We start from the raw sequence: 57671 nt of genomic DNA on the forward strand, positions 1-57671 counted from the left end.
CCTCTTCATCAATGACAAGGCCAATGCGCGCGTGGCCGTGATTGACCTGCGCGACTTCGAGACCAAGCAAATCATCAAGAACCCCAACGCTATCAACGATCACGGCGGCAGCTTCGTCACGCCGAACACCGAGTACGTCGTCGAAGGCCCGCAGTATGCGGCGCCGATTGGCTTCGGCTATGCTTCGATTGACGAGTACAAGGATGAGTATCGCGGCCTGATTTCGTTCTGGAAGTTCGATAAGGAAAAGGGACGCATTGACATGGCCGCCTCCTTCCAGATCGAGCTGCCGCCCTACTGGCAGGACCTGTGCGACGCCGGCAAGCTGGAGAGCGATGGCTGGGTCTTCTGCAACTCGTTCAACACCGAGATGGCGACCGGCGCCGGGCCGGACGGTGCGAATCCGCAGTTCGAGGCCGGGGTGTCCAAGAATGACATGGACTACCTGCACATCATCAATTGGAAGAAGGCCGAAGAGGTCTACAAGGCCGGCAAGTTCGAAACCATCAATGGCATTGCCGTGATCCGCATGCAGACCGCCATTGACGAAGGGCTGCTCTACTTCGCACCAGAACCGAAGAGCCCGCACGGCGTGGATGTGACACCGAGGGGCGATTACATCACCATCGGCGGCAAGCTCGACCCGCACGTCAGCATCTACAGCATTGCAAAGATCAAGGCTGCCATCGCCGCGGGCACGACCGAAAAGGATGCCTACGGCGTGCCGGTGCTGAAGTTCGACGATGTCCTGCAGGCGCAGGTGGAATTGGGCCTCGGCCCGCTGCACACCGTCTATGACGACCAGGGCTATGCCTACACCAGCCTGTTCCTGGACAGCGCCGTCGCGCGCTGGAGCCTGGGCGAGCCGTACCGCACGGACGGCTGGAAGCTGGAAGGCAAGCTGCCGGTGCATTACAACATCGGCCACATCGCCTCGGCCGAAGGCGACACCGCCTCACCGGATGGCAAATACGTGGTGGCGCTCAACAAGTGGTCGGTAGATCGCTTCGTCAACGTCGGCCCCCTGCTGCCGCAAAACTTCCAGCTCGTGGACATCAGCCAGCCCGGCGACAAGATGCAACTGCTGTACGACATGGCGGTTGGCGAGGCTGAGCCGCACTACGCGCAGATCATCAAGGCCGACAAACTGCACGCCTGGGAAGTCTACCCTGAGGTGGGCTTCAACACGATCACCATGGCCAAGGATGAAAACGCCGTTGAGTCCGGTCAGGAGCGTGTCGTGCGCAATGGCAACCAGGTCGAAATCTGGATGACCGTGGTGCGCAGTCACTACACGCCAGACCGCATCGAGTTGCAGAAGGGCGACCATGTGATCTGGCACCTGACCAACGTCGAACGCGCGCGCGATGCCACGCACGGCTTCGCCCTCTCCGGTTACAACATCAACCTGAGCCTGGAGCCTGGTGAGGCCACGACCATCGAGTTCGATGCGAACCTGCCTGGCACCTTCACCTGGTACTGCACCGAGTTCTGCTCGGCGCTGCACCTGGAGATGTTGGGCTACATGCTCATCAAGCCGTAACGTCACGCATTGCGACTGCCCTGCTGCGTGATGCGGTTGCCGCCGCATCACGCAGCCCCCCGCCCGACGCCATGTCGAATAGTGAAATTCATCACAGAAAAGGTTGACAAAAAAAGAAATAATGGCAAACGAAAATAAACAACCTATGACAACACCTTCCAGTTCGCCACAGCCACGCATGGTCAATCCCAACACCTACGTCATGCCCACCGTCATGTTCATGTTGGCGGCCATGCTGGTTGTCGTCTCGATCTTCCTGCCCTATTGGACCCTGACCCTTCATGCCCCACAGTACCCGAAGGGACTGACGGTGCAACTGTATGTCAACCGCGTGGGCGGTGACGCCAAAGAAATTGACGGCCTGAACCACTACATCGGTATGCCCAAGATGGAAGAAGCCGCCGCGTTCGAGCGTTCATTCGCCGTGATAGCCATTGTTGCGCTCACTCTGTTACTCATTGCGGCCATCTTCATTCACAACCAATGGGCGGCCCTGCTGGCGCTGCCGGTCATCGCCTACCCGCTGGTTTTCCTGGCCGACCTCTTCTTCTGGCTCTACAGCTTTGGTCACAACCTGGACCCGGCCGCACCGCTGTCGAGCAGCATCAAACCATTCACGCCCACCCTGTTGGGCACCGGCACCGTCGGTCAATTCAGTACCACCGCCATGGTAGACACCGGTTTCTATCTGGCCATGGCGGCCTCGGTGGTCATTCTGATTGGCCTTTGGCTGCATCGCGCGGCCTACAAGCCGCTGCTAGAGGCCGAGAGAGCGCGCCAAGCTCAGGCCGTTAGCTAAGGAGTCGTTACGAAACAAGTGTTACATCTGTGCCCCTTTGGCAAGCGTGAGAGTTGCGATCATTATTTCATGACGGCTCCTGACATGACCCCCGTGGAAATTTGAGCATGATTTTGTTCCTGACCGTTTTGCTGAGCATTGTCCAAGCCCAGGCCCTGCCCAGCACCATCACCGTCGCGCCCAACAGCCCGGTAACCAGCATTAGTGCGGCCATTGCCCGGGCTGCACCCGGTGACACCATCGAAGTGCAGGCTGGCGTCTACCCGGAACACGTGGTCATTGACAAACCGCTGACCCTGGTGGGCCTGGGCAACCCGGTGATTGACGGCGGCGGCGTCGGCATCATCGTCCTCATCACCGCGCCTGACGTCACGTTGCGCGGCTTCACCCTGCGCAACAGCGGCCGTTTGCTCGAACATGAAGACGGTGGCATCGAAAGCCAGGCCGAACGAACGGTCATCGAAGGCAACCACCTGGAAAATGTCCTCTTTGGCATCTACCTCAACAACGCCGCGAGCGGCATTGTGCGCGGCAATTTCGTGCGCGGCATGGATCTGCCCTCCGCCCATCGCGGCGACCTGGTTCGCTTCTGGTACAGCCACGACAGCCTGCTGGAAGATAACACGACCGAGAACGGCCGCGATGCGGTGATCTGGTTCTCCAGCAACGTCATGATTCGCAACAACGTGATTCGCAACGGGCGATACGGCCTGCACTTCATGTTTTGCGATAATAACACGCTGATCGGCAACCGACTGGAAGGCAATTCGGTCGGCATCTATCTCATGAATAGCAAGAACCTCACCCTCACCGGCAACACGATGGCGCGCAGCCGCGGCCCCAGCGGTTACGGCTTGGGGCTGAAGGATATGGACGGCGTGCAGGCCGAGGGCAACCGCTTCCTGGATAACCGGGTGGCGATTTACCTGGACAACCCGCCGTCAGCCACCGGCATTACCGACCAGTTTCACCTGAACCTGTTTGCCCACAATGACATCGGTATCCTGTTTCTACCACACGTGCGCAACACCCAGTTGTGGGACAACATCTTCTGGGAAAACACCGAGCAGGTGGCAATTCAGGGCGGCGGCGAGCTCAAGGGGAACCTGTGGCAGAAGGATGGCCGCGGCAACTATTGGAGCGATTACACCGGTTTCGACGCCAATGAGGACGGCATCGGCGACCTTGCTTACAAGTCCACAAGCCTGTTCGAGAACCTGATGGACCGCTATCCGGGCCTGCGCCTGTTCAATCTCAGCCCGGCTACCGATGCCATTGACCTGGCCGCGCGCGCCTTCCCCATCACGCAGCCGCGGCCCAAGATGAGTGATGCCAACCCCCTGATGAACCCGCCGGTCATCCCGCCCGGCCCCGGTATGACGCGCTCGCCGCGGGCGCCGGCGCTGGCCGTGGCCCTGGGGTTGCTGGCCCTGGCCGCCGCCATCCTGACGATCGCCTACCCCCAACCACAAATTCGACGCCGGCTGACCATGTTCCGGCACAAGCAGGCCACACCATGAACACCTCACCATCCTCCCCGCTTCCTTCCACCGGCATGATTCGGGTTGCCAACCTTGAAAAGCGCTTCGGCAAGACGACGGTTGTCACCGACCTTAGTTTCGAGGTTGCCGCCGGTGAAGCATTGGCGCTGTGGGGTGCCAACGGCGCCGGCAAGACGACAGCCATCAAATGCGTGCTCGGCTTGCTCCACTACCGGGGCAGCATCAGCATCAACGGTTTGGATGCCCGTCGGCGGGGGCGTGACGCTCGCCGCCAACTCGGCTATGTGCCCCAGGAACTCGCCTTTTACGACGACCTGACTGCGCTGGCTACCGCGCAGTTCTATGGTCGTCTCAAGCATGTGCCGCCCGCGCGGGCGCATGCGGTCCTGGCCCAGGTTGGCCTGGCCGACCATGCCGGCAAGCCGGTCAGTGCGCTCTCCGGCGGCATGAAACAACGGCTGGCCCTGGCCCTGGCCCTCCTGGCCGACCCGCCGGTGCTCGTGCTCGATGAGCCAACCTCCAACCTGGATACCCTGGCCCGTGACCAGTTTCTGCAACTCCTGGTTGAGGTCAAAGCATCCGGCAAGACGATCCTCTTCACCTCGCACCGTCTGGAAGAGGTGGAGGCCCTGGCCGACCGCGCGCTGGTGCTTGAGAAAGGCAAACTGATCGCCCAAGTGCCGGCGGTCAATCTGGCCGGGACGGTCGGCCTCAAGAGTCGGGTCAAGCTCTATCTGCCCGATGCCGCGCTGGACGCGGCGCTGGAGGTCCTCACCCGCGATGGCTTCAGCGCCTCGCGCAACGGTACCGGCATCTACGTGGATGTGCAGCCCGGTCACAAGGCGCAGCCGATCCAGGCCCTGGCCGCGGCCCAGATCACCGTGCGCGATTTCGAAGTCATCTGAGGCAAACCCATGGATTTCCAGAATGTGGCAACGCTGCTGCAAAAAGAACTGCGCGATTCCCTGCGCAATCGCTGGTTCGTGCTCTACACCGTGGCCTTCACCGTGCTGGCGCTGGGGCTTTCGTTCCTGGCCCTGTCCGGCGCCGGCATCGTCGGGTTCGCCGGTTTTGGGCGCACAGCCGCCAGCCTGATCAACCTGGTCCTCCTGATTGTGCCCCTGATGGCGCTGACCGTCGGCGCGCAGAGTCTGGCGGCCGAGTCCGAGCGGGGCACCCTGAGCTACTTGTTGGCGCAGCCCGTCACCCGCCTGGAAGTCTTCGTGGGCAAGTACCTGGGGCTGGCCCTGGCTATCCTGGCCGCGCTGACGCTCGGTTTCGGCATCTCCGGGCTGGTCATGGTGGCGAACGGCATGGCCTACGCCGAGTCGTACCTGGTCCTCGTTGGCCTGGCGTTCCTGCTGGCCCTGACCATGCTCAGCGTCGGCTTCGTCATCTCGGCCTTTGCCCACAAGGCCGGCATCGCCATCGGCATCTCCCTCTTCCTCTGGTTGACCTTCGTCTTCCTGGGCGACCTGGGCATGATGGGGACAGCCGTTTCGATGCGGCTGAAAATTGCCGATCTGTTCCTGCTGGCCAGCGCCAACCCGCTGCAGGTGTTCAAGATGGCCTCCATCCTGAGCATCAACGCGACGCTGGATGTGTTGGGACCGGCCGGTCTCTACGCGCTGCAAACCTACGGCGACAGCCTGCTGTGGGTGTTCCTGGCCGTGCTCCTGGTTTGGGTTCTCGTGCCCCTACTGGTGGCCTATGGTCGGTTTAGGCAGCGGGGTGATTTTTGAGCGCCCCGCGCTAGTTTTCTATGATGAACTGTGCCTCATCACGTTGAACCTTTAGAAAGGCAAGATTGATTGGCTATGAAAATGCGTGTTACCCTTCTGGTGATGGTTGTTCTGACTCTGCTGTTGGCGGGTTGCAGCCAGGCAACCGAGATCAAACCGCCGACGATTCGCTATGGCGAAGACAAGTGCGCCGACTGCGATATGATTATCAACGACGAGCGTTTTGCTGCCGCGGCGATTCGTGAAATCAGCGCGGGCGACTATGAGAGCCTGCTCTTCGATGACATCGGCGACCTGGTGCGTTACCTGACGCAGCACAAGGATCAGACATTCGTGGCCTCCTATGTCCACGATTATGATACGAAGGCTTGGATCGAGGCCGAGAAGGCCGTTTACGTGGACAGCGATACCCTCAAGACGCCAATGGCAACCGGACTGGCCGCCAGCTCCAGCCAGGGTGGAGCCGAGGCCCTGGCCGCTCAATGGAACGGCAAGGTGATGGACTGGGAAGCAGTCAAGGCCCAGGGCGGCACCATGCGGCACGGCGGTATGGGCGGAATGGGCGGCAGCAATCAGCCGACGCCCACCAAGTAGGCAGGCTCATAGAGCGGACACGATCTCCCGATCGTGTCTTCCCTGCCACCTTGTTCGCACCTTGCGCAGTGTGTCACAAGTGTTTGCAGGATTGACGAAATCGGCGCTTTGTAGTATGCTTTGGTCTGCGCTGCGCAAGACGCAGTCTCTGCCCAATGTGGCGCAACAGAAAATACACCTTTTCTCATTGACATGGAGGAGAACACATCGTATGCGAAAATTGTGGTTGATTGCAGTATTGGCGATCGTCGTTTTGTCCCTGGCTGCCTGCGGCGGAGGAGCCGCGACGCCCGCTCCGGCCAAGCCGACCGAAGCGCCGAAGGCCACTGAGGCGCCCAAGGCACCGCCGGCCGCAACGGGCGACGCGGTCGCCGGTAAGAAGCTGTACGACTCGGCCTGCATTGCCTGCCATGGCCCTGATGCCGTGGGCGTGCAGGGTCTGGGCAAATCCTGGGTCACCTCGGAATTCGTCAAGACACAAACCGATGCCCAGATCTTAGATTTCGTCAAGAAGGGTCGCCCCGCTACGGATCCGGCTAACACCACCGGTGTGGATATGCCTTCTAAGGGCGGCAACCCGGCGCTGACCGATCAGAACCTGCAGGACATCATTGCCTACATGCGCAGCATCAACAAGCCATAACGACGTTGCGTCTCAGCCAACAGCAAGTTGACTGCTGACGCCGCACATGAAGCAGAGAAGGCCGGAGATGAAATTCATCTCCGGCCTTCTCGCGTCCCAACGCCGTCCGGCCAGGAGACCAGGCCTACAGGTGAAGCGAGTTGGGGCAGGAACCGACATGACAAAAGTCGCAGACAACGGCCGGGCATGGCGCGATGATTTGGACGAGGGTTCACCCTCATCAAGAACTGAAGGACACGATCTTCCATGCCTACGTTTACCCGTTGGTGCATCAAGACTGCATTTCTTTACTTCACCATCGCTGTCTTGATCTTCGCCGTCTTGCTCTGGTCGCAGGTGCTTACGCTGCCGCCGGTTGTGGCTGCGCTGCGCCCCGTGGCCTACCACCTGTTGATGGTCGGCTGGGCCAGCCAGCTCATTTTCGGCATTGTCTTCTGGATGTTTCCACGCCTCAGCAAGGAACAACCGCGGGGTAACGAACGCGCCGCGTGGTTTGTCTACGCAGCCTTGAACAGCGGACTGCTGCTGCGCCTGTTGGCCGAGCCGCTGCAGATCATCCAGCCAGCGCCGGTCTGGGGCTGGACTCTGGTAGCGTCCGGGCTGCTGCAGGTCAGCGCAGGCTGGGTTTTCGTCTGGAACTCGTGGTCGCGCGTCAAGCCGCTGGGCGGAGCAACAGGGAGCAAATAATGCCCACCCTATCACGCTGGTTGGTACGCACGTCGTTTCTCTACCTGGCCGCCGGTTTCGGGCTGGGCGACCTCATCCTGACGGCCAAAGGGCTTGGTATCCTGCCCGGCATCTGGGTCTGGCTGCCGGCGCATGTCTTCCTGGTTCTCTTCGGCTGGATCATTCAGTTCACCATGGGTGTTGCCTACTGGATCTTGCCGCGCTGGGGTGTGACCGAAGGCCGCAACCGCGGCAACGACACGCTGCCGCGCCTCAGTTATGTCAATTTTAACGTCGGGCTGCTCTGCCTGCTGCTGGCGCCGTGGCTGGCCAGCGCCTGGTCAAAGCAGGCCGCCGCCTGGTTCAACGTTGTTGGGGGCACACTCCTCGTCCTGGCCGTCGCCCTCTTCCTGACCCACGCCTGGCCGCGCATCAAGCCATTTTTGACGTGAGCAACAATTTCTTCATCTCTCGTCTTTTTCTATTTTCTATTTTCTATTTCCTATTTTCTATTTCCTATTTCCTATTTCCTATTTCCTATGACCGCGCTTGTGGTATGATCGGGCTACACCCAGTTGCCTCCCGATCGCTCAACATTCCAGGTTTGCAGCATCCATTTCAATCTCTCTTTGACAATTACGGAGGTAGATCATGTCTGAGACAGTGTTACCGCAAGCTGATGAAGAACTCGTCGCACAGGTGCGTGGACTATTGGCCGGTGCGCCATCTTCATTTGAGGAGTACGAGGCCGGCGAGGGACGACGCGCCGTCGTTCCAGCCGATGTAACGCAAGCCACCGAGGCTGAACGGGCGCTGGAGCATCCGCAGGGTATCCTGGGCTGGCTCTGGGATCAGGTCGCACGGGTGGCGAAAATGGTCATCTGCGGCCCCGAGGTCTACGACAGGCTGATCGTAGTCTCCGCGGATGAGATCAAGGCCAAGGTGGACGAACTGCTTGGCGAACTGATCGCCCGCATCACCGACCGGCTGCCGGTGTGGCTGCGCCCACTGGTGCCGCTGATTCGCCCCATCGTCGCGCAAGCCATCGCCTACGAAATTCATCGGGCGCTCAACCAGGGCTTGCAGACCTACTGCGGCGTGGTTTGAACGAACGATCAAACAAGAAACCCGTTTTCTCTCAGAAAACGGGTTTCTTGCGAATATCCTGCCGGCTGTGCCTTATCCGACAGGCAAAGCGCCCAGGCTGAAACCGCCATCCACCACCAGTACGCTGCCGGTCGTGAAGTTGGACGCGTCCGAGGCCAGGTAGAGCGCCGCGCCGGTCAGCTCCTGTGCAGGGGCGATGCGATGTTGCGGCGTGGCCTTCTCCAGCATTTGCTTCAACTGCGGATTGCCCCACAGCGCGGCCGAAAACTTGGTGCGGATGAAGCCAGGCGCCAGCGCGTTGACCTGGATGTTCTCCGGTCCCAGCTCAACCGCCAGGACTTTAGTCAACATGATGACCGCGGCCTTGCTCGTGCTGTAGACACCCATCAGCGGCCCAGGGTTGATGCCGGCAATCGAGGCCACATTGATGATCTTGCCGCCGCCCTGCTTGCGCATGACCGGTACCACCGCTTTGGCCAGGTAGAAATAGCCCTTGACGTTGACCTCGAAAATCTTATCCCAATGACTGCCTTCGGCCGTCAGCAGCGGCCCAAAGTGCGGATTCGTGCCGGCGTTGTTGACGGCAATATCCACGCGGCCAAAGGTGGCCACGGCCTGCGCCACCACCGCCTCTGTATCGGCCTGTTGACCCGCGTGCGCGGCCAACGCCAACGCCTGCCCGCCGGCCGCCTTGATCTTATCGGCCACCAGGCTGACATTCTCCAGCTTGCGGCTGGTCAGCACCACCGCCGCGCCGGCCTGCGCGTAGGCCAGGGCGATGGCTTCGCCGATGCCACGCGACGCGCCGCTGATGATGGCTACCTTGCCCGTGAGATCGAACTGATTCACGTATCGTCCCTCTTGAAGAGATACCAGGCCGAAGCATGCGCCCCTTCCTGGCCGCGTTGAACCCACAGCGACTGCCAGGCCGGCGCCAACAGCGCTTCGACTTGCGGTTGGTCCAGGCCAAACGAGGCCGCGTCCCCGTTCAGGCGCTGGGCGCCGCGGGCGTAGAGCAAAAAGTGTGCGCCTGGCTTCGTGTAACGCGTGAGATACATGGCATAGCTCTGCTGTTCGGCCGGCGTCAGGCTGTGCAGGCAGCCGATGTCCAGGGCCAGATCATAGCGGATACCGGCCCAGCGCCAATCGGTCACGTCAGCCACCATGAAACAGGCCTGCTGGCGCAGGGCAGGCACTTCCTGTGCGGCCCGCCGCCTGGCGCGCCGGATGGCGATCGGCTCGCTATCCACCCCGACCACCTGCCAACCATGACGAATCAGAAAAATCGCATTGAGACCGGTGCCGCAGCCCAGGTCTACGGCGCAGCCGGGCGTCAGCTCACCCGATTGCACCAGGCGAATCACCTCCGGCGGGGTGACGCCGGTGTCCCAGGGCGCTTTACCGGTCAGGTATGCCATCCAGAACAACATTTTGCGTTTCCACGCCATACGCGTACCACCTTATGTGCTGTGCCGGGCGAACGAACGTAGGGGCCAGGCTTGGCCGCATGGTGCGGCCAAACCCAGCCGAGCTAAGGACGTCGCTGCATCTGTACGACTTCCCAGATGCCCTCACTCAGGTTAATCACGGACAGGCAGGAATTGCAGTTTGCCACATCCGTCGCCGCCTTGCGCGCCAGATGACCGCAGGTGGGGCACACCACTGCCTTGCGCTGCGCTTCCTGGCGCACCAGCAGCCGGATCACATCATCGGTGGATGCGAGATGCATCTCGTCCTTCAGCATCTCCACCACTTCCTGCTCCTGGTCATTCAACTGCATACTGACATGAAATTCGTTTGCCATCATCTTCCTCTTATTGATTAGGGAACTCGTCTGAATATAGCCGAAAAACAGGTTGTTGTCAATCAGGCAATCAGCTTGCCCGGATTGAGTAAGCCGTCCGGATCGAAGCGCCGGCACAGGTCGCCCAGCACGGCCATGCCCAATGCGCCTTTTTCCTGCGCCAGGTACGACTTGTGGTCCAACCCCACGCCATGCTGATGGCTGATGGTGCCGCCGTGTTGCAAGATCACCTGACTGGCAGCCTCTTTCAGCACCTGCCAGCGGCGCAGGGTCTCTTCTGGATCGGACGCGACCCGGTACAGATAGGTCGTGTAGACACTGGCGCCGCTGGGGTAGGTGTGCGAGAGGTGGGTGAAAACATGCGTGCGCTCGCCGCTGTCCTGCAGGCCGCGGTGGAGTGTCGTGTCCAGGGCCGCAATCAGCGCGGGCGCCGTGGCCCAGTCGGTTACGGTCTCCACGGTATCCAGCGCGTAGCCCATGTCCCACAGGGTGTTGCGCAGATAGGGCGCCCGGAAACGGTTCTTGTGCCACTGCTGGCCGAAGGTGCGGCCCACATGGACGCCGCCATGCTGCCGCGCCAGACTCAGGGCCACCTGGCGCGACAGCTTGACTTGCGCCTGCGAGCCGCTGAAGCCCAGGATCAACATGCACTTCTCGTCACGGATACCGCTCACGGCCAGGAAGCGCGCCAGCGCCGCGATGAGGCGCCGGTGGCCGGCCAGGGCCAGGCTGGTTTGCGTCTCTACCGTGGTGCTGAGGCGCAGCATGGACAGGGGCGTCCGGGACTGCGCGATGGCACGCACGGCCGCCTGCCCGGACTCGAAGTCGGGGAAGAAGACGGCCCGGAAATCCTCGCAGGCCGCGACCGGCGTGATGCGCACCGTCGCCGTCGTCAGGATGCCCAGGCGGCCCTCGGAACCGAGCACGATCTCGCGCAGGTCTGGCCCCGCGGCCGAGGCAGGGAACGCGGGCAGATCCAGGACGCCAGCCGGCGCTTCCAGATGGCCGCCGGCAAACAGGCGCTCGATGCGCCCAAAGCCCAGCGATTGCTGTCCGCTGGAGCGCGTTACGATCCAGCCGCCCAGGGTGGAATACTCGAACGACTGCGGGAAATGTCCCAGGGTGAAGCCGCGGCCGCGCAGGTGCGTCTCCAGGTCTGGTCCGCTGATGCCGGCGCCAAAGGTCGCCAGGTGGTTGCGTTCGTCCAGGTGCAGCAGTCCGTTCAGACGCCCCATGTCAACCGTCACCACGGGCGCAGCCTCCGCCAGCGGGTTGATGTGACCGACCACGCTGGTGCCGCCGCCGTAGGGAATCAGGCGTGTGCCGGTGGATTGCGCATAGGCGATGAGCGCGCGCACCTCGCGGTCGCTGGTGGGATAGGCTACGCCGTCAGGCAAGGCGCCCAGGCGGCCGCTGCGCAGGGCAATCCAGTCGGGCAGGCTTTGGCCGCGGCTATGGCGCAGGCGGTCAGCGGGTTCATCGAAGACGAGGGGATGGGGAATCAGGCGCGAGCGCGGCAGCGCGGCCATGACTGCCGGCCAGGTTGCATCGCGCGGCCGCGTCCCTGGCCCCACCAAATCGCGCAGAAATTGCCCGGCTGCTTTGGGCAGCCGGTAGGTGATCGCGTCGTCACCCCAGCCATTCCAGCGTCGCATCGAGGCACCTCCTTGAGTTTGTCACAAGCGCCACTCCCCAGGATTCCGGCGCCGTGTCGGGTTGAGTGCGCATACCCGCGCGCGCCTTCATGGCGCTGGTTCCGGCGGCAAAATCTGCACGCGCAGCGCGGCCGCGGGTCGTACCAGGGGCAAAACCTCGATGCCGGCGCGCTGCAGCGCGGCCAACGTGAACCTGCGCAGGGCAGGGGCCACCTGTTCCTGTTTGCCAGGCAGGGTCTTGGCGGTCAGGCGCACAAGCACCGTATCGTCCTGCACGCTCACGGGGCCAACGACCAGGGGTGTCTCCAACAGAGTGGTGCGCAGCGTTTCATCGGCAAAAGCAGCCTGCGCCGCCGCGTCCAGGGCTGCCAGCGCCAGGCGCAGGTCGGTGGCCAAAGGCAGGCGCGCTTCCACCACGGTGCGCGCCCAGCCGCGCGTGCGATTGGCCACCACTCGAATCTCGCCGTTGGGAACAACGTGCAGACGCCCGTCGCTTTCATCGCGCAGGTAGGTGGAGCGCAGGGTGATGCGTTCGACGCTGCCGCTCACGCCTGCCACCACGACCCCGTCGCCCACGCGGTAGAGATCATCGAGCAGGATCAGGATGCCGGCGATGTAGTCCTTGATGAGCGTCTGCGCGCCCAGGGAGATAGCCAGGCCGGCCACACTGGCGCCGGCCAGCAGGGGCACCACGTTGATCCCCAGCGCGTTCAGGATCATGAAGACGGCCAGGATGATAACCAGCGCCTCGATGCCGCTGCGCCCGGTCTGCAACAGGGTATGCACCCGCATCATCTGCTGCTGATCGCTCTCCGCGGCCTGCAAGCGACGGTCCGCGCGGCGTGCGAGCAGGCGCACCACGCGCAGCAGAATCAGGGTCAGCAGCACAATGACGCCGATGCGAATGAGCGCGTCGCCCCAGAAAAAAGCAGAGGCCGGTAGAGAGCCGGGAAACAGAGTGGACATGGTCAGTTCACAGCCTCACCGGCCGGTTGCTGTGCGCCGATTCCAGCAGCGCGGTGATGGTGGCTACGTTGCCGCGGCTTTCGGCCAGGCCGACACGCGGCGGCTTGCCCAACAGCACCGCGTCGGCCATATCCTCAATTTCGCCGCGATACAATGGTTCGCCGGCGATCTTGATAACTTCGATGAGATCGTTCTTATGGCGCAGAATCAGCTCTTCGTTGGTCTGCGGTTTGAACGGCGCGGCCACCGTCAACGTGCGCTCACTGCCCGCGATTTCCATGAAACTACGAAAGGGCAGTTGAAAGGCCGAATCAACCTGGGCCAGCAGGCCGTTGGCAAAGCGCAGCTGACCGGCGAACAGCTCATCCACGCCGCTGGGACCGCTGACCTGCCAGCCAAACACCTCAACCGGTTCCGCGCCGGCCAGGAAGCGGGCAAAACTGATGGGGTAGCAGCCCACGTCCCAGAGCGAACCGCCGCCCAGTTCAGGCAGCAGGCGCACATCCGAGCGGTTGGTCAGCAGGTAGCTGAAGGCGCCGCGCAGCAGGCGCATCTCGCCGACTGCGCCTTGCCCGATCATCTCTTTGACCCGCAGGGTCTGCGGATGATGCCGATACATGAAGGCTTCGGCCACCACAACGCCGGCCTGCTGCGCCGCCGCGGCGATAGCATCCACATCGGCCACGGTCAGGGCCAGTGGTTTTTCGCACAGCACATGCTTGCCGGCCTGCACCGCCTTGAGCGTCCATTCCGTGTGCAGGGCGTTGGGCAGCGAATTGTAGATCACATCCACGTCTGGATCGGCCAGCATGGCTTCATAGCTGGCGAAGGTGCGGGCGATTTTCCATTCTGCGGCATAGGCGGCGGCCCGGGCTGCGCTGCGGCTGGCCACCGCGGTCACCACATTACGCGGGGAGTGGGGCATGGCCGTCAGAATGGCCCGGTTGATGCGCGCGGTGCTCAAGAGGCCCCAACGCAAAATTCTTGACATCGAATTCCTCCTTTTTCAGGTTACGATGACGGCGTTCTCTGCGCCAAAGGTTGCTTTCTTGCGCCAACGTCGTCCGGCCAGGAGACCGGACCTACAGAAATGGCTGTTTGCAGCGCCCGGATGACCTTGAGGTCGGTCACCGGAAAGGCATAGGCCGCCAATTCCTCTGGCCACGCCCAGGCCCACGCGGCCACGCCCAGGGCCTGCGGCTCCCCGTGCAGCAGACGGCAGTGAAATGCGTGCAGTGTGATGCGCAGGTGGGTGTAGGTGTGCTGAACAGCCGTCAATTTCTCGCCCACCTCGATAGCAATCCCCAGCTCTTCCATGATCTCGCGGCGCAGGCACTCTGGCAGGCTCTCGCCTGGCTCCTGCTTGCCGCCTGGAAACTCCCACAGCCCGCCCAACATACCGTGGGGTGGACGCTGCGCAATGAGCAAACGACCGTCGCCCTTCCAGATCAGGCCGCAGGTCACATCGAAGTAGGGCAGCGCCTTGCGCGGGGTGCGCACGGGGCGGCCGGCCTGCACGCCGCGTGCCTGCGCCAGGCAGTGGCCGGTCAACGGGCAGGCCAGGCAGGCAGGGCTGCGCGGCAGGCACACCGTGGCCCCCAGATCCATCAACGCTTCGTTCAGCGGGCCGGCCTGATCGTCCCGGTCGAGGGCCATGACCAGCGCTTCGCTCAGCGCCCACAAGCGCGCCTCGGTGGCAGCCTGCCCCAGGGGCGTGTCCACATCGAAGACACGACTCAGAACGCGCTTCAGGTTACCATCGAGGACGGCGGCGCGCTGACCGAAGGCCAGGCTCAAGATCGCGCCCAGGGTGGAACGACCGATGCCCGGCAGGCTGGCCAGTTCCGCCCGCGTGTGCGGAAGGTGGCCGCCCTGCTGCGCGACGACGATCTGTGCCGCCCGATGCAAATGGCGCGCACGGGCGTAGTAGCCCAACCCCTCCCAGGCTTTCAAGGCGTCGTCTGGCGGGGCCGCGGCCAGCGCCTCCACGGTGGGAAAGCGCGTCAGCCAGCGTTCGAAGTAGGGGATCACGGTGCTCACCTGAGTCTGTTGCAGCATGATTTCGCTGACCCAGGTCCGGTACGGGTCACGGCGGCCCTCGGCGTCCACGGTGCGCCAGGGCAACGAGCGCGCCTGGTCTTGCCCCCAGGCCAGCAGTCGCGCAGTCAGGGTCGCCGGAGAGGGAGGCTCAGACAGGGGAGCGGGAGGCAAGGGAGACAACGGAGACAACGGGGAAGCAACGGAAGCGGGACGCACGCGCGGTGTCATGCCAGCCCCTTAGCGGCCAACGGGGCTGAGCACGAAGAGTTGAAAGAACAGCCAGCTAATCAGAAAGAAGGCGCCAACAACCAACAGGATCGTGGTGCTGGACAGTTGACGTTTACGCCGCGGCGGTTCGGGCTTGGGCAGGGGGGTCTGGCAACGCCAGCACACCAGCTTATCGTCTGGATTCCATGTCTTGCATTTGATACAATCAGCCATAACAGGTCACCTCATGCAAAGGCCTCACAGGTGCGGACTCGCAGAGGAAGGATAAACGACAAAGACGCAAGATGCAAATCAGCGGGCCTGTGCAAATAGACTGCAAGCGGGCACGAATTGCGCCTGTTTCCTTAGGCGGAGAAGTGAAGTCTATTCCCGCTTGCAGTATAGGTCACAATCATGCAAAGACCGGGCCTGCGCGGCAGGCCCGGTCTTGTGGTCACTTCTCAGGTGCTGGGCGCAGGTCGGCGCTCAGCGCGTCAAGCAGACTTGGGCGTCCACTGCGCGGGCGATCGCCACAGGGCAGAGAGTATCAACTCGCGCATGAAGATCATTTCCTTGGGCAGGCGATCATACAGCTTGATGAACAGTTCATCGTGTGACAGCATCTCCTGCTTCCACAGCTCGCGGTCAACCGACATCAATTCGGTGTACTGGTCGCGCGAGAAGTCGTCCATGCCGCGCCAATCCAAATCCTCGTAGCGCGGCATCAGGCCCAACGGGCCTTCCACAGCAACGGCTTCGCCATTGGCGCGCTCCACGATCCACTTGAGGATGCGCATGTTGTCGCCAAAGCCCGGCCAGAGGAAGCGGCCGCTCTTGTCGGTGCGGAACCAGTTGACACCGAAGATGAGTGGCGGGTTGGTGATGGTGCGGCCAAACTGCAGCCAGTGGTCGAAATAGTCGGCCATGTGGTAGCCACAGAAGGGCAGCATGGCGAACGGATCGCGGCGCACCTGGCCCACTTGCCCGGCCGCGGCCGCCGTGGTCTCTGAACCCATCGTCGCGGCCAGATAGACGCCGTAGTTCCAGTTGTAGGACTGCATGATCAGCGGAACCACGTTGCTGCGCCGGCCGCCGAAGATGAAGGCCTTGATCGGCACGCCGTTCGGGTTTTCCCACTCTGGGTCAATCACCGGGTTCTGATAGGCCGGCGCGGTGAAACGGGCGTTGGGATGCGCGGCCTTGCGCCCTGAGTCAGGCGTCCAGGGCTTGCCCTGCCAGTCAATCAAGGAGGGAGGCGGCACCTTGGTCATACCTTCCCACCAAACGTCGTTATCCGGCGTGAGCGCCACGTTCGTGTAGATGGTGTTGGCCTTGATGCTGGCCATGGCGTTGGGGTTAGTCTTCTCAGATGTGCCTGGCGCCACGCCAAAGTAGCCGGCTTCGGGGTTGATGGCGTACAACTGGCCGTCCGGACCAGGTTTGATCCAGGCGATGTCATCGCCCACCGTGGTGATCTTCCAGCCTTCGAAGGCCGCGGGCGGGATGAGCATGGCGAAGTTGGTTTTGCCACACGCGCTGGGGAACGCGGCGCCTACATAGGTCCTCTCACCGCTGGGCGCTTCGACACCCAGGATCAGCATGTGCTCGGCCAGCCAGCCTTCGTCGCGGGCCATGGTGGAGGCGATGCGCAGCGCCAGGCATTTCTTGCCGAGCAGGGCGTTGCCGCCGTAGCCGCTGCCATAGGACCAGATCGCGCGCTCTTCCGGGAAGTGTACGATATACTTCTGATCCTTGTTGCAGGGCCAGGACACATCCTTTTGGCCAGGCGCTAAGGGTGCGCCCACGGAGTGCATACACGGCACGAACTCGCCGTCTGTGCCCAGCACATCCCACACTGCCGCGCCCATGCGCGTCATGATGCGCATGTTGGCGACCACATAGGGTGAATCGGTCAACTCAACGCCGATGTGCGCAATGTAGGAGCCGAGCGGCCCCATGCTGAAGGGGATGACATACATGGTGCGCCCGACCATGCTGCCGTCGAAGAGGCGATTGAGCGTCGCCTTCATCTCCGCAGGCTCGATCCAATTGTTGGTGGGGCCAGCGTCCTGCTTGTTGACGCTGCAGATGAATGTACGGTCTTCCACGCGCGCCACATCGCTGGGGTCCGACAGGGCCAGGAAGCTGTTGGGGCGCTTCTCCTCGTTCAAGCGGACGAAGGTGCCCGCCTTCACGAGAGTTGCGCACATGGCGTCGTACTCGGCCTGGGAGCCGTCACACCAGTAGACGGCGTCGGGCTGGCACAGGGCAGCCATCTCGGCAACCCAGGTGCGGATCGTTTCGTGTTTCAGGTTCGATGGGTAGTTGAGCATAATCCCTCTATTCTGCATCGTGTGGCATAAGAATCCACGTCAAGTTGTCGTCCACTTTGGCAACCGGCCCCTGGCTGGTCAGCCAATACGCAGGTATTCTACTCGATAGCTCTGGCGGCAGGTATGATACGTATCATCGTTCTCGTGTTGCGGGCGCAAGTCGTTACCCCTCGCGCCGGTACGGCTTGAGCAAGGCGGCGGGGTATGAGGCGTTGCGGCCGGCCAGAGCCAACGCGGCAATCGTAACCAGGTAGGGCAGCGAGAGCAAGAACTGATAGGGCACGTTGACGCCGATGGCGCGCAGCCGCAGTTGCAGGGCCTCCACACCACCGAAGAGCAGCGCGCCCAGCATGACGCGGCCTGGCTCCCAGTTGCCGAAAATGACAATGGCAATGGCTACCCAACCGCGGCCAGCCACGATGCCGAAGGTGGCGGTGCCCAGTTGGGCCAGCGAAAGGAACGCGCCGCCTGCCCCCATCAACGCGCCGCTGAGCGCCAGCGCGGCGTAGCGCACACGCCGCACATCAATGCCCACAGAATCGGCCGCTTCGGGATTTTCGCCCACGGCGCGCACCCACAGGCCGAAGGTTGTGCGGTACAAGACCCAGGTGGCCAGCGGCGTCAGCAGGAAAGCAACATAGGTCAGCCAATACTGCTCGAAGATAGGCGCCACGGGGCCGAGGGCCGGCAAGTGCGGCTGCTGAAATGGCGTCATGGCGGGCGGGTTGGCGCTGCCCTTGAAGAGCACGCGAAAGATGAAGAGCGCCAGGCCCGAAGTCAACAGGGTCAAGCCCAGGCCCGACACGTGCTGATTGAGTCTTCGAGCAGCTTGGCGTAATCCATCTCGATTCCTCCATTTTCCAATGATTTCCAGCCATTTTCAGGCCATTCCAAACTATTCTTGGGATGCAGACGATCACTGACAACGAACAGATCTGAATCATAGACAGAGAGCGGGGAGGTCACAAACAGTGGGTGCCATGAATTATAGCAAGGATTGCATCTGCGTCAATTCGGTCGGCCAAGCGTCAGCAGTTCCAAATGTAGCACACATTCAACCACAAAAAGCACATGCGGGGGTTGGTGAACACAAAGAAACGGCAGATCAGGCGCAAATCGGCAACTTCTCTGCGTTCTTTGTGATCTCTGTGGTAAAAAACCAGGCTACATTTGGAACTGCTGGCCAAGCGTCCGGTTCAACAGCGTTCGATCACCAGCAGGTGCGACAGGCCAAAATAGCGCAGGGGCGACCGTTCCAGCGCATAGGTGACGGTGCGCAGCACGCGCCCCAGGCGCGGGCGGCGTGCGCTGAGGTTGTCATAGCCGGGGTAGACCTGGCCGTGGGTAACGACGCGCAGCGGCAGGCCGTCGAACAGGCGGCGCAGACCAGTCGCGGTGTACGCGCGCACGTGCGGAGCCAGGCGATTGCGCAGCGGGTCGGGCAAATAGTTGATGAGTGGGGTGTTGCCAAAATGGTAGCGGCCGCGCCAATAGTGGCCGTGGGTTTCGAAGGGGTAGAGGCGGTTGGGCGCAAAAATGACGGCCCGGCCGCCCGGCTTGAGCACACGTATCATCTCGGCCGCGGCCAGGCGATCGTCCTGCACATGCTCCAGCACCTCGTGCGAAAGCACCACGTCGAAGGTGCGGTCGCGATAGGGCAACGCCTCGCACGCGCCGACGTGTAGAAGTCCGTGCTTCGGCGCCTGCCTGGCCTGCTGCACACCCTCGTGAATGCGCTCCCACTCGATGTCAAGCCCGATCACCTGGGCGGCCACCGCTTGCATCTTTTGCACATAGGCGCCAATGCCGCAGCCGTCCACCAGCACCACGGCGCCTTCCAGCCCGGCCCACTGCCGAATCATGTCCAGGCGCCGGTCCTGCCCAAAGCGCCAAACCAGCGAGGGCACGCCGCGGTCGGCCGCCCGGTCGTATGGCGCTGTCGCTGTCGCTGTCGCATGTTCCATGCTGACTGATCCTTTCCCGCCGGGTTCATGCGCTGCCGGGGACGCTAGTACACCTGTTCCTCGCGATGCCCGAAACCAAGCGTGTTGTCAATCAGGCGCAGCCAATCGGCCTCGATGACGTAGAAGGCGCTCTCGGCCAACGGGCCGGCCAGCTCCAACGGCCCATCCGGCGCGCCCGTCTGCGCCGCCGCCACGAAGGGGAATTTGGCAAAATAGACCATCGTGGCCTGCTGAGCGTCTGCGCCTGGTGTTGCCCGGCGGGCGCGGCCTTCCAGTTGCAGCCCGCGAATCTGACGCCATTCCTGCCCATCCTGATAGATGGCCGCGGCAATGGTCGGCTGCGTCTCGAACGCCTGGCAGTGGTTGGAAGTAGGGTTGGAGATGAAATAGAAGCAGAGCATCGTCTCCCCGGCGGAGTCTGTTACCCAGGCGTGTGCATAAAACAGCGGCGCGGCCTGGGGGCCTTGCGGCGTCCAGGTGGCCAGGGTCAGGGTGGTGTGAGCCTGCAGAAAGTCGTCAACTTGTTCCTCGAATGACGTAGTCATGAGCCTCTCCTACCCGGCCGCCGCAGTGCGGCCGGTGTCATGTAGTCTGGGGGGTGTGGGGCCGGCGCCGGCCCTCTTGCGCCGCGGCGCGCATCCCTTGCCAGCGGTGGTACAGTTCATTCTCCAGCCCCATGCGAGCCAGGATGCGGCCCACCGTGCCGTTGACGATGTCATCAACGGTTTGGGGCCGGCCGTAGAACGCCGGCACGGGCGGGAAGATCACACAGCCGATCTCAGCAGCCTGCACCTGCAAGCGTAGATGCCCCAGGTGCAGCGGCGTCTCGCGCACCACCAGGATCACCGGCCGCCCCTCTTTGAGCTGCACATCGGCCGCGCGTGTCAACAGGTCGGCGTCGTAGGAGTTGGCGATCGCGGACAACGTCTTGATACTGCACGGGGCGATGATCATCCCTGCCGTGCTGAACGAGCCGCTGGCGATGGCCGCGCCCACATCGCCAGGCCGATAGACCACGTCGGCCAGCGCTTCGACCGCCGCGGGGTCCCAATCGGTTTCTTGCGCAATGGTCATGCGTGCGGATGGGCTGATCACCAGGTGTGTTTCGATGTCAGGCGCCGCGCGCAAAACCTCCAACAGGCGAATGCCGTAGATTTGCCCGCTGGCGCCGCTGAGACCCACAATGATCCGTTTCATGCTGATACCTCGCCCACATGCAGCGCGACCGTGCCGAGCATCATCACCTTGTAGCGCACGCGGCGCAAGCCCACCCCTTCCATGATGCCCTTGAGCGCCTGTGGCAGGGGAAAAGCCAGGGTCGAATGCGGCAGGTAGGTGTAGGCCTGCCGCTCGCCGCTGAGCAGGCTGCCGATCAACGGCACCAGGCGGAAGAAATAGACGCCGAACAGGTCGCGCCAGAGCGGCGTTTGGGGTCGCGTGATTTCCAGGCAGACCACGCGTCCGCCCGGCTTGACCACGCGGCGCTGTTCCGCAAACGCGCGTGCGATGTCGCTGACGTTGCGCATCAGGAATCCGGAGCAGACCGCATCGAAGGTGGCGTCAGGAAAGGGTAAGCTGAGCGTGTCCGCGTCGGCAAAGCGCAGGCGCGAACCATGCACATCGAGCAATCCTTCGCGGTCGGCCTTGCGCTGGCCCACGAGCATCATCTCGTGGGTAAAATCCACCCCGGTGACATGCACATCCGGCCGCAGGCGCATCGCCTCGAAGCCAATGTCGCCCGTACCGGTAGCCACATCCAACAGATGCCCGCCGCTGGGCAAGCGACATTCCTTGACGATCAGGCGCCGCCAGCGCTGATCCTGACCGCCGGTCATCACCCGGTTCATCACATCGTAGCGCCCAGCAATCGCGGCAAACATCTGATTGACATAGGCCGATTTTCGTACCTGATCGGGCAGAATATCCGAGGGTCTTGTTACTTCGATGGGTTTCGTCATGACAATCTCAATATTCCAAATGATGACTGGCGCGAAGACTTGATGAGTGTGATGATACCAGAATGAACACCTTCGATCAAGTTTGCTATCTGCTGCCTTTGCCGCTTTGGTAAAATTGACAGGCCGCTGAATATATGCTATAAGCATCATAACAATTGAATAGCGCTGATGCTCTTATCCAGAGAGGCTGAGGGACCGGCCCTATGAAGCCTCGGCAACCAGACTACTGGTGGCCAGACACAAGTCATGCGACGCATCGCCAACGGCGGCGAAGTCATCGCACAACTTGCTCGCTGCCAACAGGTTATGGTGCCAAATCCGGCAGAGGCAATCTGGAAGATGAGAGGCAGTGACTGACGCGATGCGTTGTCATCCCTCCTCACTTCGAGGAGGGATTTTTTGTTTCCAGTCGCTCAGTCGTGCAACGATGCCTGCCCTCTTGACCACATTCCGAGACGGTTTTTGTTACCCCAAGCTGACGGGGTACCCGCGAGCAGCGGCGCTCGCAACCGCATCAGTGCAGTCGGTCCGCACCGTGGCCCGCGCAGCCACCGGGGAGGACCTGTCCGAGTTACGTCTATCAACATGCACAGGAGATCAGAACCATGTCAAGCGCTACCGACAGCCGCACCCTGGGTTTCACCACCCGTCAACTGCACGCCGGGCTGACGCCCGACCCGACCACAGGCGCCCGCGCCCTGCCCATTTACCAAACGACGTCGTACCAATTCCGCGACGCGGACCATGCCGCACGTCTCTTTGCCCTGGAAGAAATGGGCAATATCTACACCCGCATCATGAACCCCACCACCGATGTCTTCGAGCGCCGTATGGCCGACCTGGAGGGGGGCGTGGGCGCCCTGGCTTTCGCCTCCGGCCAGGCCGCAGAGACGGCTGCCATCCTGACCCTCTGCGAAGCCGGCGATCATGTCGTCTCCAGCAGCACCTTGTACGGCGGCACCTATTCCCTGTTCGCGTACAGCCTGCGCAAGCTGGGCATCGAGTTTACGTTTGTGAACGCGGCCGACCCGGAGAATTTCCGCCGCGCGGTGCGCCCCAACACCAAGCTCTTCTACGGCGAAACCCTGGGCAATCCGCAGATTGATGTCTTCCCCTTCGAGGAAGTGGCCGCCATCGCGCACGAGGTGGGCGTGCCTCTGGTCATTGACAGCACCTTCGCCACCCCCTATCTGTGCCGACCGTTCGATTGGGGCGCCGATATTGTCGTCCACTCAACCACCAAGTTCATCGGGGGCCATGGCACCAGCATCGGCGGCGTCCTGGTGGACAGCGGCCGTTTCGACTGGGGCGCCAGCGGGCGCTTCCGCAACTTCACCGAACCGGACCCAAGCTATCACGGCCTGATCTTCAACAGCCTGGCCCCGGCCGCCTTCATTTTCAAGGCACGCCTGCAAGTGCTGCGCGACATGGGGGCCTGCCAGGCGCCGTTCAACGCCTGGCTCTTCGTGCAGGGGCTGGAGACGCTGAGCTTGCGCCTGGAACGCCATGTCGCCAATGCTCAGGCCGTGGCCGAATACCTGCGCGACCACCCCAAGGTCAGTTGGGTCAACTATCCCGGTCTGCCCGGCCATCCGTCGTATGAGCGTGCCAAGCGCTATCTGCCCAAAGGCCCGGGCGCCATCCTCGGCTTTGGCATCCAGGGCGGGCTTGCGTCCGGCCGGCGCTTCATCAACAGCCTGAAACTCTTCTCGCACCTGGCCAACGTCGGTGACGCCAAGTCGCTGGCCATTCATCCGGCCACCACCACCCACCAACAGCTCAGCGACGCGGAACAGCTCGCGGCCGGCGTCACGCCTGACTTCGTGCGCCTGAGCGTGGGCATCGAGGACCTCGACGACCTGCTGTGGGACCTGGAGCAGGCCCTGGCCGCGGCTTGATTGGATTTTGTAGGTCCGGCCTCCTGGCCGGACGACGTTGGATGAGGGAAGCAAGCTCTGCGGCGGACGGCGTTGTCACGCCGGAGGCGTGACCTACGGCTATCGGTTCACCGAAATGGTGCGAGAATGGAACCAGAAACTATCGCGGTCGGCACAGCGGGCATCGTGCATGCTCAATTCGTTACCTTCGCGCAACCGCCGCACCCCATGCGGTTGGAGAGCGGGGTGGAGCTAGGGCCAATTACCCTGGCCTATGAGACGTATGGCACGCTCAACGCCGCGCGCACGAACGCCATCCTGGTGCTGCATGCCCTGAGCGGCGACGCGCATGCGGCCGGTTGCCTGGACACGGCGGATGGCCGCGTCGGCTGGTGGGACGACTGCATCGGGCCAGGCAAGGCCTTCGACACCGACCGCCTGTTCGTGATTTGTTCCAATGTGCTCGGCGGCTGCATGGGTTCCACCGGGCCGGCCTCCATCAACCCGGCCAGCGGACGCCCCTACGGCCTGCAATTCCCGGTCATCACCATCAGGGACATGGTGGAAGCCCAGCGTCATCTGCTCGATCACCTCGGCATCGAGCGGCTGCTGGCGGTGGTTGGCGGTTCCATGGGCGGCATGCAGGCGCTGCAATGGGCGGCCAGCTACCCGGAGCGCCTGCGCGCCTGCCTTCCCCTGGCAACCACCGCGCGCCTGTCGCCGCAGACCATCGCCCTGAGCGAAGTCGGACGCCAGGCGATCTATCGCGACCCGGCCTGGTGTCAGGGCAACTACTACGACGGCCCGCGACCCGATGCGGGCCTGTCCCTGGCCCGTATGATCGGCCACATCACCTATCTGAGCGACCAATCCATGCAGCAGAAGTTCGGTCGCCGCCTGCAATCACGCCAGCACTACGGCTTCGACTTCGCGACGGAATTCGCGGTGGAGAGCTACCTGGCGCACAACGGCGACGCGTTCACCCGCCGCTTCGACGCCAACACCTATCTGTATGTGACGAAGGCGATGGACTATTTCGATCTGACAGACAACGGCGCCGGTGTCAATCGCACCCTGGCCGAGGCCTTTAGCGAGGCCAGGGATGTCTGTTTCCTCGTCGTCTCGTTCAAGTCGGACTGGCTCTATCCCTCGTATCAAGCGCAGGAGATCGTCAAGGCCCTCACGCAGGTCGGCGCCGATGTCACCTCGTGCGACCTCGAATCAACCTGGGGACATGACGCCTTCTTGCTCGAAGTGGATACCATGACGCAACTGCTGCGCGATTTCCTGCGCCGCGTCGAGCAGGAACAGCACTGATTGCAGGCGCCGGAATGCACACCGAAAGGGGATCATGACCATGACTGTCCAGCTACCCTCTGTGGAAACCTTGCACGCAGGGCGCTATGCCCAAAACCCCGGTCAGACCACGGACCGCGCGCAGACGCAGCCTCGTCTGCGGCCCGACCTGCGCGTGATCGCCGATTTGATTGCGCCCGGCAGTCGCGTGTTCGACATTGGCTGCGGCAATGGCGATCTGCTCGCCTTTCTCAAGGCCGAGCGCCAGGTCATCGGCCGCGGGCTGGAGCTGTCCGAAAGCGGTATGCTGACCTGCGTGCGCCGCGGGCTGAGCGTGCGCCAGGGCAATCTGGAGACCAGCCTGCCTGATTATCCAGATCACGCCTTTGATTATGTCGTGTTGAGCCAGACGATCCCCTTCGTGGATGATCCGGCCCACACGTTGGCCGAAATCGTGCGTGTGGGCGAGCGCAGCCTGGTCAGTTTTGCCAACTGGGGCCATTGGCGCAGTCGCCTCAGCCTGCTGCTGACCGGGCGCATGCCCGCGGCGCCCACTGATCTGCAGCCCTGGCACGCCTCGCCGCGCGCCCGCGCCCTGACGATCCGCGATTTCACGGAGTTCTGCGCCAGTCAGCGTATTCGCGTGCTCAATGTGCGCTTCCTGGCCGGGAAACATGCGCGGCCAATCACCTGGGCGAGCAACCTGCTGGCGACTGTGGCGGTGTTCGAACTGACGCGATGGGAGTAAAGAAATTATGTTAGTGTTGAAATTCGGCGGTACGTCCGTGGGGAGCGCCGATGCGTTTAGCCAGGTGGCTCACATTGTGGCGCAGGCGCGGACGCGGGATCCGCAGGTTGTCGTTGTGACCTCGGCCATGAGCGGGGTGACGAACACGTTGATTGCCGCGGCGCAGGCGGCGGCGGGCGGGCAGGAGGAAGGCTATCGCGAGGCGCGGGTTGCGCTGCTGGTCAAACACCAGGTGGTGGCCGGCCAACTGGTGGCCGATGGTGTGGAGCGGGCGGCGCTGGGGCGTCTGTTCGATGAGCGCCTGCGCAGCTTCGAACGCCTGTGTCGCAGCATTGCGGTGCTGGGCGAACTGACCAACCGCGGGCTGGATGTGGTTTCCGGCCTGGGCGAGCGCCTGGCCGCGCCGCTGCTGGCGGCCGTGCTGCGCAGCCAGGGCGTCCATGCCGAGGCCATTGATGCGACCGAGGTGCTGGTGACCGACAACAGCTTCGGCGCCGCCAGCCCCTTGCTGGCCGAGACACGCATGCACTGCCAGGAGCGCCTGCGGCCGCTGCTGGAAAGGGGGCGTGGTGCCGGTCCTCACCGGGTTCATCGGCGCCACCGCGCAGGGGATTCCAACTACCCTGGGCCGCGGCGGCTCGGACTATTCGGCCGCCATCTTCGGCGCGGTGCTCGACGCCGATGAAGTGCAAATCTGGACCGATGTCAACGGCGTGCTCACGGCCGATCCGCGCATCGTGCCGGAAGCGCGGACTCTGCCGGAACTCTCCTACAGCGAGGCGGCCGAGCTCTCGTACTTTGGCGCCAAAGTGCTGCACCCCAAGACGATTCTGCCGGCCATCGAACGCGGAATTCGCCTGCGCGTGCTCAACACCTTCAACCCGGAGCACCCCGGCACCTGTATCGTCAAGGAACTGACAGAGACCGGGCGCAAACTCGGCGCGGTTAAAGCCATTACTGCCATCAAGAACCTGACCCTGGTCAACGTGGCCGGCAAGGGCATGATGGGCGTGCCTGGCATCGCGGCGCGCACCTTTGCCGCGGTGGCGCGTGCGGGCGCCAACGTCCTGATGATCTCGCAGTCGTCGTCGGAGCAGAGCATTACGTTCGTCGTGCCGCAGAGTGATGCGCCGACCGTGCTCGATGACCTGCGCCATGACCTGGCGCGGGAGTTGGCACAGCACTGGGTGGATGCGGTGACCGGCCGCGATGACATCGTCATCGTGGCGGTGGTGGGCGCGGAGATGGCCGGCACACCGGGCATCGCGGCGCGGGTATTTGGCGCCCTGGGCGAGGCGCACGTCAACGTGATCGCCATTGCGCAGGGGTCATCGGAGGTCAACATCTCGCTGGTCGTGCTGGTCGGTGATGCCGACACGGCTGTGCGTCGCATCCACGCGGCCTTTGCCCTGGATAAGTTGGGTGAAAACCTGTAAGCCAGGGCTATGACGGCGACTCGTTACTCGCAGCGATGTGATGCTGAATGAGGTCAATCAACAGAGACAGGTCGTAGGGCTTCTGCAGAACGGCGGTGGGGCGCAGCGCGGGGTCTTTGGCAAAGCGGCGCAGCACTTCTGTTTCATCATAGGCAGAGACCACAAGGATGCGCAGGGCCGGATCGAGCTGGCGCAGGGCCGTCAGCGTTTCCTCGCCGCCCATCACCGGCATCAGCAGGTCGAGCAGCACGACGCCAATGTGGGCGCGGTGGTCATGGAAGACCTCCAGACCTTCGCTCCCGTTGGCGGCCGTCAACACCGGCCAGCCCATGTCCTCGAAAATGTCGGTCAGGGCTTCGCGCACCGGCATTTCGTCATCAATGACCAGGATGGTCGAGCGCGGCTGCGTTTGCACCGACGCGGCGGGCAGCACAGGCACAGGCGCAGGCAGGTCCTCGGCGGAGGCCGGTGTAAAGACCGCGGGAAAGACCGCGGGAAAAAAGACTCGGAAAGTCGTGCCCACGCCCGGCGTGCTCTGCACCTGCAATCCGCCATGCATCGCGCGCGTGATGCCCAGGGTGGCCGAAAGCCCCAGTCCGCGGCCGGTGAACTTGGTGGTGAAGAAGGGGTCGAAGATGCGCGAGAGAGTCTCCGCGTCCATCCCAACGCCGTTATCGGTCACCGCGACGGTGACGTAATGACCCGGCAACGGGCGTGCGGTGGGCAGGAAGTCGGGCAGATGTTCCTCGGTCACGGTCTGCACGCCGGTCGTCAGCGTCACCTGGCCCTGGCCGTTCTCGGTGGCCTCCGCGGCATTCATGACCAGGTTCATCACAACCTGCTGCACCTGTCCCAGGTCGCCCACGATGGACGGCAGATCAGGCGCCAGGTGCTGGGTCATCGTGACATGGTGCGGCGTGGTGGCCTGCAGCAGGTCAATGTTGTCGCTGATCAACCGGTTGAGATCAACGTCCTGCACCTGGAACTGGCCCTTGCCGGCATAGGCCAGCAGTTGGCGCGTCAGGTCGGCGGCGCGCTGCGCGGACGTCAGCACTTTTTGCAGGTGGGTAAGCGCCGGGCTGTCGGGCTGCAGCTTGGCCTGGGCCACCGTGATCTGCATCATCATGCCGGCGAGCAGGTTGTTGAAGTCATGGGCGACGCCGCCGGCAACCACGCCCAGGCTCTCCAGCTTTTGCGCCTGACGCATGGCATCCTCGCTGCGCCGCCGCTCTGTCACATCGTGCGAAGCCATGACCGCGCCCATCGGCTCTCCGTTTTCGCCGTAGAGGAGATTCCCCACCGATTCCAGCCAGACATAGTGACCCTCGGCGTGCCGATAGCGGTACTCGATGTGGCTGGGAATGCCGGTCTGCAGCCCTGTCTGCGCCGCGGACAGGGCCAACTTCACGTCGTCTGGATGGATCAACTCATAGGCTGAGCGCCCTAGCAGCGCTTCAGGCCGGTAGCCCAACACCGGGTAGTGCGACGGGCTGACATATTCAAGGACGCCGTCCAGGTTGATCTGGCTGACCATGTCGAGCATGTTGTCGGTGATCTGCCGCAGACGAGCCTCACGCTGGCGCAGCAGATCCTCGACCCGCTGACGGGCAATGGCCGCACCGAGCGCGTCGGTGGCGGCGCGCAGCGCGCCAATTTCAACCTCGGTCCAGGTGCGCGGTTGCCCAACCTCCTCGAACTGAATGAAACCCCACCACTGCTGACCGGCGAAGATCGGGGCCGCCAGCAGCGAACGGACCCCGCAGCAGGCAAAGGCGTCCCGTTCGGGGGCGGGCAACTGGTGTACGTGGGTGTGAATGACCTGGCCCTGACCCAGGATCGCGGGCCAGCGCGCCAGGCCACGCGCGGCATAGGACTCTGGCACGGCCAACGCGCCCGTCTCAAGAGTCGGTGCTGTCCAGGACATCTCCTGGCTGAGCAGCAGGTCGCCGCGGTCCGTCGTGCGATTGGCGAACAGGCTGACACGACTGACCTGCATGGCCTGACCCAGCCGCGCCACCACCGCTTCGATGCTGTCACGCCAATCCGGCGCCTGCAAGAACTGCGCGGCGGCAAATCGCACCGCTTCCAGGATGGCATCGCGGCGGCGCAGCGCCTCTTCGGCCCGCTGCCGCGCCACGAACTGGCCGATCTGGCCGCCGATGTCGCTCAGCAGCGCGATCAGATCGGGCTGCGCCGGGCGCGTCTCGCGCGTCAAAAAGATCAGCACGCCGATCGTCTCGCGATCATCGGTCACGGGGACGCCCAGGCCGGCCTGCAAGCCCCATTCCTGCGCCAGTTGACCGCGCTGCAGGATGGGCGGCTGCGGCAGGGGGGACCACCAGGCGGTGTTCTCCTGCTCCCATACCGTGCCGGCCAATCCCACCCCGCGCGCCAGGGTCATGCCGCGGCTTGCTTCCACAAAAGCCTGCGGCAGCGGCTCGGCCACATGCCAGACCGCGCCCCAGCGCAGGTGCTGGCTGGCCTCGTCAACCCACCAAACCTCGCCCAGGTCCCAGGCCAGGTCGCGACAAACCCTGCGCAGCAGGCGCAGAACGGCCGCCTCGCTCGACTCGGCTTCGGCCAGCACGCGCGTCACCGCAAATTGGAGAGCCTGGAAAGTCTCGGCGCGTTTGCGCTGCGTGATGTCCATCGCCATGCCCAGGATGACGCGCTCGCCGCCCATCAGGATGGCGTTGCCCAAAATCTCCAGGTCAATCGTATGCCCATCCTTGCGCAGCATCTGCACCTCGGTGCGGATGCTCCCCTCGGCGCCGCTGAGCAGGCGTCCCAGGGTGTCTTCGGCCTGGGCGCGGGAAGCCGGCGCCACCAGGTCCAGCGGGCCGAGGCGGGCGATGACGCTGATCGGCTGATAGCCAAGCATTTGGGCCAGGGCTGGGTTGATGTAGCGGAAGAGGCCGTCCTGCACCAGGAAAACCCCGGCCAGCGATTGCTCGCTGAGGGTGCGGTAACGCGCCTCTGATTCGAGCAAAATCTGGTCGTTAGCCACGCGCTCGGTCACATCTTCGATCACGGTAATGGCGCCGACGCTGTGGCCCCCGTGATACAACGGTGCGATGCGTGCGCTCTGCTGCATCATGGCGAAGTGGTCCTCGTGCGGACCGGCGGCCATGGGCAGCAGATAGTGATGAAAGCGCTGTGAGAGGACAACAACCTCGCCGGCCAGCGCTCGCGCGTAGGCCTGATCGAGACGGCGGCTGAGCAAGTCCGGGAAGACATCGAAAAGGTGCCGTCCCACCACCGACGCGACCGAGCGGCCGCTGTGGGTCTGCAGCCAGGGGTTCCAACTGCGAATGATCAACGCTTCATCGGTGATCATCACGCCCAGCTCGCCGACGTTGTTCAGCCAGTTCAAGCCTAATGTTTGATAATCAATGGTCATGTTTGCTTCATGCCCCCATTCTTCCACACTCAACCCAGCCCCTCCACTGCTTCGATCAGACGATCGAGCGAAGCCACCCCCAGAATGATGACCAGGTAACCGCTGACCGCGCTGTCACGCAGACGGAAGTTGGTGAAGATGATGAGGGTGTAGCGCAGCTCGTCCGCGCCGATCAACAAGGAGTTGAGCAGCGTGTTGAGCGAATCGAGATGCAGCCGCGGCACAGCAAACGAGATGTGCGACTGCAGCATGTTGCCGAAGGTGCTCAAGCAGGTGTTGAGAATGATGTTGCCCACCTCGGTGAGCGCCTCCCGGTCCGAGGCGTCGAGCCGGTGCGTCTGCGGCCGATCGTCCATCAGCAGGCTGACCAATGTCACCGCGCCTTCGTAGCTGAGCACCAGCATGGCGTCTCCGGCCACCTGACCGCCGAAGATCTGATGAACCGTGGCAATGTCGCCGCTGACAAAGCCATCGAGGGCCTGACGCAGTTGATCGAGCGGGGTGATTGTCACGTGGGGCACGTCCAGTAGAACGCGCTGTCCGGTTAGTTCAGACAGAGCAGCCGCGGCTCGACCAAAGCCAATGTTGATCAGTTCAACCAGGGCATCCTCTTGTTGCGCCGTGAGATTCATACATCACCTCCAGAAAGTGCAGCATCCACTGCGTTCAGCACGGCAGCCTGGGTAAAGGGCTTGCCCACGAAACCGACGGCGCCCGCAGCCAACGCCATGCCTTGCGTGGAGTCCTGGATGTCGGCCGAGCCGATCAGGACGCGCGCGCGGGGGTCGAGCCGGCGCAATTGCGTCAGCACTTCCATGCCAGCCATCTCTCGCATATTGAGATCGAGAATCGTCAGGTCCGGTTTTTGCAGGAAGTGGCATTCGAGCGCAGTCATGCCATCGCCGGCTTCGATGATCTCGTGACCGGCCGGCTCGAGGATCGAACGCAGAATGCGTCGTGAAAGATTCGAATCGTCAACAATCAAGATACGCGCCATTGTGATTTGCCTCATTGGCTCAGACCATGTCCAGGATGGTTTGAGCCATCATTTCCAGAGGAACGCTGCGATCGCTGAGGCCGGCTTCGACCACCGAGCGTGGCATCCCATAAACTACACAGCTCTCTTCGGCTTCGGTCAGTATGATACCACCCTGGGCCTTGATCCAGGCCGCGCCCTGACGGCCATCGGCGCCCATGCCGGTCATCACCACGCCCAGGGTGCGGCTGCCGAAGACCGCGGCCGCAGACTGAAAGAGCACATCAACGGCCGGCCGGTGCGGGGTGTCGAAGGGGCGCGCATCGAGATGTGCGAAAACCTGCCCGTCCTGGCCGCGCTGCAGGTGGAGATGGCGGCCGGCCGGCGCCAACAGGGCCGTGCCAGGCACGAGCAAATCGCCCTCCTGGGCTTCGCGCACATGCAGCGCGGTCGTTTCATCCAATTTGCGTGCGTACATCTCGGTGTAGCCGACCGGCATGTGCATGACCATCGCAATGGGGACAGGGAAATCGGCCGGGAATTGCGGAATGAGCACCTTCAGCGCGTACGGCCCGCCGGTGGAGATGCCCAGGACCACCACATCGGCCTGGTTGCGGCGCACGCGCGGCGTGGGCGACGAAATGGGCGCCGTGGCAGCAACGCTGGCGACCGGACGTTTTTGCACCAGGTTGACTGCGGCGACCGCCTTGACCTTCTCGATCAGTTCATCGGCAATCTCGTAGATGCGATCGGTGGCCAGGGCCGTTGGCTTCTGCAAGAAATCAACCGCGCCGGCATCGAGCGCGGTCAGGGCGGCTTCGCCGCTCTCGCTGGCAATGCTGACCACGAGCACCGGCACGGGCCGGCGTGCCATTTGCGTGCGCAGGTAGGTGATGCCATCCATCACCGGCATGATGAGGTCCAGCGTCACCACATCAGGCTGCAGTTGTGCCGTCAACTCCAGGGCTTCTGCGCCGTCGTGCGCCGTTCCCACCACCTCGATGAAGGGGCTGCGGGCCAGCATCTGCTTCACCACCTTGCGGACGTAGGCCGAGTCGTCTACGACCAGCACGCGTATCACTCGATCCATGTTGTCTGTTCCTCCCTGTTCTGAGCTTTCCCAGGTCATCTGCGCCTTAGCGCTTGACATAGACAAATGTGTTGCCGATGTCCTCCAATTCGAAGCGAGTGCCCAGGCGCAACAACGACTCCGAAGTGCCGACGAAGAGATAGCCCGGCGACGGCATGAGCCGATAGAACGTGTTGACCACTTTGGCGATTGCCGCGTCCGAGAAATAGATAAAAACGTTACGACAAAAGATGATATCAGCCGTTGCCAGCGCGGCCACATCAGCTTCCACCGTCAGGTTGGCTGTTTGCCACGACACCGCACGCAGGATCTGCGGCGCCACACACCAACCGCTGCCGTTCGGTTCGAAGTATTTGGCCTGCAGCACCGGCGGCAGCGCCCGAAATGAACGTTCGCGAAAGACCCCCGCCCGCGCCTTGTCCAGCAGCGCCTCGCTGGCGTCACTGGCGCGAATCTCGATCGGCAGACGCTCCATCCAGCCGGCTTCGGTCAGGGCCAGGGCCAGGGTCAGCGGCTCCTCGCCGCTGGCGCAGGCTGCGCTCCAAATGCGCAGCGGCCGCCCCTGCTGCGCCAGGGCGGGCACAACCACATTCACCAGGGCATTGATATGATCGGCCTCGCGCCAGAAATAGGTCTCCGGCACCGCCAATGCGTTCATGAGACGCCGCCACTCGCCCGCGCGCGCCGTATCATACTTGAGCAAATAGTAGTAATCAATGAATGATTCAAAGCCGCAATCCACCACGCGCGGCGACAGCTTGTCGGCCAATAGCTCGCGCCTGTCAGACCCGAAGAAAAGCCCCGTGCGCTCATGAATGAGGTCACGTAGTAAGATAAAGGTGTTTTCGGCCAATCCCAGGGTTTCAGCATAGAATCGCATAGGTACCCGCTAGTAGGCCAACGCGGCCAGCGCGGCCCGTCGTACGTTGATATCGGGGTCCGTGCGCGCCATGTAGGCCACCTGACGCCCTGCCGGCAAGTTACCCAAGTGTCCCAGGGCCGTGACCGCGGCAAACCGCACGCCGGCATCCGCATCCTCCAGCGCACGCGCCAGCGCCTCGGAGGCGCGGGGATGTTTCATGCGCGCCAGGGCGGCCACCACGGCGCTGCGCACGCCGGGATGGTGATGGCTCAGCCCACGGCCAACGGCCGCGATCTGTTCAGCGCCCAACTGCGCCAGGGCGCTGATACACAGCTCACGACGGCTGACATCGGCCAGGAGTGAGATGAGCGAAGCGGTGGCTTCGGGCGTCGCCAGGCGGGTCAGCGCTTCGATGGCGCTGCGCACGACTCTGTCGTCAGTATCGGTGGCGGCCGCCCATTCCAAAACCCCGACGGCATCCAGGCCTCCACGACCGCCGATGGCCTGCACGGCCTCGACGCGGTGTTCGGGATCAGCGGCATGCAGGGCGGCCAGTAACGGTGGCATGGCATCGGGATGTCCGATGCTGCCCAGGGCCTGAATGGCCGCACGCGCCACGTCGGCATCCTCGGCCTCAGCCAGCGGCGCCAGGATCGCCACCGCGCGCACGCCGCCCACACGGCCCAGCGCTTCCAGCGCGGCCAGGCGCACCTGGGGCGCGGGATCGGCCTGCGCCAGGACTTGCAGCGCGGGCAGCGCCTCCGGATAAGCATGACGACCGAGGGAGCGCGCGCTGAAGTAGCGCACCCAGGGGTCGGCATCGGCCAGGGCGGGGACGAGATAGGTCAACGACTTGATCTCGTCGAGCTGGCCGAAGGCGCGAGCCGCGGCCGCCCGCACCCTGGGCGTCTCCTGCATCAGGGCGGCGCCCAACACGGCAACCACGCGCGGATCATCCAGGTAAGGCAGGTGTTCGATGGCGACGCGGCGCACCGATTCATCCTCATCGCGGCAGCAGGCAAAAAGCGCCTCGATGCAGTTGGCATAGCCAAAGTAGCCGGCAATGCGCACGGCTGATTCACGCAGGAGCGGGTTGGGATCGGCCAGGTAACGTTCGATATAGGTTGGCATGTCAGGATGTCCCAACGAGTTGAGGGACGAGGCAATGGCCTGGCGCACGGCCGTATCCCCGTGACCCAGCAGCGGCAAGAGCGCGTGAAACGCCCGCCGGTCGCCGATCTTGGCCAGGGCGCCGGCTGTCACCACGATCAGGTCGGGCGCGGCCGATAGTTGTTCGATCAGGACTGGCACGGCCAGGCTGTCTCCAATACGCCCCAACGCGATGATCGTCGTTTGCCGGGTCTCCATGTCGCCCCGGGCGAGCTGCTCGATGAGGTGCAGCGTGGCAACCTTGCCGTGGCGCACGAGGGCTTCGACCACCTCGCGACGCACCGATGGCTGGGCCAGCAGGCCGGTCAAGGTGCGGTCCACTGCGGGGCCTTCCAGCCAGCCCAGGACCAGCGCCAGGCTGCGCAGATCCCCCTGGCCGGCCTGCGCAATCTCGGCCAGCAGGGCCTGTTCTCCGCCGGCGGTGACGTGCTGGCGCGCCAGGTCGGCAATGAAAGCGCCCTCCTGGTATGTTGCCTGGTAGCGGTCGTAGAGGCGGGCCAGCGCTGAGGCGACGACGCTGGCCGGCGCCTGGGCCAGGTTGAGCAGATCGCACAGTGGGGCCACGGTGGTATGATCGCCCAATTGCCCCAACGCGTCCACGACCGCTGCGCGTAAGAGGCTGTTGGTCAGGAGCGGCGCCAGGGCGCGGCGATCTGTGGATCGGCAATCAGCGCCAGGGCGTCGAGCGCGGCAAAAGCCAGGAAGAAATCGTCCTGCTCGGCAATGGTGAGAAGCAGATCAACTGCCTCGCTCGCCTTGCATTTGCCCAGCGCTTCGATGGCATGGAAGCGCACGTTGGTGTCGGCGTCGTACTGCAGGGTATGAACCAGGGCGGGGATCGCGGCCGGCGTCCGTTGTTCGCCCAGCGCCTGCGCCGCGTAGGTGCGCAGATGGGGGTCGGGGTCATCGAGAAAATCCACCAGTGGGGTAATGACGTCGAGATCGCTCATGGCCAGAACTTGCAGCGCGCTGTTCAGCAGGCTGGCGTTCTCGTGCTCGTCGTGCAGGGCGCGCAGTAGCGCGCTCACGGCGTCGGCGCTGCCGCGGCGCGCCAGGCCATCCACCGCGACCCGGCGCACGCGCCAACTCTGATCGCTCAGTGCGCCGACCAGCGGTTCTGCCGTATCCAGGTCTGTGTCCGCGGTGAGGCGCTCGGCCGCGTCCAGACGCTGATTTTCGTCCGGGCTGTGCAATTGCTCGGCCAGGTCACGCTCGCGATCCATGCGCGCCGTCACATCGCGAATCGTCACCAGTACGCCGGCCATGTCGCTGCCGTCCCGGATGGGCGCCAGGGTGACATGCTGCTGCATGGCGTCGAAATGCGCAGACGGCTCCTGGACAGGGCAGCGGATCAGGTAATGATGAAACGCCGGCGCCAAAATCTCGGCGACGCCTGCGCTGAGCACGCGTTCGAAACGGCTCACCAAGCCGCGTGTCGCAATTTCGGGGAACAGGGTCTCCAACGGCTGACCCAGGGCAGCGCGCTGACTCACGCCGGTAACGTGTGCCAGCCAGTCGTCCCACGTGCGGATGACCAAATGAGTATCAGTTGTAAAAATACCTACCCTATCATCGAATGCTGCCATGTGATGCTCTCTTCCTATCTCGAGCTCTCTAGCGGCGCTGCGTCAGGCGATTGGTGATGTCGCCCAGCGCTTTGGCACGGTCCTGCAGGCTGCCGACGCCGCGCCGGGTGTCCCTGACGCCCTGTGTGTTACGTTCCGTGATCCGGCGCACATCGGCCAGGCTGGAAAGCGTGGTGGTGGCGTTGACCGAATGTTCGCGGTTGGCCCGCGTGATCTGCGCGATTTGCTTGCTGACGTTGTGTGAGGCAATTGTCATCTCTTTGAGCGCACGGGTTTGCTCAGCCATGGCCTTGGAGACCTGTTCAGCCTGCCGGCGAAGATTATCCACCGTGGTCGAGATCTGACTGGCGGCGGTGGCCTGCTCACCCATCGCTTTGGTCACACCGGCCACCATGCGCGCCAGGCGTTCGGCCTCCTTGCTGATCTGATCACCGACCGTCACTTGTTCGGCCACGGCACGTTCGGTGCGGTTGGCGCCCTTACGCATCACCTCGACGGCCTGTGTGATGTCAGCGGCCGCACGGAGTTGCTCGGTGCTGGCCTTGCGCATCTGGTTGGCCAGGCCGGTCGTGTTTTGTGAGGCCTTGATGATGTCACGCGCGGCGCGCGCCTGTTCGTTCATGGCCTGCATCACCTGTTGTGAGATACGACGCACATGGGTTGTGGCCTGCACAATGCTTTGCGCGGACTTGGCCTGTTCGGCCGTGGCCACCGTCACCTGTTTGACCTGCGCCAGCGTCGTGCTGACGGAGGTGACCACATTCTGTCCTGCGACCAACTGCTCATCCGTGGCGCGGGCAATCTGGCTCACCACCTGCGTGGCTTCGTTGACACCCCGCAAGATCTTCTGCAGACCGGCCATCCCATCTTCGGCCTGACGGCTGCTGTCTTCGGCAATGCGCAGGCCGTCGTTCGATGAGATCACAGCCTCCTGCGCCACTTCTTGCAGGGCTTTGATGATGCCGGCAATATCCGCCGTGGCCCGCGCCGAACGATCGGCCAGGTTACGAATCTCCTCCGCCACCACCGCAAAGCCGCGACCGGCTTCACCCGCGCGCGCGGCTTCGATGGAGGCGTTCAACGAAAGCAGGTTCGTGCGCTCGGCAATCAGATTGATGGTGTCCACAATGCTGCTAATCTCGTTGGCACGCTTGCCCATCTCGCGCACGACACTGGCCGACGCGGTCAGCGATTCGCGTACCCGGCCAATGCCTTGAATCGAGCGGTTGATCGTCGCGCCGCCATCCTCCGCGTCACGCGACACGCGGCGCGTAATCTCATCGGCCTGCTTGGCCAGCGCGGCCACCGAGCGGATGCTGCGATCGAGCTGGGTGGCGCCAATGGCCGAGGCGTTCGCCATCTCGTTGATCTTTTCGGCGTTCTGGGCCACGCTGGTGATGGAACGACCCATCTGTTCGATGGAGGTTCCCGTTTCTTCAACCGAGGCGACCAACGATTCGGTGGTGGCCGTCACTTCCTCGATCGAAGCGGCCATCTCGTTGATCGCGGCCGAGGTTTCTTCAGCCGCCACCGCCACATCGTTGGCATTGCCCGTGACTCCCTGCGCCGAGCGCGCCATTTCCTCGATGGACGCAGCCGTCTCATTGACCGACGACACCAGCACCTGGGTGTCACCGCTGACCGCCTTGACCGAAGCGGCCATTTGCACCATCGAGGTGGTGGTCTGCTCAGTCGAGGTCGCCATCTCCTGGGCCGTGGAGGCTACATCCTGAATCGAGGCGCTGACTTCCTTGATGGCGGTTGCGTTCTGGGCAATCGCGCTGGTCAGGCTCACCGCATTGCTCGTCACCTGCTCCACCGAAGCCGCCATTTCATTGACCGAGGAGGCCAGCTCTTCGGTTGATGTCGCCACCGATTCAGCCTGGCCGGCTGTCTCCTTGAGCGAGGCGGCCATCTCGTTGACATTGCTGGCCAGGCTGTCCAACGAGCGCATCTGCGCTTCACTCCCCTCTTGCACCTGGTCGGTGGTGCGCGTGATCTCGTCGGCTACCGTGATGATCTGCGTGACCTGATCGCGTACCCGCTCCATCTCCAGTTTTGTCTCATTGCTTGACTGACCTAGTCCGAACATAATATTACACTCCTGTCCCTTCAATGGTTTCGCCTGCGCTGGCGGCTGCATTCGCGGACGCATGCCGGTCGGCGCAGGCCGACATGGCGGCGGCACGCCCTTGCGCCCCGAATTCATTCGGCGGCTGCCGGTCGGCGCCGGATACCTGAGCAGTACCCTCAGGCGCTCATGGGCGCCGCGGCATCGGCGCCCAAGTCGGCGTCATTCAGAATCGCTTCCACGTTCAAGATGAGCACCAGGCGTTCCTCGAGGGTGGCAATGCCTTGCAGATAACGACCGCTCAGGCCGGCGATGGCGTCTGGCGGCGGCTGAATGGTCTCAGCGGCAATGCTGACGAATTCACGCGCGGTGTCCACAATCAGCCCGGCCGTGCGCCCGGCCGAGGTGACCACGATCAAGCGCGTGCGCAGGTCATACGGCGCCTTGTCGAAGCCAAAACGCCGGCGCAAATTCAGCGCCGGAATCACCTGACCGCGTGAAAAGACGACTCCATCCACGAACGGGCGCGCATTGGGCACCGGGGTGATGTGTTCAACCATCTCCATCTGTTTGACGGAGCGGCTGCGCAGGCCGTAGGTGGTGCCAAGCAGCTCGAACAGGATGTAGGGTTCTGTCTCCTGCTTCGTCTGCTGCTGTTTATCGAGATCGGCGCGTCTTTCTGACATTCATCCTCTCCTTTTTGCTCCCTCAGCGCATACGGGCGGCGCGCAGCAGCGATCCGGTGTCCAGAATGAGCACCACGCGGCCATCGCCCAGTTCTGTGGCGCCGGCCACGCCCTGCACCTGCACCAACGGATCGGTGACCGCTCGCACAACGATCTCGCGCTTGCCCTGGATACGGTCCACCACCACGCCCAACAGGTTCGAATCGCTGCCGACGACAATCACCTGCTGCTCATGGCCGGCGCCGGAGGGGGCGGCCGCGGCGCCGTTCAGGTTGAAAAAGTCGGCCAATCGCAGCAGGGGCAGCACGGCGTTGCGATAGGCCATGATTTCATTGTGTTCGAAGCGGGTGATGGCAGCCGCCGTCAGTTGCAGCACTTCGCGCACCACGGGCAGGGGCACGGCAAAACGCTGTTCCCTGACACGGACGATGAGCGCATCCACAATGGCCAGGGTCAGCGGCAGCTCGATGACGAAGCGCGTGCCCTGGCCCGGCTGCGTTTCCAGGGTGAGCGAACCGCCCAGCCCTTGTACCGTGTCCCTGACGACGGACATTCCCATGCCGCGACCGCTGGCCAGATCCGCCTCATCACGCGTTGAGAAGCCGGGAGCACAGAGAACATCGAGCAGGCTGTTGGCGTCCAACTCTGCGTCGCGGCCGAGCAGGCCGTGGGCGCGGGCGCGCACCGCTACAGACTCGATGTCCACCCCACGGCCATCGTCGGCCACTTCGATGATGACCGCATCGCCGGCAGCCGCTGCGCTGAGCAGCAAATGGCCCTCGGCCGGCTTTCCCGCGGCCACGCGTTCGTCCGCCGATTCCAGGCCGTGGCTGAAGGCGTTGCGCACCAGGTGCAGCAAGGGGTCAATCAGACGTTCGACCACGTATTTGTCAATTTCGGTTTCCTGACCCTGCAAGGTCAGCCGTACTTTCTTGTCGCTGTCGCGGGCCAGGTCGTGGATGACAAACTGCATGCGGGTGAAGACTTCGCCCACCGGCACCATGCGCACGCGCATCAGGCCTTCGCGCAGGACACGCAGTTGGCGCTCCAGGGCCAGGTTGATCTCCTGCAGGTTGCGCATGCCCAGCGCAGGCGCCTGGGCCTGCAAGGAGGTCAGGCTGTCTTCCAGGCGGGCGCGGCTGATGACCAGGTCGCCCATCATGCGCATGAGGTCATCCAGGCGCCCCAGGTCCACACGCACGACATTGGTGGGCGCCAGCATGGTCGCTGCCGTATCGAACGCAGGATGGGACGCCGAGGCGGCGGGGGTGTGGTTGGTGCGCGGCGTGACCGCCGGCCCGGCAGGGCTGAGGAGCGCAGCGGCGGAAGCCGATTCGACCGGCGCCGCAGGGTCGCTTGAAGACGCAGCCGCGGCGGGCTGCTGATCGGCTGTGAAGGGGGCGGTCAGGCCCGGTGGCGGGTTGGTCCAGTCCACCGGCTCGCCGTAAAGACCATCCTCTTGCCAGGCAGCAACCAGGGCCGGGGTAGGCGAGCCGGCTACCACGAACTCGAAGGCGATGGCGCCATCCGAGCCAATCTGCGGCGCGGCGTGGATCAAGGCGCCGACCTGCTGCAGGCGGGCGCGAACCTGGTTGACGGTGATGCCTCGACCGGCCAGTTCCGGGCTGGGGACGAAGTGAAAGCGCCAGGCGGCCTGGCCGGGAAGAAGCGGAAGCGATGGGGATGGAAGCGACGGGGATGGAAGCGACGGGGATGGAAGCGACGGGGATGGAAGCGCTGGGGATGGAACGGCGGCCGAAGGCGCGTCGTACACTGGCGTCGGGGGGACGGGACGCGCCGGAGGTGTGCCATCGCTTCCGAGGCTGAACAGGCGCTGGCTGATCGGGCGAATGTCCGGCCCGCTGCGCTCGTCACGCCGCGCGGCGATGACTTGCGCCAGAACGACGGCGCCAGCATTCAAGGCAGCCAACACGGCCGCACTGAGCGCCAGTTTGTCCTGATGCACCGCGCGCAGGGTGTCTTCCATCTGGTGCGCCAACTGCTCGGCATCTTTGACGCCCACCATGGCCGACAGCCCTTTGAGCGTGTGAAAGCTGCGGAAGAGGTCATCCAGCAGGGTGTGATCCAGCGCTGGCGCGTTGACAAGTCCCTCCAGAACCAGCAGGCGCTGCCGCACGATCAACAGATGCTCGTCGCACTCCGCAAAGTAGTCGTTGAGGAATTCGGCAAAGAAGGCGCTGTCAAGAACGGTCGGTGCAGTCATGGGCGGCTCTCCTGCCCCGATAACAGTTTTTCCACGGTGGCGGGGAGGGCGAAACGGCAGGGGGGGGGGCCTTTCGGCCATGGTGGGGAGTCACAAGAAAATACTACGCATGACACGATCCCCTCTCGCTACGCAACGCTGACCGCCATGACGCGGCTGGGAAACAGACTGTGCAGCAGCGGCAGCAGCGTCAGCGCCAAGTCAGGCTTGACCAGGTAACCGCTGGCGCCCACAGCCACGGCCGCCACACGGTATTCGAGATCGTCATACGAGGTGACAATGACAACCCGCGGGGCCAACGCCCGCTGACAGAGCAGGCGGGTGGCCTCCAAACCATTCATGCCGGACATAATCAGATCAATCAGAACCAGATCGGGGTGCAGGTCGTCGTCCAGGTCGAGCGCTTCGGGTCCTGAAAGGGCCTGGCCGACCACCGTAATGTCTGAAAAAAGAGTCAGGAATTCGGTGATGGCGTTGAGAAAATCCGGACTATCGTCTACCAGTAAGACACGAATCATGATGGGTTGAGCCTCTCATGCCAGTGTCGCGTACCACGCGGGCAGAGGCCATCAGGAAAAGGCGAATTGGATTCAGGGAAAACCTGATTTGTACTAACTTCAGTCGTCGAGGCTGACCAGGCCGGTGTGAACGGCGTAGCGCACGAGGCCGGCGATGCTGTGGATGTTGAGGCGTTCCATCAGTTGGGCGCGATGGGTTTCGACGGTTTTGATGCTGATGCTGAGTTGATTGGCAATGCCCTGGGTGGTTTGACCCTGGGCAATCAGGCGCAAAATTTCGCGCTGGCGCGGGGTCAGTTGATTGGGCGTTGCGAGACCTTCTTTGAGGTGACTCGTGGCCCGGCTGCGCGCGCCGTTGGCATCCGCATCGCCGCCCTGTTGTTTGACAAAGGCCGAGACGACATGCCGGGAGACGAGAGGGCTCAGGTAGGCCTCGCCACGCATGACGGCCCGAATCGCCAGTTCAAGCTCGCCAATGCTCGAATCTTTGAGGAGGTAGCCCTTGGCGCCGACGCGCAGGGCCTGCAGCACATACTCTTCGTCGGCGTACATAGAGAGGATGATCACTTGCAACTGCGGATGGGTGCGCCGGAAATGGGCGGTTAGTTCCAGGCCATTGACGCCCGGCAGGGCAATGTCCATCAGCACCATGTCAGGGTTCTGCTGCGCCACCTGCCGGATGGCGCCCTCGGCATCGCTGGCCTCGGCCACCACGGTCATGTCGTCCAGGCCGGCGAGCAAAGCCCGTATGCCGGCGCGTACCAGGGAATGATCTTCAACCAGGAGAATGCGTATCATCTACACAAGCCTCAGCCTCCGCCATCAGGGGGCGATAACACCCAGGGAAAGTCGGCCTGGATCGTGGTGCCAGCGCCAACCGCCGATTCAATGACAAGATGGCCCCCGGTGAGTAGGGCGCGCTCCTGCATACTCAGAAGGCCAATACTATTGCCAAGCACCGCGCGTTCACGCGCGGCCGCCACATCGAAGCCGCCACCGTCATCGCGCACAGTCAGCGATAGACGGTCGGCCGTGCGCTGCAGCGTCACCCAGACCGTGCTGGCGGCGGCGTGACGCGCCACGTTGGTCAGCGCTTCCTGGGCGATACGAAAACAGGCCGTTTCGAGGGCTGGCGGAGGCCGCTTCTCTTCCAGGTTGACTTCGACATGGGCGGTCAGGTCCATCACCTCGGCCTGGCGGTTGACATACCAGCGCATGGCCGCGGCCAGGCCCAGGTCATCCAACAAGGAGGGGCGTAGGGCGAGAGAGAGGTTGCGCACCTGCTGCAAGGCGCTCTCCACCATCCCGATGGACTCACGTAACGGTTTGTCGAAGACGGCGGCGCCGGGCCTACGCTGCATGGTTTGCAGGTTGATTTTGATGATGGTCAAGATCTGTCCCACTTCATCGTGCAGTTCACGCGCCAGATGACGGCGCTCAGTTTCTTGCGTGGCCAGCAGGCGCCGGGAGAGGCCCTGCAGGCGCTCGCGCTCGCGCTGTAACTCCAGGCGCAGGCGCACGTTTTGGAAGCCGACGGACAGCAAATCACAGACCTCCCGCACGATTTCGACATGCTCGACGGTGAACAGGCCACGTGTGGTGGTCGCCAGCACCAGGCCGCCCGTCGCCTCTGTGCCAATGTGGAGGGGCGCGCTGAGTACGCTGTGCAGACCGCTGTCCACGAACGCACTGAATCCAGGGTAACGCTGCAGGACCGCGCCAATATCGTCGAACGCCAGGACCGCAAACGCCTGCTGTGTACGCAAGAGACAAGGCTCTTGCAGGGGCCAGGCCTGGCGGGGAAATTGGGTCAGGGCCGGCCCGCCCTCCTGGTGCAGGACGTAAACCGTGTTGCGGACCAGGTCGAACTCAACCACAGCCGCGTAATCGTAGGGGACGAGGCGATGGATACGCGAGACGACGTTGACGGCCAGTTCCTGCAGCGTGTTGGCCGTCAGAATGGTGCGGTCCACGTCATGGACAAAGTTGAGTCGTTCAACAAAACGCGCGAGCAATGGCTCAACGCGCGTCAACTCAGCATCAGGCTGCTCGCGCGCGGCCGCCTCATGCATGAGACTGCCGTTCGACGAGCAAGGCATCCATTGCCCGTTGCATCTCGATCCACATCTGCCCAATCTTCTCCTGCGCCTCGCTGAAATGCCCGGGCACCGCGATGATTTCAAGCGTTTGGCAGAGGGCCGTCAAGCGCAGCGCGCCAAACATGGCGCTGCTCGATTTCAGCGTATGCGCGATACGCCGCAGCGCCACCCAATCCTCAACGGCCAAGGCCCGCTGCAGCGCCTGCGCCTGTTTGGGCAGGTCATTGATATAGCCTTCGATCAATTCATTGAGCACATGCGTGTCCTGGTCGCCCACCAACAGCCGCAGCTCATCCAGGGCATGGCGGCTCAGAACCACTTCCGCGGTCAGCGTTTGCGGCGCCGGCGCCACTGGCGCCGGCAACGTGCGTGCGTGGCCCAGTACAGCCGTCAGAGCTTCGATGCGGACCGGCTTGGCCACATAGTCGTCCATACCAGCCGCCAGACAGATCTCGCGGTCCTCCGACATGGCGTGGGCCGTCATGGCGATAATGTGCGGCTGCCGGCTCAGATCGAAGCGTTGGCGAATCAGCCGCGTCGCCTCCAGGCCATCCATCTCCGGCATCTGCACGTCCATCAGGACAACATCGAACGACTGGCGCTGCAACGCCTCCAGAACCTCAAGCCCGTTGGCCGCCACCTCGGCCCGATACCCCAGGCGCTCCAGGGTGCGCAGGGCCACCTTCTGGTTGATGGCGTTGTCTTCAGCCACCAGGATGTGCAACGGATGGCGCTGGGCAAAGTTGGCATCAAAACGGGTCAATGCAGGTTGGGTGGCCGCGACCTGGGCAGCGCCCAGCGCCGTCAGGAGCACCGACTGCAATTGGCTCTCCTTGACCGGTTTGTTGAGAAACGCGGCCAGGTTGAGACCGGCGGCTTGGCGGCGCACATCTTGCGCGCCCAGGGAGGTCAATACGATCAGGGGCAGGTGCAGGCCATCGGGCAAGCGCCGAATCTCGCGCGCCAGCGTCACGCCGTCCATCTCTGGCATCTGCACATCCATGATGACCAGGTCGAACGGCGTATTTAGGCGCAGCAGAGTGAGCGCCTCCTGGGCGGAGGCCACGGTATGGCCGATCATGCCCCAGGCCTGTGTTTGCAGGAGCAGGATGCGCCGATTGGTCTCATTATCATCCACAATCAACACCCGCTTGTCGTTGAGCTGCGCCAGGTTGCCCACGGGTGACTGGCCCAACGGCGCGGCGGCGGCCGCTGCATAAATCGTAAAGTGAAAGATGGAGCCGCGATTCACTTCACTCTCGACCCACATGGCGCCGCCCATCAGTTCGGCCAGGCGTTTGCTGATAATCAGCCCCAGGCCCGTGCCGCCGTAACGGCGCGTGATCGAGGCGTCAACCTGGCTGAAAGCATGAAAAAGCCGATCCATCCGCTCCACAGGGATGCCGATGCCGGTATCGCGCACAGAAAAGTGCAGTTGATAGGCCGTAGATGCGGTGGGCAGCGCTCCTTCTTCTGTTGGCGGGCGTGCCGGCACAGGCTGCGCCGCGACCGATAGCACCACCTCGCCATGCTGCGTGAACTTCAAGGCGTTACCGATCAGGTTCACCAGGATCTGACGTAGACGCGTCATGTCACCGACGATATGACTGGGGACGTTGGCATCCACATAGGATACCAACTCCAAACTCTTTTCCGTTGCCTTGGCCGCAAAGAGATCGAGCGCCTCTTCGACGCAGACACGACTATCGAACGGCTGTTGCTCCATCTCCATGTGTCCAGACTCGATCTTGGAAAAATCGAGAATATCGTTGATGATCGTCAGCAGGGCATCGCCGCTGGCGCGAATAGTTTGCACAAAATCGCGCTGTTCGCCGCTCAGCGTCGTGTCCAGGAGCAGCCCGGTCATGCCGATGACCGCGTTCATGGGCGTGCGAATTTCGTGGCTCATGTTGGCCAGAAATTCGGACTTGGCCCGCGTCGCGGATTCCGCGGCCACCAGTGCGGCGTCGAGCGCCTGGTTCTTGCGTTCCAGTTCTTCACGCGCCTGCTTGCGCGCCATGACGCTGCCCAGGCTGCCGGCTACCGTGAACAGCACCGATTCCTCATACTCTGACCACTGACGCTCACTGTGACAGTCATCGAAACCGATGAAGCCCCAGAATTGCCCGGTCACCATGATCGGCGCCACCAGCAGGGAGCAAATGTCCTGCGGTCCGAGCAGGAGGCGTTCATTGGCAGGAAAGTCGCACACACGGCCGCAGAGCGAGGAACCGGAAGAGAGAACTTCATACCAGCGGGGCATCAACGCGTAGCTGGCGTGCTGTAAGGCCGGATTGTCAATCTGCGGCGTGGTCTGGTCACTGACCCACTCGACGCGTTGACTGACCAGGTGTTCACCGGTCAGAGAATTGTCGTGGCTCTCGAAGATGTAGGCGCGGTCCACATTGGCAGCCTCTCCCAACATGCCCAGCGCCTGTTGGATCGTCTCGTTGTCGTCGGCTCGCAGCAGGTGGTTGACCGCATCGGCCACGCCGCGCAGGAGGCGATCCTGGGTGCGCAAGGCTTCCTGGGCGCGCTTCTGCTCCGTGATATCGTGACTCAGGCCGACCAGGCCCACGATCAGGCCGCTGCTGTCGCGCAGGGGAACTTTCGTCGTCGCGCACCAGGAAAGAGCGGCGGTGACCTGGTCAATCACCGGCTCTTCATGATTGATGAGCGGTAGGCCGCTGCGCATCAGCTCCTGCTCATCGGCATAGTAGCGGCTGGCATGTTCCTGGGAAAAGAACTCGAAATCGTTCTTTCCCAGCACCGCTTCCTGGGTGGCAGCGCCTAAGAGCCTGATGTGGGAGCTGTTGTTGAGCAAAAAGCGGCTCTGAGTATCTTTGACGTACACGTAGTCGGGCAGATTGTCAATCAAGGTGCGTAGCAGGTTGCGCTCCTCGGCCAGCATCATTTCGATGCGTTGACGGTCGAGCAGGTCCCGCTGCAGGGCCACGTAGAACTGCGCGTGTTCCAGCGCCTTGCCCGCGGCCGAGGCCACGTTCAACGCCAGCGCAATCTCCTCGTCACTAAACTCCCGCCACGTAATGGCGTCAAGCCCGATCGTTCCGATCACCTGGTCGCGCACCAGAATTGGCACAATCAACAGGGAGATCGTGCCGCGGCGACGCTGCATATCATGAATCACCGCCTGGCGTTCGTCGTGCTGAGCGTCGCGCACGACCAGCGGTTTGCGCTGCGCCAGCACGTACTGCGATGCGGCATTGTTGGCAACCGGGATTACCACGCCTGCGGCCGAAGGCCGCCCGGGTGCGCAGTATTCGGCCACCACGCAGATCCTTGCCGTCTTCGCTCAACAGGGTGGCGGCCGCCTGTGGCACATCGAAGGCGCGCGCCAGTTCCTCGCAGAGGATGGTCAAAATGGCCGTGGGTTCCAACGCGGAGGAGGTGGCGGCCAGCGCGCGATTGAGCAGCAGCGTCTCCCGCAGGCGTCGCTCCAACTCTGTGTCAGACGACTGACACAGGCTGTCGTAGTCCAGGCTGAGCCGCGTCAGGAAGTCGAGCCAGGCTGCGTCGTTGGCCGGCAGAGCTTCTGACGTCAGGCCGGTTGCCTGCAACTGGCGCTGGAGCAAGGGATTGATCATAGCGCAAGCCCTTTCATCACGAATCAAAAGGCGCGACCGTCAAGCGTCGCTCAACTGGGCCACCGTGGCGAGCATCTCTTTTGGGCTGAACGGTTTGCCGAGGAAGCCATTGGCGCCGGCGCTGAAGGCACGGTCGAGGTCCCGCACATCGCCCAGCGCCGTCAGCATGATGATCGGTACATCGTGCCAGGCTGGATTACTGCGCACGGCCTGCACCGTCATGAATCCATCCATGACAGGCATAGCCACATCGCAGAAGATCAGGTCGGGCTTTTCGGCCGCCAACAGGAGTAGCGCCTGCTCTCCGTTGTTTGCAGTGCGCACCTTATACTTGGCGGACTCGAGTATGAAGCGCACCAGGCGACTAATCTGAAGATCGTCGTCAATCATGAGGATAGATTTGATGGCCATCGTCGTCTCGCTGTTCTGAAAATAGACCGCAAATTGCATGGACGGTCTCTTCTTCATGGCTTGGCTGTGTCCCCGGCGCTGTCTTCAATCGAGCTGAGACAAGGGCGTCTGGCAAGGGATAGCCAACATTGTAAACGGAAACGTTCAGCCTGACAAGTCAGTCGTCATACCGGATGCACAACCGCGGGAGGAGGGGCCTCACCTCATCCCCCGGCCCCTTCTCCTCTCCGCGCGGCGGAGAGGAGAAGGGGGGAAGATGGCGGCCCTGCGGGCGGCCTGCGAATCCAAATGTACCCGGAATCGAGGCTTCAGCCGGTCTGCCACAGAGTTCTCAAGTGCGGGAGGAGGGGCCTCACCTCATCCCCCGGCCCCTTCTCCTCTCCGCGCGGCGGAGAGGAGAAGGGGGGAAGATGGCGGCCCTGCGGGCGGCCCGCAGGGCGAGACGCCCGCGCTCCTAGCCGTTGATTTTCAAGTCGGCCACAAGCAAAGACGCAGACATGCGCCTCAAGGTGCGAGTATGGGGCTTGTGGGCTATTGCTATCCAACAATCAGTAAATTATACTGACTGTTGAACGTTGAGGTTTGCCAACGTGATCTGCCAACGTTGCAGCCCAACGCGATATTCTGAACCAGGCGGTATTATTCTATGAGTCAAGTTCTTGACAGCCACGAACTGTGGCAACGGTTCGATCATGACCATGCTTTCTTGAGTGAACTGGCCGGACTCTTCTTCGAGAGCTCTGGTTTGATGCTGGCCCAGGTCTCCGAGGCGGCGCGCTGTGGGGACCGGCAGACCGTCATGCAGGTGGCGCACTCGCTCAAGGGCGTCGTCAGCAACTTCGCGGCCAAGCCCGCATTCGAGGCGGCCCGTCGCCTGGAAGAAGTGGCACGCCACGACAACCTGGCGCGCATGACAGAAGCCAGCACCACCCTGGAAACAGAAGTGCAGCGCCTATGCATGGCTCTCGATCAGATCAGCCGGCCAGGCATGCAGGGCTGGGCTGGGCTACAGTAGGTTGACCGGGTCAACATCAATGTGCCACCCCGCGGGCAGGGTGATGAGGCGCACCACCGCGCTTGGATCACTGCCACGTCCCCGCACCAGGATGTGCCAGCGGTAGCGATAGCGCAGCCGCGCAAAAAAGCAGGGCGCCGGCCCAATCATCCCCACATCGCTCATCCCCAACCGGCTGATTTCCCCTTGCAACAAACGTGCAACTCGCTGCGTCTCCGCCTCTGCCTGCTCTGCGTTGCTGTGACTGTACACCAGGCGCACCAAGCGCGTCAGCGGGGGATAGTCCAACTGTCGCCGATAATCCAATTCCCGCCTGAAGAAACTGATGTAATCATGCTGACTGGCCGCGCTGACCGTGTAATGGTCGGGGGTATAGGTTTGGACAATCACCTGTCCGCCGCGTGCGCTACGGCCGGCGCGCCCAGCCACCTGCATCAACACTTGAAAGGTGTGTTCGGCGGCGCGCATGTCGGGCAGATACAGCCCCATGTCAGCGCTGATCACCCCTACCAACGTGACCATCGGCAGATCAAGGCCTTTGGCAATCATCTGCGTGCCGATGAGCACATTGGCCTGGTGATTGCTGAACTGCTCCAGGATTTCGGCATGGGCGCCCTTGTGCTGCGTGGTGTCACGATCCCAACGCAGTGTGCGCGCCTGCGCAAACTGCTCGCGCACCGCCTGTTCGATGCGTTGCGTGCCAGCGCCCAGGTAGCGGATGCGAACACTGCCGCAGGCCGGGCAGGTGGTGGGCACCGGCCGGCGACGATTACACTGATGACAGAGCAAAAAAGGCGTCAGCACCGCCTGCTCCAGGCGACGGGCGCCCTGCGGCGTCAGCTCAACCCCTACCGGCTGCTCCTGCTCCGCCAGGGGGCCATGGTAGGTCATGGGCAGTTCGCAGCGGGTACACTGTTCCACATGGCCGCAATCCCGGCACATCACCACCGTGGCATTGCCGCGGCGGTTGAGGAACAGAATGGCCTGCTCGCCCGCGTCGAGCGTTTGCTGCAGAGCGGCTTGCAGGGCGCGGCTGAGAATGCTGCGGTTGCCGGCGCGCAGCTCCTGGCGCAGGTCCACCACCGTCACCTCGGGCAGCTCGATCGTCAAGGGCTGGACATCCCCACCCTCCGTGCCTGGCCGATGCCCCATCACCCGGTTGTGCAGCGACAGGAGCTGCAACTGACCGCGCTGCGCGGCATAGAAGGTTTCCAGCGCGGGCGTGGCACTGCCCAGGATGACCGTCGCCCCCGTCAGTTGACCCAGGCGCAGCGCCACCGCGCGCGCCTGATAGCGGGGCTGGCGTTCGTGCTCCTTGTAGCTGCTATCGTGCTCCTCATCCATGATGATGACGCCCACATTGGTCAGCGGCGCAAAAAGCGCGGAGCGCGGACCGATCACCACCGGCAGCTCGCCCCGACGTATCCGCCGCCAGGTGTCGAAGCGTTCGCCGACCGAGAGATCGCTGTGCCACACCGCGATCCGATTGGGGAAACGCACCGCGAAACGGGCGATCGTCTGCGGCGTCAGTGCAATTTCAGGCACCAGCACAATGGCCTGCTGCCCCTGTGCCAGCGCCGTGGCAATGGCACGCAGGTAGATTTCCGTCTTACCGCTGCCGGTGACACCAAACAAGAGAAAAAAACGGCTACTCATGTTGGCCGGCCGCGCTGCGGTCAGCACAGACTCGATCGCGCCCCAGGCCTTCTCCTGCTCGGCGGTCAACAGCGGCGGCGTTTGCTGAGCAAAGGTGCGGCCGGCCAGGGGATCGCGCATCACTTCGACCGATTCCAGCGCAATCAGGCCGGCGCCGGCCAGTGTACGCAGGGTGGGCATGTCCACATTGGCCGCGGCCAGCACGCGGCCCACCCACAGCGGCTCGGCGGACTCACGCAGAACATCGAGCACTCGTTGATATTTTTCGCCCCCGCGCAGGCTGATCACGGCCGCGTCGGCTTCGGCGGGCGTCAGCGCCAGGGAGGCCTGGCGGCCGTGGGTGTCCGGGGCAGAAACGATGCGAATCGAGCCGCGATCCGCCAGGGCCTGCAATGGCCCTGGCCCACAGCCAGCCAGTTTTTGCAGCGCGTCCATCGTCAGCACCGGGGGCGTGTGGCGTGCCAGCATCTCCAGGGCATCAGCCTGCTTGCTGCGGCGCCCCAGCGTGGGCAGCACCTGGCGGATGGTCTCCGGGTCCGCCAGCAGGCGCACCAACGGCTGCACGTGCGGGCGCACCGTGGGCGAGGTGACGGCGCTGCGCCGCGTGACCAGGCCGCGCCGCAGCAGCGGTTGCAGCACGCGGCTCTGCACCCAAACCGGATTTTCCTTCTTGAGCACACGCTGGCTGGCATCGTTGCGTTGCAAACGCACCAGCAAGGCCCGCTGCTCGGCGCTCAGATCATCGGGCAGCGGCCCCGCGCCCTGGCGGCTCAGGACGACATCCACCCGCTGGGCCACGCCGGCCGGCAGCATGATAAAGAGGCAATCGCGCAGCGGCGCCAGGTAGCGCTGACTGAGCCAACGCGCCAGTTCCAATTGCACAGCCGATAGCACCGGCTCAGCCGCGGCCAGTTCAGCCAGGGCGCGCAAGGTGACGCCCGGCGGGGCATCCGACCGCAGGCCGACCACGATCCCTTGCAGGCGGCGACCACTGAACGGCACCCACACCAGGTGCCCAGGTTCGATCTGTCCCTGCAGCAGCGGTGGAATCTCGTAGCTAAAGATGTCGCTGGTGGCCGCGTAGCCACCGGCGCGGTTGACCGGCGTGTTGACAACAACGTCGGCCACTGCGCAGGGCACAGCCGTGAGATCAGCGGCGGGCATTGCGAGATTGTTCAAAGTCGGTTATACTCCTGCCGGTGTCGTTCCTGACCCAAGAATCGGGGCAGCGCCGTCGTTCGATCTGAACAGATTCAACCACCGGCGCGTGATCTGGCAGCACTCTCCTGTCAGGCCACGTTATTATGCCGTATTTGAGGCACATAGGCAATTCTGTTCGTGCTGTAAGGTTTGAGTCGCATGACAAGGCAACAACCAAATGTGAGGACCGTCAGCGGGCAGGATGAAAGCACCGTCATGACGCGCCTGTCGCCATTTGTGGCACGCGAGGCCGAGTTGGCCTGGCTGCAGGCCCGCTGGGGCCAGGCCCTGCGCGGCGACAGTGTGCTGGTGGCCGTCGAGGGCGACGTTGGGGTGGGCAAGGCGACCCTGGTTGACGTATTCGGCGCCCAAACGACCACGCAAGGCGCCCTGTTCGTCAGCAGTCGCAGCTACGACACCGGGTTGCACATACCCTATCAACCCTTGATCGAACTGCTGGCGTCGCTGTGGGATCAGTTGACCAGCATCCTGGGGCCCGACCTGCCAGCCGACCTGAATCTGCCGACTACGGTTTGGGCTGAGGTTGGGCGTTTCGTGCCGGAGGCCCTGCTGACCGGCTCGGTGGCAACGCCGGCGCCCGCCATCGAGGGCCGCATAGATCAAAATCGGTTGCACTCCGGTCTGTGCAACTTTCTGAGCGCCGTTGCGCGCGTGAAACCCCTGGTCATCGCCCTGTATGATGTTCAATGGGCTGATCGCTCGACGCTGGCGTTCATCCACTATTTGGTGCATATCGGCCGCCCGCTAAACAACAGCATGCGCCAACCGCTGATGGTGGTCCTGACCCATCGCCCGGATGAAATAGACGATTCGCATCCCCTGCATCATCTGCTGCGCGGGGTGCGCACCAATGGCAGAGTGAGTGGCTGGAACGGCATTCAGGCGGTGCAACGGCTCCGGTTAGCGCCGCTCAGCCAGGAGGCCGTCGGTCAATGGCTCATGGCGCTGCTGCCCGGGGCCGCAGACCCCGCCCTGGCGCACTACCTGTGGGAAGGGTGCGAAGGGAACCCGCTCTTCTTGTTACACACCCTGGCCGATTGGCAGGAGCGCCATCTGCTGGCGGCGAGCGCCCAGGCCTCGCCCCCCGGGCAGCCGATGGTTGCGGCTGCAGCCAACCCAAGCCGGTGGCCGGCGCTGGCGCCGAACGTGCGCAGCGTCCTGCAGCAGCGTCGTGCCGGTTTGAGTAGCAACGGCCACCAACTCCTCCTGGTATTGGCGGTGAGCAATTGGCCCCTCGATCTCGAACTGGCGCGCCGCGTGCTCGATTGGAGTCCCCAAACCCTGCAGACCACCCTGGCCGAACTGGCACCGACAGGCCTGCTCTGGCTGAGAGCAGAGCCGCGGCCTGAGCGCACGGCCAGCGCGCCGCCAGAGAACCGGGTCATCGGTCTGAGCCATAGCCTGATTCGCCGTACGATCTACGACGATGCGCGTGCGGATCAGGCCCGGCGCCTGCATCGCCTCCTGGCCGGCCAGTTGAATGCCTGGCATGAGCAGGGCGATGTGCAAGCGGCGGTGAAGGCCGCCATGCACGCCCGCCTGGCCGGCGCCAGCGATGATGACATCCTGCCGGCGCTGATGGCCCTGGCCGGCTGGGCCTTCAGCCTGAATGCCCTGGACAGTGCGCGTGAGTTGTACTGGGGCGCGCTGTCGCAAGCCACCCAGCCCGGGGACACGACCACCCAGATGCTCATTCATCGGGCGTTGGGTGATATCCACGAGTTGAACGGCGATTACCGGGCCGGCCTGGAACACTATCAGGCCGCCCTGGGGTGTACCGGTGACGTGGCGGAGCACATCCTCATCCGCTGTCGCATGGCCCAGGTGAGTCTGCAACACGATGATCGGGAGAATGCCGCCGCTCACGTGCAGGCCGCTTGCGACAATCTGCCGGCCGACCTCATCACAACCCTGCCGGCTGATCTGTTGACCCAGCAGGGAGAGGTCATGCTGCGATTGGGTCAGTTGGAAAAGGCGCAACAAAAACTGCTCCAAGCCCGCTCTGCCGTAGAAACGCGTGGCGACGTGAGCAGTCGCATCCACCTGGCGCATGTCCTGGCTGATCTGTCTACGCAGACAGGACAAGACGATGCCGCACTCAACCTGTTGCAGCAGGTGCTGAACCTCCCCGGCTCCGATCTCTGGCAGATCCGCACGCATGAACGGTTGGGGGAGATTCACCAGGCGGCCGGTCGCCTGGCAGAGGCCGAGCATCATTCTGCGCTGGCCCTGGAAGGCTTTCAGCGCCTGGGCGCCTGGAAGCAGCAGGCCCAACTGCTGACCGTCCTGAGCACGATTTATGAAGGCCAGGGGGATATGTCGCGGGCACTGGGCGCGCCCGCGAGGCCGTCGTCATCTATCGGATGCTAGAGCGCATCCCGATCCTCACCCACTAGCTCGATCTCCTGCTTGAAGATGCGGCGCAAGATCGCGATCGTGGTCGCATAGGTCGCATCTACGCCGAAGAAAGACAGACTCTTGGACAGCAACTGCTGACGGCGGCTGTACGGCGTGTCTGACGCGTAGTGCAACACGCCGATGTCGTAGGGCGCGTTGATGAAGAGATTGACGATTTCGTCCTGCGGGTAGCGCTGCGGGTAGATGTCCTCGTACAGGGCGCTCAAATACGGCCCGGTCTCCATTTCGATGTCGGTGTAACCCTCACGGTAGAAGATGCTCATGAACTCGCGGTTTTGCAGAAAGGTGCCGCGCACCGTGATCGCCTTCTGATTGTCGAAAACGCTGCCAAATGAGAGATAGGGCGCCACATCGGCCGCGGTGAAGCTGTTCTTGAACAGGAAGGTGTTACGCGAATGTTCATCATAGACCACGTTGGGAATCATCACATCACCGACGCGGCCATTCAGGGTGGCTGCCTTGCCCATGAAATAGGCGCCGCGCAACTCCGGCACGCTCGTGGTCACCTGCGCCAGGATATGATAGGCCGCCATCCCTAACGGATAGTCAATGTTGATGATGATGGCCTCGCTCTGGCGCAGGCGCTCCATCTGCGGCAGTTGCAGGCGCGGATCGCATTTGGCCGGATCAATCCGGTTTAGTTCGATGATGTGACTCGACACATCGAGATAGGCCGGCGTACTGATGGTGCTGATGCCCGATGCGGTCTCGGCCTGCCGATAGTCGGCCATGCGCTGCGTGTGGCCGCGCTCTGCCAAAAAGAAACGCTGGATGTAGTAGAGCAGATTGAGCAGGCGCCCCTGTGAACCGATGGCCTGGGCAGTCTGCGCTTCCGGCCACAGGTTTTCAGGATTGTTCGTCTCCAGAAAAGTCAGCAGTTCGGCCCGGTATTGGCTGGCGAAGCCGCACAGGGCGTTGGGCAGGCTGTGCGTGTTACTCGAAACGAAGTAAATCGGGCGCCTGGTGACCGTCGCCGCATCGAGGCGCCCCTGGCTGGCCTCGGCGGTGCGGTCTTCGATGGTGCGCCACCAGCCTTGCGTAGCTTTGCGGTAATCGGTGCGTGACCCCGCCAACAGGTTAACGAACAGGTTCATTTCGTACTGGCCAATCTGCTCCAGGCGTTCGGCCAGGTGAGATCCCCAGGTGCCCGCCAGTTTCTCCAGGTCATCGCTGCTCATCTCCAAAATCTCTTGCAGCGCCTCCTGCTCCACATCGCCCAGCGGCTTGCCCTGCACATGGTGCTGCTTGATGGTCTGCAGCAGCACGGAACCGCGCAGGCGCATGTGCATCTTGTTCCACTCGATCTGGAAGGCGGTCAGGATGGGGATCAGATCATCAATGTCGGAGACGCTGGCAATGAAGCAGGCCAGGTTCTCATGATCGTCATAGAACATGCGCCGCCGCCGCGCCGGCGCGCGCACCAGGCGCCAGCTTTCGATGGCCCCGTAGCCGCGACGGGCAAAGACATCTTCCGATTGGCCGAGCAGCACGTAGCGCACATGCACGATCTCCGGCGGCAGGCGCAGCCAGGCGTAGAGAAAGGCAGAGATGTCCGGCTCCGGGTCGGCCGCTTTGAAGTGCAGGCTGGAATTGGTGCTGATGTGCGCTTCTTCCAGCGAGCGCACGCGAATGGAACCGCTGCTGCGCAGCAACGAGTAGTAGGTGCGCAGATACAGTTCGATGCCTTCACTGGTGGCAAATGGGACCGCGCGATCCATACAATGACTCCTTTCTCTAGGCCAGGTAGGCGGACAGGCCGCGCTCCTTCAACGCCTCGGTGATTCCCTTGACCTCTTGGGCGCGCTCACGCGGGCAGATCAGCAGCGCGTCGGCCGTATCAATCACGATCATGCGCTGCAGGCCGATGGCCGCGATCAGGCGCTGTTCGCTGAAGACGAAGCTGTCATGCGTGTCCAACAGGATGTGCGGGCCTTGCACCACGTTGCCCTGCTCGTTGGCCGGCAGTTCATCGGCCAGCGCGGCCCAACTGCCCACGTCGTTCCAGCCGATGTCCACCGGCAGGACGACGGTGTCGAGCGCGCCCTCCATGATGCCAAAATCAATCGTTTCGCTGCGAATCTGCATCCAGGCCGGGACCCAGGCTACGTCTGCAGCCGGCTGGTTGAGCGACGCCGCGATCGCGGCCAACTGGGCGCTCAGTTCGGGCATCTGGCGGGCAATCTCAGCGAGGATGCTATCCGCGCGCCACAGGAACATGCCGCTGTTCCAGGAAAACTGGCCGCTCTGCACGAAACGCTCGGCCGTCTCACGATTGGGCTTTTCGGTAAAACGCAGCACCCGGTAGGCGGTCAGGCCATCCAGCGTGGTGATTTCCGGGCCCCGCTCCACATAGCCATAGCCGGTTTCAGCATAGGCCGGTGTGATGCCCAGGGTGACGAGGCGCCCCGGTGTGCTCGCCACCTCCGCGGCGGCGAGCAGGGCGCGACGAAAGGTTTCCTTACGTGCAATCAAATGGTCGGCCGTGAGAATGGCCATCACCGCGTCGGGGTCGCGCTGACGCAGGAGCGCAGCAGCCAGGCCAATCGCGGGCGCTGTTCCGCGCCCGACCGGCTCCCCAATGACGTTGGCGCGGGGAATAGCCGGCGCCTGCTCGCTCACCAGGTCAACGTAGCGGGCATTGGTGATGACCAGGACCCGCTCCGCCGGGATGATGGGCGCGATGCGGGCGTAGGCCTCTTGCAGCATGGTGCCTTCGCCCGTGAGATCGAGGAATTGCTTGGGGTGAGCCTGGCGGCTGCGCGGCCACAGGCGGGTGCCGCCGCCGCCAGCCAGAATGACGGCGTACAGGTGTTCGTTACGGTGCATCGTCAAAGACCTCTCTGTCCTGGCGCTGATTGGGCGCTTTGCGCAGCCCGGGCTACGCATGCGCCAGTATAGCACGGTGGGCGCTGCCAGGCCAAACTGACGCAGCAGTTCCAAATGTAGCACACATTCAACCACAAAGAGCACAAAGAACACAAAGAAACGGCAGATCAGACGCAAATCAGCAACTTCTCTGCGTTCTTTGTGATCTCTGTGGTTAAAAACCAGGCTTCATTTGGAACCGCTGAAACTGACGCCCGCCCATCCCAGGCGAAGGTTAGTATCTTACCAGCTTCTGCCCTGGCAGAGCACGACCACAGGATTGGGAAGTTGTTTCTTGACAAGCCCTAATCGCTGTGCTACGCTTTCTTGGGGTATTTATCATGAGCTTAACGAAATTGAGCGAATCATCAACGAGCGATACGACGAAATCATCATCGCCTGGCGCCATGAACAGGCTAAGCGGCACAATCGCTAAGGTCAGGATCACCATTGACCCCGAGTTCAGGCCGTATGTGCCCGTGCTCATTCCCGACCTGGATGCCGTGAGAGCGTTAGCTGAACAGGTTCATCAGCAGAACAAATACTGGCAGGGTGAAGCATTCGGATGGGACGTGGAATATCACCCATCCCGACCCGAACCACCGCCGCACTCGAAGATGCAGTTTACGCCGGCAGATTTCTGGATAGGGGATGCCACTATTTGGGGATTCTCCATGATGTGGGAACGCGGTGATGACAAACCGCCGGTGGAAACGGTATCCGATGGCAACATCGTCGAGGAACTGCAGCCTGTATAACTGATTCACAGGTCCGGCATCATAGACGCAAGAGGCCGCGCCGCTGGATGACAGAAGAAGGATTGCAGGATCTTGAACTAAGCCGATAGCGTCCTGCACCCAGAGCAGTCTTTGCGTTGAATATCTCCTACTCACCCAAAATTGTATCAATAAGTGCCAG

Annotated in this window: 52 protein-coding genes and 1 riboswitch (2 of these 53 running past the window's edge); of the genes, 18 read left to right on the forward strand and 34 right to left on the reverse strand. The window is 63.1% G+C overall.

Translation table 11 applies throughout. The features are described 5' to 3' along the window. The 10 genes from nosZ to IPF85_RS02370 form a co-directional block, all read left to right on the forward strand. On the forward strand, positions 1 to 1543 hold the 3' portion of the coding sequence (gene nosZ, locus IPF85_RS02325; RefSeq protein WP_343406452.1) for a Sec-dependent nitrous-oxide reductase. 467 nt of this gene lie to the left of the window's left edge; only the last 1543 of its 2010 coding nucleotides appear in the window; its start codon lies beyond the left edge, outside the window; the stop codon is at positions 1541 to 1543. Between the two features lie 145 nt (positions 1544 to 1688). Beyond that, positions 1689 to 2342: a cytochrome C gene (locus IPF85_RS02330; RefSeq protein WP_343406453.1), complete on the forward strand. Its 654-nt coding sequence runs from the start codon at positions 1689 to 1691 to the stop codon at positions 2340 to 2342. 107 nt (positions 2343 to 2449) lie between these two features. Further along, positions 2450 to 3862, forward strand: a complete 1413-nt coding sequence (gene nosD / locus IPF85_RS02335; RefSeq protein ID WP_343406454.1) for a nitrous oxide reductase family maturation protein NosD — start codon at positions 2450 to 2452, stop codon at positions 3860 to 3862. After that, entirely contained in the window at positions 3859 to 4749 is an 891-nt protein-coding gene (locus IPF85_RS02340) for an ABC transporter ATP-binding protein (protein ID WP_343406455.1), read from the forward strand. The genes nosD and IPF85_RS02340 overlap by 4 nt, the downstream gene beginning before the upstream one ends. Before the next feature lie 9 nt (positions 4750 to 4758). Continuing rightward, positions 4759 to 5586, forward strand: coding sequence for an ABC transporter permease (locus IPF85_RS02345; protein WP_343406456.1), 828 nt, complete (start codon positions 4759 to 4761; stop codon positions 5584 to 5586). Between the two features lie 81 nt (positions 5587 to 5667). Then, the gene (locus tag IPF85_RS02350; RefSeq protein WP_343406457.1) at positions 5668 to 6180 is read left to right on the forward strand and encodes a nitrous oxide reductase accessory protein NosL; all 513 of its coding nucleotides are present in this window, start codon (positions 5668 to 5670) and stop codon (positions 6178 to 6180) included. A gap of 211 nt (positions 6181 to 6391) precedes the next feature. Beyond that, the gene (locus tag IPF85_RS02355; RefSeq protein ID WP_343406458.1) at positions 6392 to 6823 is read left to right on the forward strand and encodes a c-type cytochrome; all 432 of its coding nucleotides are present in this window, start codon (positions 6392 to 6394) and stop codon (positions 6821 to 6823) included. A 246-nt stretch (positions 6824 to 7069) separates the two neighbouring features. Further along, positions 7070 to 7510 (forward strand): hypothetical protein, encoded by a 441-nt coding sequence (locus tag IPF85_RS02360; RefSeq protein WP_343406459.1) that lies wholly within the window; start codon positions 7070 to 7072, stop codon positions 7508 to 7510. Continuing rightward, on the forward strand, positions 7510 to 7941 hold the full coding sequence (locus tag IPF85_RS02365) for a hypothetical protein (RefSeq protein ID WP_343406460.1): 432 nt from the start codon (positions 7510 to 7512) through the stop codon (positions 7939 to 7941). Before IPF85_RS02360 ends, IPF85_RS02365 begins: the two co-directional genes overlap by 1 nt. A gap of 199 nt (positions 7942 to 8140) precedes the next feature. Continuing rightward, on the forward strand, positions 8141 to 8596 hold the full coding sequence (locus IPF85_RS02370) for a hypothetical protein (RefSeq protein WP_343406461.1): 456 nt from the start codon (positions 8141 to 8143) through the stop codon (positions 8594 to 8596). Positions 8597 to 8668: 72 nt separating this feature from the next. Here the strand turns inward: IPF85_RS02370 and IPF85_RS02375 are convergent, their stop codons facing one another. The 14 genes from IPF85_RS02375 to IPF85_RS02440 all read right to left on the reverse strand — a co-directional run bounded on the left by IPF85_RS02375 (position 8669) and on the right by IPF85_RS02440 (position 21523). Further along, positions 8669 to 9445, reverse strand: a complete 777-nt coding sequence (locus IPF85_RS02375) for a glucose 1-dehydrogenase (protein WP_343406462.1) — start codon at positions 9443 to 9445, stop codon at positions 8669 to 8671. Beyond that, positions 9442 to 10026, reverse strand: coding sequence for a methyltransferase domain-containing protein (locus IPF85_RS02380; RefSeq protein ID WP_343406463.1), 585 nt, complete (start codon positions 10024 to 10026; stop codon positions 9442 to 9444). The genes IPF85_RS02375 and IPF85_RS02380 overlap by 4 nt, the downstream gene beginning before the upstream one ends. A 101-nt stretch (positions 10027 to 10127) precedes the next feature. Continuing rightward, positions 10128 to 10400: a hypothetical protein gene (locus IPF85_RS02385; protein WP_343406464.1), complete on the reverse strand. Its 273-nt coding sequence runs from the start codon at positions 10398 to 10400 to the stop codon at positions 10128 to 10130. 62 nt (positions 10401 to 10462) lie between these two features. Next, positions 10463 to 12055, reverse strand: a complete 1593-nt coding sequence (locus IPF85_RS02390; protein WP_343406465.1) for an FAD-binding oxidoreductase — start codon at positions 12053 to 12055, stop codon at positions 10463 to 10465. A gap of 87 nt (positions 12056 to 12142) precedes the next feature. Beyond that, positions 12143 to 13021 carry a mechanosensitive ion channel domain-containing protein gene (locus tag IPF85_RS02395; RefSeq protein WP_343406466.1) on the reverse strand — a complete coding sequence of 293 codons (879 nt, stop codon included), beginning with the start codon at positions 13019 to 13021 and terminating at the stop codon, positions 12143 to 12145. A 7-nt stretch (positions 13022 to 13028) separates the two neighbouring features. Further along, a complete protein-coding gene (locus IPF85_RS02400; RefSeq protein WP_343406467.1) occupies positions 13029 to 14012 on the reverse strand; it encodes a Gfo/Idh/MocA family oxidoreductase in 984 nt (327 codons plus the stop codon). 20 nt (positions 14013 to 14032) lie between these two features. Continuing rightward, positions 14033 to 15250 carry an A/G-specific adenine glycosylase gene (gene mutY / locus IPF85_RS02405; protein ID WP_343406468.1) on the reverse strand — a complete coding sequence of 406 codons (1218 nt, stop codon included), beginning with the start codon at positions 15248 to 15250 and terminating at the stop codon, positions 14033 to 14035. 48 nt (positions 15251 to 15298) lie between these two features. Continuing rightward, entirely contained in the window at positions 15299 to 15502 is a 204-nt protein-coding gene (locus IPF85_RS02410; protein WP_343406469.1) for a hypothetical protein, read from the reverse strand. 260 nt (positions 15503 to 15762) lie between these two features. Then, positions 15763 to 17601, reverse strand: coding sequence for a phosphoenolpyruvate carboxykinase (GTP) (locus IPF85_RS02415; protein WP_343406470.1), 1839 nt, complete (start codon positions 17599 to 17601; stop codon positions 15763 to 15765). Between the two features lie 163 nt (positions 17602 to 17764). After that, positions 17765 to 18475: an ABC transporter permease gene (locus IPF85_RS02420; RefSeq protein WP_343406583.1), complete on the reverse strand. Its 711-nt coding sequence runs from the start codon at positions 18473 to 18475 to the stop codon at positions 17765 to 17767. A gap of 322 nt (positions 18476 to 18797) precedes the next feature. Continuing rightward, positions 18798 to 19565: a class I SAM-dependent methyltransferase gene (locus tag IPF85_RS02425; protein ID WP_343406471.1), complete on the reverse strand. Its 768-nt coding sequence runs from the start codon at positions 19563 to 19565 to the stop codon at positions 18798 to 18800. A gap of 44 nt (positions 19566 to 19609) precedes the next feature. Next, a complete protein-coding gene (locus IPF85_RS02430; RefSeq protein ID WP_343406472.1) occupies positions 19610 to 20110 on the reverse strand; it encodes a pyridoxamine 5'-phosphate oxidase family protein in 501 nt (166 codons plus the stop codon). 37 nt (positions 20111 to 20147) lie between these two features. Then, complete coding sequence (locus IPF85_RS02435; RefSeq protein ID WP_343406473.1) at positions 20148 to 20762, reverse strand: UbiX family flavin prenyltransferase; 615 nt, start codon at positions 20760 to 20762, stop codon at positions 20148 to 20150. After that, on the reverse strand, positions 20759 to 21523 hold the full coding sequence (locus tag IPF85_RS02440) for a ubiquinone/menaquinone biosynthesis methyltransferase (RefSeq protein ID WP_343406474.1): 765 nt from the start codon (positions 21521 to 21523) through the stop codon (positions 20759 to 20761). Before IPF85_RS02440 ends, IPF85_RS02435 begins: the two co-directional genes overlap by 4 nt. A 171-nt stretch (positions 21524 to 21694) precedes the next feature. Beyond that, a riboswitch (SAM riboswitch) is annotated at positions 21695 to 21869 on the forward strand. A 259-nt stretch (positions 21870 to 22128) separates the two neighbouring features. Between IPF85_RS02440 and IPF85_RS02445 the strand changes: the two genes are divergently transcribed. The 5 genes from IPF85_RS02445 (at position 22129) to IPF85_RS02465 (ending at position 26880) form a co-directional block, all read left to right on the forward strand. Continuing rightward, complete coding sequence (locus IPF85_RS02445) at positions 22129 to 23421, forward strand: O-acetylhomoserine aminocarboxypropyltransferase/cysteine synthase (protein ID WP_343406475.1); 1293 nt, start codon at positions 22129 to 22131, stop codon at positions 23419 to 23421. Between the two features lie 126 nt (positions 23422 to 23547). Then, positions 23548 to 24717: a homoserine O-acetyltransferase gene (locus IPF85_RS02450; protein ID WP_343406476.1), complete on the forward strand. Its 1170-nt coding sequence runs from the start codon at positions 23548 to 23550 to the stop codon at positions 24715 to 24717. A gap of 40 nt (positions 24718 to 24757) precedes the next feature. Further along, positions 24758 to 25444: a methionine biosynthesis protein MetW gene (metW, locus tag IPF85_RS02455; protein ID WP_343406477.1), complete on the forward strand. Its 687-nt coding sequence runs from the start codon at positions 24758 to 24760 to the stop codon at positions 25442 to 25444. Between the two features lie 7 nt (positions 25445 to 25451). Continuing rightward, positions 25452 to 26129, forward strand: coding sequence for a hypothetical protein (locus tag IPF85_RS02460; protein WP_343406478.1), 678 nt, complete (start codon positions 25452 to 25454; stop codon positions 26127 to 26129). Further along, positions 26011 to 26880: an aspartate kinase gene (locus IPF85_RS02465; RefSeq protein WP_343406479.1), complete on the forward strand. Its 870-nt coding sequence runs from the start codon at positions 26011 to 26013 to the stop codon at positions 26878 to 26880. Before IPF85_RS02460 ends, IPF85_RS02465 begins: the two co-directional genes overlap by 119 nt. Positions 26881 to 26887: 7 nt before the next feature. Here IPF85_RS02465 and IPF85_RS02470 read toward each other — a convergent pair whose 3' ends face one another. The 16 genes from IPF85_RS02470 to IPF85_RS02545 all read right to left on the reverse strand — a co-directional run bounded on the left by IPF85_RS02470 (position 26888) and on the right by IPF85_RS02545 (position 47617). Then, entirely contained in the window at positions 26888 to 30280 is a 3393-nt protein-coding gene (locus tag IPF85_RS02470; protein ID WP_343406480.1) for a PAS domain S-box protein, read from the reverse strand. Between the two features lie 29 nt (positions 30281 to 30309). After that, on the reverse strand, positions 30310 to 30912 hold the full coding sequence (locus tag IPF85_RS02475; RefSeq protein WP_343406481.1) for a chemotaxis protein CheC: 603 nt from the start codon (positions 30910 to 30912) through the stop codon (positions 30310 to 30312). Then, a complete protein-coding gene (locus IPF85_RS02480) occupies positions 30909 to 31277 on the reverse strand; it encodes a response regulator (protein ID WP_343406482.1) in 369 nt (122 codons plus the stop codon). The genes IPF85_RS02475 and IPF85_RS02480 overlap by 4 nt, the downstream gene beginning before the upstream one ends. Positions 31278 to 31296: 19 nt before the next feature. Next, positions 31297 to 32346, reverse strand: coding sequence for a chemotaxis response regulator protein-glutamate methylesterase (locus IPF85_RS02485; RefSeq protein WP_343406483.1), 1050 nt, complete (start codon positions 32344 to 32346; stop codon positions 31297 to 31299). A 46-nt stretch (positions 32347 to 32392) separates the two neighbouring features. Next, positions 32393 to 33226: a protein-glutamate O-methyltransferase CheR gene (locus tag IPF85_RS02490; protein ID WP_343406484.1), complete on the reverse strand. Its 834-nt coding sequence runs from the start codon at positions 33224 to 33226 to the stop codon at positions 32393 to 32395. Positions 33227 to 33235: 9 nt separating this feature from the next. Next, positions 33236 to 34978 (reverse strand): HEAT repeat domain-containing protein, encoded by a 1743-nt coding sequence (locus IPF85_RS02495; RefSeq protein ID WP_343406485.1) that lies wholly within the window; start codon positions 34976 to 34978, stop codon positions 33236 to 33238. 26 nt (positions 34979 to 35004) lie between these two features. Continuing rightward, positions 35005 to 35964, reverse strand: a complete 960-nt coding sequence (locus IPF85_RS02500; RefSeq protein WP_343406486.1) for a HEAT repeat domain-containing protein — start codon at positions 35962 to 35964, stop codon at positions 35005 to 35007. Positions 35965 to 35992: 28 nt separating this feature from the next. Further along, the gene (locus IPF85_RS02505; protein ID WP_343406487.1) at positions 35993 to 38056 is read right to left on the reverse strand and encodes a methyl-accepting chemotaxis protein; all 2064 of its coding nucleotides are present in this window, start codon (positions 38054 to 38056) and stop codon (positions 35993 to 35995) included. Between the two features lie 158 nt (positions 38057 to 38214). Next, the gene (locus IPF85_RS02510) at positions 38215 to 38721 is read right to left on the reverse strand and encodes a chemotaxis protein CheW (RefSeq protein WP_343406488.1); all 507 of its coding nucleotides are present in this window, start codon (positions 38719 to 38721) and stop codon (positions 38215 to 38217) included. 22 nt (positions 38722 to 38743) lie between these two features. Further along, positions 38744 to 40945 carry a chemotaxis protein CheA gene (locus IPF85_RS02515; RefSeq protein ID WP_343406489.1) on the reverse strand — a complete coding sequence of 734 codons (2202 nt, stop codon included), beginning with the start codon at positions 40943 to 40945 and terminating at the stop codon, positions 38744 to 38746. Between the two features lie 128 nt (positions 40946 to 41073). After that, positions 41074 to 41463, reverse strand: a complete 390-nt coding sequence (locus IPF85_RS02520) for a response regulator transcription factor (RefSeq protein ID WP_343406490.1) — start codon at positions 41461 to 41463, stop codon at positions 41074 to 41076. A gap of 99 nt (positions 41464 to 41562) precedes the next feature. Beyond that, positions 41563 to 42261: a response regulator transcription factor gene (locus IPF85_RS02525; RefSeq protein ID WP_343406491.1), complete on the reverse strand. Its 699-nt coding sequence runs from the start codon at positions 42259 to 42261 to the stop codon at positions 41563 to 41565. Between the two features lie 11 nt (positions 42262 to 42272). Next, a complete protein-coding gene (locus IPF85_RS02530; RefSeq protein ID WP_343406492.1) occupies positions 42273 to 43562 on the reverse strand; it encodes a histidine kinase in 1290 nt (429 codons plus the stop codon). Further along, the gene (locus IPF85_RS02535; protein ID WP_343406493.1) at positions 43528 to 46809 is read right to left on the reverse strand and encodes a response regulator; all 3282 of its coding nucleotides are present in this window, start codon (positions 46807 to 46809) and stop codon (positions 43528 to 43530) included. Before IPF85_RS02535 ends, IPF85_RS02530 begins: the two co-directional genes overlap by 35 nt. Then, on the reverse strand, positions 46700 to 47167 hold the full coding sequence (locus IPF85_RS02540) for a hypothetical protein (protein ID WP_343406494.1): 468 nt from the start codon (positions 47165 to 47167) through the stop codon (positions 46700 to 46702). The genes IPF85_RS02535 and IPF85_RS02540 overlap by 110 nt, the downstream gene beginning before the upstream one ends. A 39-nt stretch (positions 47168 to 47206) precedes the next feature. After that, positions 47207 to 47617 carry a response regulator gene (locus tag IPF85_RS02545; RefSeq protein WP_343406495.1) on the reverse strand — a complete coding sequence of 137 codons (411 nt, stop codon included), beginning with the start codon at positions 47615 to 47617 and terminating at the stop codon, positions 47207 to 47209. 607 nt (positions 47618 to 48224) lie between these two features. Here IPF85_RS02545 and IPF85_RS02550 point away from each other — a divergent pair. Further along, positions 48225 to 48593: an Hpt domain-containing protein gene (locus tag IPF85_RS02550; RefSeq protein ID WP_343406496.1), complete on the forward strand. Its 369-nt coding sequence runs from the start codon at positions 48225 to 48227 to the stop codon at positions 48591 to 48593. Here the strand turns inward: IPF85_RS02550 and priA are convergent. Next, on the reverse strand, positions 48585 to 51428 hold the full coding sequence (gene priA / locus IPF85_RS02555; protein WP_343406497.1) for a primosomal protein N': 2844 nt from the start codon (positions 51426 to 51428) through the stop codon (positions 48585 to 48587). The two genes, IPF85_RS02550 and priA, sit on opposite strands and share 9 nt — an antisense overlap. Positions 51429 to 51608: 180 nt before the next feature. On the opposite strand from priA, the gene IPF85_RS02560 reads away from it, so the two are divergent. Next, positions 51609 to 53840: an AAA family ATPase gene (locus IPF85_RS02560; RefSeq protein ID WP_343406498.1), complete on the forward strand. Its 2232-nt coding sequence runs from the start codon at positions 51609 to 51611 to the stop codon at positions 53838 to 53840. On the opposite strand, the gene IPF85_RS02565 is transcribed toward IPF85_RS02560, so the two are convergent. Together IPF85_RS02565 and IPF85_RS02570 are read right to left on the reverse strand one after the other, a co-directional pair. Continuing rightward, the gene (locus IPF85_RS02565; RefSeq protein WP_343406499.1) at positions 53837 to 55606 is read right to left on the reverse strand and encodes a hypothetical protein; all 1770 of its coding nucleotides are present in this window, start codon (positions 55604 to 55606) and stop codon (positions 53837 to 53839) included. The two genes, IPF85_RS02560 and IPF85_RS02565, sit on opposite strands and share 4 nt — an antisense overlap. 16 nt (positions 55607 to 55622) lie before the next feature. After that, positions 55623 to 56714: a mannose-1-phosphate guanylyltransferase gene (locus IPF85_RS02570; protein ID WP_343406584.1), complete on the reverse strand. Its 1092-nt coding sequence runs from the start codon at positions 56712 to 56714 to the stop codon at positions 55623 to 55625. Between the two features lie 380 nt (positions 56715 to 57094). On the opposite strand from IPF85_RS02570, the gene IPF85_RS02575 reads away from it, so the two are divergent. Continuing rightward, a complete protein-coding gene (locus tag IPF85_RS02575; protein WP_343406500.1) occupies positions 57095 to 57511 on the forward strand; it encodes a hypothetical protein in 417 nt (138 codons plus the stop codon). A gap of 127 nt (positions 57512 to 57638) precedes the next feature. On the opposite strand, the gene IPF85_RS02580 is transcribed toward IPF85_RS02575, so the two are convergent. Beyond that, on the reverse strand, positions 57639 to 57671 hold the 3' end of the coding sequence (locus tag IPF85_RS02580) for a DEAD/DEAH box helicase (protein ID WP_343406501.1). The gene runs 2601 nt beyond the window's last position; 33 of the gene's 2634 nt are visible here — the last part of the coding sequence; the start codon falls outside the window, past its right edge — the gene reads right to left on this strand; the stop codon is at positions 57639 to 57641.

This window comes from Candidatus Amarolinea dominans (genome assembly GCF_016704685.1).
Taxonomy (GTDB): domain Bacteria; phylum Chloroflexota; class Anaerolineae; order SSC4; family Amarolineaceae; genus Amarolinea; species Amarolinea dominans.

Coding starts and splice junctions, on each gene's coding strand:
- IPF85_RS02575 (WP_343406500.1), top strand. CDS start 57,095: ATGAGCTTAACGAAATTGAGCGAATCATCAACGAGCGATACGACGAAA.
- IPF85_RS02525 (WP_343406491.1), bottom strand. CDS start 42,261: ATGATACGCATTCTCCTGGTTGAAGATCATTCCCTGGTACGCGCCGGC.
- IPF85_RS02450 (WP_343406476.1), top strand. CDS start 23,548: ATGGAACCAGAAACTATCGCGGTCGGCACAGCGGGCATCGTGCATGCT.
- IPF85_RS02490 (WP_343406484.1), bottom strand. CDS start 33,226: ATGCGATTCTATGCTGAAACCCTGGGATTGGCCGAAAACACCTTTATC.
- IPF85_RS02390 (WP_343406465.1), bottom strand. CDS start 12,055: ATGCGACGCTGGAATGGCTGGGGTGACGACGCGATCACCTACCGGCTG.
- metW (WP_343406477.1), top strand. CDS start 24,758: ATGACTGTCCAGCTACCCTCTGTGGAAACCTTGCACGCAGGGCGCTAT.
- IPF85_RS02380 (WP_343406463.1), bottom strand. CDS start 10,026: ATGTTGTTCTGGATGGCATACCTGACCGGTAAAGCGCCCTGGGACACC.
- IPF85_RS02560 (WP_343406498.1), top strand. CDS start 51,609: ATGACAAGGCAACAACCAAATGTGAGGACCGTCAGCGGGCAGGATGAA.
- IPF85_RS02370 (WP_343406461.1), top strand. CDS start 8,141: ATGTCTGAGACAGTGTTACCGCAAGCTGATGAAGAACTCGTCGCACAG.
- IPF85_RS02395 (WP_343406466.1), bottom strand. CDS start 13,021: ATGTCCACTCTGTTTCCCGGCTCTCTACCGGCCTCTGCTTTTTTCTGG.
- IPF85_RS02550 (WP_343406496.1), top strand. CDS start 48,225: ATGAGTCAAGTTCTTGACAGCCACGAACTGTGGCAACGGTTCGATCAT.
- IPF85_RS02505 (WP_343406487.1), bottom strand. CDS start 38,056: ATGTTCGGACTAGGTCAGTCAAGCAATGAGACAAAACTGGAGATGGAG.
- IPF85_RS02400 (WP_343406467.1), bottom strand. CDS start 14,012: ATGTCAAGAATTTTGCGTTGGGGCCTCTTGAGCACCGCGCGCATCAAC.
- IPF85_RS02410 (WP_343406469.1), bottom strand. CDS start 15,502: ATGGCTGATTGTATCAAATGCAAGACATGGAATCCAGACGATAAGCTG.
- IPF85_RS02330 (WP_343406453.1), top strand. CDS start 1,689: ATGACAACACCTTCCAGTTCGCCACAGCCACGCATGGTCAATCCCAAC.
- IPF85_RS02520 (WP_343406490.1), bottom strand. CDS start 41,463: ATGATTCGTGTCTTACTGGTAGACGATAGTCCGGATTTTCTCAACGCC.
- IPF85_RS02440 (WP_343406474.1), bottom strand. CDS start 21,523: ATGACGAAACCCATCGAAGTAACAAGACCCTCGGATATTCTGCCCGAT.
- IPF85_RS02445 (WP_343406475.1), top strand. CDS start 22,129: ATGTCAAGCGCTACCGACAGCCGCACCCTGGGTTTCACCACCCGTCAA.
- IPF85_RS02355 (WP_343406458.1), top strand. CDS start 6,392: ATGCGAAAATTGTGGTTGATTGCAGTATTGGCGATCGTCGTTTTGTCC.
- IPF85_RS02340 (WP_343406455.1), top strand. CDS start 3,859: ATGAACACCTCACCATCCTCCCCGCTTCCTTCCACCGGCATGATTCGG.
- IPF85_RS02430 (WP_343406472.1), bottom strand. CDS start 20,110: ATGACTACGTCATTCGAGGAACAAGTTGACGACTTTCTGCAGGCTCAC.
- IPF85_RS02385 (WP_343406464.1), bottom strand. CDS start 10,400: ATGGCAAACGAATTTCATGTCAGTATGCAGTTGAATGACCAGGAGCAG.
- IPF85_RS02345 (WP_343406456.1), top strand. CDS start 4,759: ATGGATTTCCAGAATGTGGCAACGCTGCTGCAAAAAGAACTGCGCGAT.
- IPF85_RS02540 (WP_343406494.1), bottom strand. CDS start 47,167: ATGATCAATCCCTTGCTCCAGCGCCAGTTGCAGGCAACCGGCCTGACG.
- IPF85_RS02530 (WP_343406492.1), bottom strand. CDS start 43,562: ATGCCTTGCTCGTCGAACGGCAGTCTCATGCATGAGGCGGCCGCGCGC.
- IPF85_RS02545 (WP_343406495.1), bottom strand. CDS start 47,617: ATGCAATTTGCGGTCTATTTTCAGAACAGCGAGACGACGATGGCCATC.
- IPF85_RS02480 (WP_343406482.1), bottom strand. CDS start 31,277: ATGGCGCGTATCTTGATTGTTGACGATTCGAATCTTTCACGACGCATT.
- IPF85_RS02365 (WP_343406460.1), top strand. CDS start 7,510: ATGCCCACCCTATCACGCTGGTTGGTACGCACGTCGTTTCTCTACCTG.
- IPF85_RS02475 (WP_343406481.1), bottom strand. CDS start 30,912: ATGAATCTCACGGCGCAACAAGAGGATGCCCTGGTTGAACTGATCAAC.
- IPF85_RS02425 (WP_343406471.1), bottom strand. CDS start 19,565: ATGGAACATGCGACAGCGACAGCGACAGCGCCATACGACCGGGCGGCC.
- IPF85_RS02360 (WP_343406459.1), top strand. CDS start 7,070: ATGCCTACGTTTACCCGTTGGTGCATCAAGACTGCATTTCTTTACTTC.
- IPF85_RS02460 (WP_343406478.1), top strand. CDS start 25,452: ATGTTAGTGTTGAAATTCGGCGGTACGTCCGTGGGGAGCGCCGATGCG.
- IPF85_RS02470 (WP_343406480.1), bottom strand. CDS start 30,280: ATGACCATTGATTATCAAACATTAGGCTTGAACTGGCTGAACAACGTC.
- IPF85_RS02565 (WP_343406499.1), bottom strand. CDS start 55,606: ATGGATCGCGCGGTCCCATTTGCCACCAGTGAAGGCATCGAACTGTAT.
- IPF85_RS02500 (WP_343406486.1), bottom strand. CDS start 35,964: ATGGCAGCATTCGATGATAGGGTAGGTATTTTTACAACTGATACTCAT.
- IPF85_RS02510 (WP_343406488.1), bottom strand. CDS start 38,721: ATGTCAGAAAGACGCGCCGATCTCGATAAACAGCAGCAGACGAAGCAG.
- IPF85_RS02515 (WP_343406489.1), bottom strand. CDS start 40,945: ATGACTGCACCGACCGTTCTTGACAGCGCCTTCTTTGCCGAATTCCTC.
- IPF85_RS02350 (WP_343406457.1), top strand. CDS start 5,668: ATGCGTGTTACCCTTCTGGTGATGGTTGTTCTGACTCTGCTGTTGGCG.
- IPF85_RS02570 (WP_343406584.1), bottom strand. CDS start 56,714: ATGCACCGTAACGAACACCTGTACGCCGTCATTCTGGCTGGCGGCGGC.
- IPF85_RS02485 (WP_343406483.1), bottom strand. CDS start 32,346: ATGGATCGAGTGATACGCGTGCTGGTCGTAGACGACTCGGCCTACGTC.
- nosD (WP_343406454.1), top strand. CDS start 2,450: ATGATTTTGTTCCTGACCGTTTTGCTGAGCATTGTCCAAGCCCAGGCC.
- IPF85_RS02435 (WP_343406473.1), bottom strand. CDS start 20,762: ATGAAACGGATCATTGTGGGTCTCAGCGGCGCCAGCGGGCAAATCTAC.
- IPF85_RS02415 (WP_343406470.1), bottom strand. CDS start 17,601: ATGCTCAACTACCCATCGAACCTGAAACACGAAACGATCCGCACCTGG.